The 52,409-nt window shown below is 66.6% G+C and carries 51 protein-coding genes; 17 read left to right on the forward strand and 34 right to left on the reverse strand.

The genetic code is table 11. The features are described from left to right. Positions 1-214: 214 nt before the first annotated feature. The 3 genes from A6A05_RS07220 to A6A05_RS07230 are packed head-to-tail and all read right to left on the reverse strand — an operon-like array spanning position 215 to position 3,932. Positions 215-1,912 (reverse strand): hypothetical protein, encoded by a 1,698-nt coding sequence (locus A6A05_RS07220; protein ID WP_068498908.1) that lies wholly within the window; start codon positions 1,910-1,912, stop codon positions 215-217. Positions 1,913-1,915: 3 nt separating this feature from the next. Then, positions 1,916-2,983, reverse strand: a complete 1,068-nt coding sequence (locus A6A05_RS07225; RefSeq protein WP_068498909.1) for an alpha-ketoacid dehydrogenase subunit beta — start codon at positions 2,981-2,983, stop codon at positions 1,916-1,918. After that, a complete protein-coding gene (locus A6A05_RS07230; RefSeq protein ID WP_245644220.1) occupies positions 2,970-3,932 on the reverse strand; it encodes a thiamine pyrophosphate-dependent dehydrogenase E1 component subunit alpha in 963 nt (320 codons plus the stop codon). Before A6A05_RS07230 ends, A6A05_RS07225 begins: the two co-directional genes overlap by 14 nt. A 101-nt stretch (positions 3,933-4,033) precedes the next feature. Between A6A05_RS07230 and A6A05_RS07235 the strand changes: the two genes are divergently transcribed. The 3 genes from A6A05_RS07235 to A6A05_RS07245 are packed head-to-tail and all read left to right on the forward strand — an operon-like array spanning position 4,034 to position 6,625. After that, a complete protein-coding gene (locus tag A6A05_RS07235; RefSeq protein ID WP_068498911.1) occupies positions 4,034-4,588 on the forward strand; it encodes a 3'-5' exonuclease in 555 nt (184 codons plus the stop codon). Between the two features lie 52 nt (positions 4,589-4,640). Beyond that, positions 4,641-5,642 carry an NAD-dependent epimerase/dehydratase family protein gene (locus A6A05_RS07240; RefSeq protein WP_068498913.1) on the forward strand — a complete coding sequence of 334 codons (1,002 nt, stop codon included), beginning with the start codon at positions 4,641-4,643 and terminating at the stop codon, positions 5,640-5,642. Next, a complete protein-coding gene (locus A6A05_RS07245; protein ID WP_068498916.1) occupies positions 5,639-6,625 on the forward strand; it encodes an NAD-dependent epimerase/dehydratase family protein in 987 nt (328 codons plus the stop codon). The genes A6A05_RS07240 and A6A05_RS07245 overlap by 4 nt, the downstream gene beginning before the upstream one ends. Here A6A05_RS07245 and A6A05_RS07250 read toward each other — a convergent pair whose 3' ends face one another. The 10 genes from A6A05_RS07250 to A6A05_RS07290 form a co-directional block, all read right to left on the reverse strand. Then, positions 6,626-8,467: a carbamoyltransferase family protein gene (locus A6A05_RS07250; RefSeq protein ID WP_068498918.1), complete on the reverse strand. Its 1,842-nt coding sequence runs from the start codon at positions 8,465-8,467 to the stop codon at positions 6,626-6,628. 16 nt (positions 8,468-8,483) lie between these two features. Next, the gene (locus A6A05_RS21275) at positions 8,484-8,633 is read right to left on the reverse strand and encodes a DUF5989 family protein (RefSeq protein ID WP_172822216.1); all 150 of its coding nucleotides are present in this window, start codon (positions 8,631-8,633) and stop codon (positions 8,484-8,486) included. A 15-nt stretch (positions 8,634-8,648) separates the two neighbouring features. Further along, positions 8,649-9,080: an SxtJ family membrane protein gene (locus A6A05_RS07255; RefSeq protein WP_068498922.1), complete on the reverse strand. Its 432-nt coding sequence runs from the start codon at positions 9,078-9,080 to the stop codon at positions 8,649-8,651. Positions 9,081-9,154: 74 nt separating this feature from the next. Then, positions 9,155-13,939: an NAD-glutamate dehydrogenase gene (locus A6A05_RS07260; RefSeq protein WP_068498924.1), complete on the reverse strand. Its 4,785-nt coding sequence runs from the start codon at positions 13,937-13,939 to the stop codon at positions 9,155-9,157. Positions 13,940-14,039: 100 nt separating this feature from the next. Then, on the reverse strand, positions 14,040-15,065 hold the full coding sequence (gene holA, locus A6A05_RS07265) for a DNA polymerase III subunit delta (protein WP_068498926.1): 1,026 nt from the start codon (positions 15,063-15,065) through the stop codon (positions 14,040-14,042). Beyond that, positions 15,062-15,607 carry an LPS assembly lipoprotein LptE gene (gene lptE / locus A6A05_RS07270; RefSeq protein ID WP_082910775.1) on the reverse strand — a complete coding sequence of 182 codons (546 nt, stop codon included), beginning with the start codon at positions 15,605-15,607 and terminating at the stop codon, positions 15,062-15,064. Before lptE ends, holA begins: the two co-directional genes overlap by 4 nt. Further along, positions 15,594-18,152 (reverse strand): leucine--tRNA ligase, encoded by a 2,559-nt coding sequence (gene leuS, locus A6A05_RS07275; protein WP_068498931.1) that lies wholly within the window; start codon positions 18,150-18,152, stop codon positions 15,594-15,596. Before leuS ends, lptE begins: the two co-directional genes overlap by 14 nt. Positions 18,153-18,208: 56 nt before the next feature. Further along, positions 18,209-18,739, reverse strand: coding sequence for a DUF3576 domain-containing protein (locus A6A05_RS07280; protein WP_245644221.1), 531 nt, complete (start codon positions 18,737-18,739; stop codon positions 18,209-18,211). 199 nt (positions 18,740-18,938) lie between these two features. Next, positions 18,939-20,108, reverse strand: coding sequence for a porin (locus A6A05_RS07285; RefSeq protein WP_068498935.1), 1,170 nt, complete (start codon positions 20,106-20,108; stop codon positions 18,939-18,941). A 227-nt stretch (positions 20,109-20,335) separates the two neighbouring features. Continuing rightward, on the reverse strand, positions 20,336-21,544 hold the full coding sequence (locus tag A6A05_RS07290) for a porin (protein ID WP_068498936.1): 1,209 nt from the start codon (positions 21,542-21,544) through the stop codon (positions 20,336-20,338). Positions 21,545-21,740: 196 nt separating this feature from the next. Between A6A05_RS07290 and A6A05_RS07295 the strand changes: the two genes are divergently transcribed. Then, complete coding sequence (locus A6A05_RS07295; RefSeq protein WP_068499000.1) at positions 21,741-22,394, forward strand: YggS family pyridoxal phosphate-dependent enzyme; 654 nt, start codon at positions 21,741-21,743, stop codon at positions 22,392-22,394. Here A6A05_RS07295 and A6A05_RS07300 read toward each other — a convergent pair. Then, positions 22,385-24,157: an O-linked N-acetylglucosamine transferase, SPINDLY family protein gene (locus tag A6A05_RS07300; RefSeq protein WP_068498938.1), complete on the reverse strand. Its 1,773-nt coding sequence runs from the start codon at positions 24,155-24,157 to the stop codon at positions 22,385-22,387. The two genes, A6A05_RS07295 and A6A05_RS07300, sit on opposite strands and share 10 nt — an antisense overlap. 122 nt (positions 24,158-24,279) lie before the next feature. Between A6A05_RS07300 and A6A05_RS07305 the strand changes: the two genes are divergently transcribed. Continuing rightward, on the forward strand, positions 24,280-25,026 hold the full coding sequence (locus A6A05_RS07305) for a class I SAM-dependent methyltransferase (RefSeq protein WP_068498940.1): 747 nt from the start codon (positions 24,280-24,282) through the stop codon (positions 25,024-25,026). Here A6A05_RS07305 and A6A05_RS07310 read toward each other — a convergent pair. From A6A05_RS07310 to ribA, 4 genes are all read right to left on the reverse strand, one after another. Further along, positions 24,938-25,618 (reverse strand): thiamine phosphate synthase, encoded by a 681-nt coding sequence (locus A6A05_RS07310; RefSeq protein WP_068498943.1) that lies wholly within the window; start codon positions 25,616-25,618, stop codon positions 24,938-24,940. The two genes, A6A05_RS07305 and A6A05_RS07310, sit on opposite strands and share 89 nt — an antisense overlap. Before the next feature lie 7 nt (positions 25,619-25,625). After that, on the reverse strand, positions 25,626-26,129 hold the full coding sequence (locus tag A6A05_RS07315) for a L,D-transpeptidase family protein (RefSeq protein WP_068498944.1): 504 nt from the start codon (positions 26,127-26,129) through the stop codon (positions 25,626-25,628). Then, a complete protein-coding gene (locus A6A05_RS07320; RefSeq protein ID WP_068498946.1) occupies positions 26,126-27,139 on the reverse strand; it encodes a hypothetical protein in 1,014 nt (337 codons plus the stop codon). Before A6A05_RS07320 ends, A6A05_RS07315 begins: the two co-directional genes overlap by 4 nt. A gap of 120 nt (positions 27,140-27,259) precedes the next feature. Continuing rightward, on the reverse strand, positions 27,260-28,387 hold the full coding sequence (gene ribA, locus A6A05_RS07325) for a GTP cyclohydrolase II (RefSeq protein WP_068499002.1): 1,128 nt from the start codon (positions 28,385-28,387) through the stop codon (positions 27,260-27,262). Between the two features lie 104 nt (positions 28,388-28,491). On the opposite strand from ribA, the gene A6A05_RS07330 reads away from it, so the two are divergent. From A6A05_RS07330 to A6A05_RS07345, 4 genes are read left to right on the forward strand one after another with little or no spacing between them, the layout of a single operon-like run. Further along, positions 28,492-29,052: a winged helix-turn-helix transcriptional regulator gene (locus A6A05_RS07330; RefSeq protein WP_068498948.1), complete on the forward strand. Its 561-nt coding sequence runs from the start codon at positions 28,492-28,494 to the stop codon at positions 29,050-29,052. Continuing rightward, positions 29,049-29,879, forward strand: a complete 831-nt coding sequence (locus A6A05_RS07335) for a polysaccharide deacetylase family protein (protein ID WP_068498950.1) — start codon at positions 29,049-29,051, stop codon at positions 29,877-29,879. Before A6A05_RS07330 ends, A6A05_RS07335 begins: the two co-directional genes overlap by 4 nt. After that, the gene (locus tag A6A05_RS07340) at positions 29,876-30,958 is read left to right on the forward strand and encodes a hypothetical protein (protein ID WP_068498952.1); all 1,083 of its coding nucleotides are present in this window, start codon (positions 29,876-29,878) and stop codon (positions 30,956-30,958) included. Before A6A05_RS07335 ends, A6A05_RS07340 begins: the two co-directional genes overlap by 4 nt. Before the next feature lie 8 nt (positions 30,959-30,966). Further along, positions 30,967-32,520 carry a hypothetical protein gene (locus tag A6A05_RS07345; protein WP_068498955.1) on the forward strand — a complete coding sequence of 518 codons (1,554 nt, stop codon included), beginning with the start codon at positions 30,967-30,969 and terminating at the stop codon, positions 32,518-32,520. A 19-nt stretch (positions 32,521-32,539) separates the two neighbouring features. On the opposite strand, the gene A6A05_RS07350 is transcribed toward A6A05_RS07345, so the two are convergent. The 3 genes from A6A05_RS07350 to A6A05_RS07360 all read right to left on the reverse strand — a co-directional run bounded on the left by A6A05_RS07350 (position 32,540) and on the right by A6A05_RS07360 (position 35,571). After that, positions 32,540-33,025, reverse strand: a complete 486-nt coding sequence (locus A6A05_RS07350) for a YchJ family protein (RefSeq protein WP_068498956.1) — start codon at positions 33,023-33,025, stop codon at positions 32,540-32,542. Positions 33,026-33,047: 22 nt separating this feature from the next. Then, positions 33,048-33,395, reverse strand: coding sequence for a hypothetical protein (locus A6A05_RS07355; protein ID WP_068498958.1), 348 nt, complete (start codon positions 33,393-33,395; stop codon positions 33,048-33,050). Between the two features lie 103 nt (positions 33,396-33,498). Next, entirely contained in the window at positions 33,499-35,571 is a 2,073-nt protein-coding gene (locus tag A6A05_RS07360) for a transglycosylase domain-containing protein (protein ID WP_068498959.1), read from the reverse strand. A gap of 89 nt (positions 35,572-35,660) precedes the next feature. Between A6A05_RS07360 and A6A05_RS07365 the strand changes: the two genes are divergently transcribed. Further along, a complete protein-coding gene (locus tag A6A05_RS07365) occupies positions 35,661-35,861 on the forward strand; it encodes a hypothetical protein (RefSeq protein WP_068498961.1) in 201 nt (66 codons plus the stop codon). Between the two features lie 4 nt (positions 35,862-35,865). On the opposite strand, the gene A6A05_RS07370 is transcribed toward A6A05_RS07365, so the two are convergent. The 3 genes from A6A05_RS07370 to gpt are packed head-to-tail and all read right to left on the reverse strand — an operon-like array spanning position 35,866 to position 37,596. Next, a complete protein-coding gene (locus tag A6A05_RS07370) occupies positions 35,866-36,624 on the reverse strand; it encodes a metallophosphoesterase (RefSeq protein WP_068498963.1) in 759 nt (252 codons plus the stop codon). 42 nt (positions 36,625-36,666) lie between these two features. After that, on the reverse strand, positions 36,667-37,092 hold the full coding sequence (locus tag A6A05_RS07375) for an acyl-CoA thioesterase (protein ID WP_068498965.1): 426 nt from the start codon (positions 37,090-37,092) through the stop codon (positions 36,667-36,669). A 60-nt stretch (positions 37,093-37,152) separates the two neighbouring features. Then, a complete protein-coding gene (gene gpt, locus A6A05_RS07380; protein ID WP_068498967.1) occupies positions 37,153-37,596 on the reverse strand; it encodes a xanthine phosphoribosyltransferase in 444 nt (147 codons plus the stop codon). A 105-nt stretch (positions 37,597-37,701) separates the two neighbouring features. Here gpt and A6A05_RS07385 point away from each other — a divergent pair, with 105 nt between their 5' ends. Both A6A05_RS07385 and A6A05_RS07390 read left to right on the forward strand, forming a co-directional pair. Next, on the forward strand, positions 37,702-39,294 hold the full coding sequence (locus A6A05_RS07385) for a gamma-glutamyltransferase family protein (protein ID WP_068498969.1): 1,593 nt from the start codon (positions 37,702-37,704) through the stop codon (positions 39,292-39,294). 23 nt (positions 39,295-39,317) lie between these two features. Continuing rightward, positions 39,318-39,536 (forward strand): hypothetical protein, encoded by a 219-nt coding sequence (locus tag A6A05_RS07390; RefSeq protein ID WP_068499006.1) that lies wholly within the window; start codon positions 39,318-39,320, stop codon positions 39,534-39,536. 7 nt (positions 39,537-39,543) lie between these two features. On the opposite strand, the gene A6A05_RS07395 is transcribed toward A6A05_RS07390, so the two are convergent. Both A6A05_RS07395 and A6A05_RS07400 read right to left on the reverse strand, forming a co-directional pair. Next, positions 39,544-39,972, reverse strand: a complete 429-nt coding sequence (locus A6A05_RS07395) for a BLUF domain-containing protein (protein WP_068498971.1) — start codon at positions 39,970-39,972, stop codon at positions 39,544-39,546. 73 nt (positions 39,973-40,045) lie between these two features. Next, on the reverse strand, positions 40,046-41,056 hold the full coding sequence (locus A6A05_RS07400; protein ID WP_068498974.1) for a polysaccharide deacetylase family protein: 1,011 nt from the start codon (positions 41,054-41,056) through the stop codon (positions 40,046-40,048). 79 nt (positions 41,057-41,135) lie between these two features. Between A6A05_RS07400 and A6A05_RS07405 the strand changes: the two genes are divergently transcribed. After that, complete coding sequence (locus A6A05_RS07405) at positions 41,136-41,726, forward strand: malonic semialdehyde reductase (RefSeq protein ID WP_068498975.1); 591 nt, start codon at positions 41,136-41,138, stop codon at positions 41,724-41,726. A 38-nt stretch (positions 41,727-41,764) separates the two neighbouring features. Here the strand turns inward: A6A05_RS07405 and A6A05_RS07410 are convergent, their stop codons facing one another. From A6A05_RS07410 to A6A05_RS07440, 7 genes are read right to left on the reverse strand one after another with little or no spacing between them, the layout of a single operon-like run. Further along, a complete protein-coding gene (locus tag A6A05_RS07410) occupies positions 41,765-42,664 on the reverse strand; it encodes a ParB/RepB/Spo0J family partition protein (RefSeq protein WP_068498978.1) in 900 nt (299 codons plus the stop codon). Positions 42,665-42,669: 5 nt separating this feature from the next. Further along, positions 42,670-43,476 carry a ParA family protein gene (locus tag A6A05_RS07415; RefSeq protein ID WP_068498980.1) on the reverse strand — a complete coding sequence of 269 codons (807 nt, stop codon included), beginning with the start codon at positions 43,474-43,476 and terminating at the stop codon, positions 42,670-42,672. Next, on the reverse strand, positions 43,457-44,068 hold the full coding sequence (gene rsmG / locus A6A05_RS07420; protein WP_068498982.1) for a 16S rRNA (guanine(527)-N(7))-methyltransferase RsmG: 612 nt from the start codon (positions 44,066-44,068) through the stop codon (positions 43,457-43,459). The genes A6A05_RS07415 and rsmG overlap by 20 nt, the downstream gene beginning before the upstream one ends. A gap of 40 nt (positions 44,069-44,108) precedes the next feature. Continuing rightward, positions 44,109-45,977, reverse strand: a complete 1,869-nt coding sequence (gene mnmG / locus A6A05_RS20730) for a tRNA uridine-5-carboxymethylaminomethyl(34) synthesis enzyme MnmG (protein ID WP_245644222.1) — start codon at positions 45,975-45,977, stop codon at positions 44,109-44,111. Positions 45,978-45,986: 9 nt separating this feature from the next. Beyond that, positions 45,987-47,312, reverse strand: coding sequence for a tRNA uridine-5-carboxymethylaminomethyl(34) synthesis GTPase MnmE (mnmE, locus tag A6A05_RS20735; RefSeq protein WP_068498984.1), 1,326 nt, complete (start codon positions 47,310-47,312; stop codon positions 45,987-45,989). Continuing rightward, entirely contained in the window at positions 47,309-47,653 is a 345-nt protein-coding gene (locus A6A05_RS07435) for a (2Fe-2S) ferredoxin domain-containing protein (RefSeq protein WP_068498986.1), read from the reverse strand. The genes mnmE and A6A05_RS07435 overlap by 4 nt, the downstream gene beginning before the upstream one ends. Next, positions 47,650-47,901, reverse strand: a complete 252-nt coding sequence (locus A6A05_RS07440) for a DUF6489 family protein (RefSeq protein ID WP_068498988.1) — start codon at positions 47,899-47,901, stop codon at positions 47,650-47,652. Before A6A05_RS07440 ends, A6A05_RS07435 begins: the two co-directional genes overlap by 4 nt. Positions 47,902-47,997: 96 nt before the next feature. Between A6A05_RS07440 and A6A05_RS07445 the strand changes: the two genes are divergently transcribed. From A6A05_RS07445 to A6A05_RS07460, 4 genes are read left to right on the forward strand one after another with little or no spacing between them, the layout of a single operon-like run. Next, positions 47,998-50,001, forward strand: a complete 2,004-nt coding sequence (locus A6A05_RS07445) for a thioredoxin domain-containing protein (RefSeq protein ID WP_068498989.1) — start codon at positions 47,998-48,000, stop codon at positions 49,999-50,001. Positions 50,002-50,009: 8 nt separating this feature from the next. Then, complete coding sequence (locus A6A05_RS07450; protein ID WP_068498991.1) at positions 50,010-50,465, forward strand: methylated-DNA--[protein]-cysteine S-methyltransferase; 456 nt, start codon at positions 50,010-50,012, stop codon at positions 50,463-50,465. After that, positions 50,462-51,436, forward strand: coding sequence for a quinone oxidoreductase family protein (locus A6A05_RS07455; RefSeq protein ID WP_068498993.1), 975 nt, complete (start codon positions 50,462-50,464; stop codon positions 51,434-51,436). The genes A6A05_RS07450 and A6A05_RS07455 overlap by 4 nt, the downstream gene beginning before the upstream one ends. A 56-nt stretch (positions 51,437-51,492) precedes the next feature. Next, positions 51,493-52,017, forward strand: a complete 525-nt coding sequence (locus tag A6A05_RS07460) for a hypothetical protein (protein ID WP_068498996.1) — start codon at positions 51,493-51,495, stop codon at positions 52,015-52,017. A 30-nt stretch (positions 52,018-52,047) separates the two neighbouring features. On the opposite strand, the gene A6A05_RS07465 is transcribed toward A6A05_RS07460, so the two are convergent. Then, the coding region (locus A6A05_RS07465; RefSeq protein ID WP_156520946.1) for an IS1595 family transposase at positions 52,048-52,409 on the reverse strand (362 nt) is incomplete at its 5' end.

The raw sequence follows: 52,409 nt of genomic DNA on the forward strand, positions 1-52,409 counted from the left end.
TCAATGGACGGCGGCAATAAGAAGCCGGTGTCGCGGTCAATCTGGCGGAAGTTGCTCATGCCGGGGGATATCCATCAACGGGCGATCTGTTGTGCCCACGATTCTGCCATGTCCCCGGCGTCAGGTTAAGTCCGACAGGCTGCTAGAGTCTTATGTTCGGCCCGTGCCGGGCCGCTCTGGCTCGTCGCGTGTTCACGCTTGGCGTGAAAACGCTCTAATCGAGACTGGGGGCCCGGTCCTGCCGGGGCACGAACCCATAAAGGATTCCCGCCACGCGGGAATAATCCGGAAGTGGGTCTGCGCACAATTTCGCCAACACCGCCCGGCGTCCGACATCGGTGACGCCGCAGACAAACCGCGAAGCCAGGAAGTCCTTGGCCAAGCCGTCGGCCAGCGTCCGGCTGGTCACCACATGGCGGACCTCGGCGCGTTCGACGTTTTCCTTGAACCGGGCGATCATCCGGGCCTCTTGTTCGCTGCCGACGGGCGGCGTGGTGTGGCCGGCCAGAACCACCATCGCCGGCAGCAGCGGCGCCTTGTCGGCGAACACGTAATAGTGATTGGGCATGCCCAGGACGAAGACGTTGCCGGGCACCGACCGCATGGCGGTGACGACATCGCGAATTTCTTCGGCCAGATGTGGGGCGTCGCGCACTGGAATCCAGCGGAGATAGCGGAACGCGTCAATGCCGACCGAACCGCGCGGCTGGGTTTCGCCCAGTTGCAGCTGAAGATCGAAGATCAGGCGCGGCTTGCCGACCACCCGCTGATATTCCTTGGCATCCATCGCCACGGTCGCCGTCAATGCCACCGCCAGCAGGCGCAAGGCGGTGGTGGCCGATTCTCCGTGAAGCGGCCCGGTGGCGCGGACCGCCGCGGCAATTGCGGCATGCAGAAGGGCGACCGCCGGGACCACCAGGGTCACATGGGCCGGCCACGGCTGGGCGATGGTGCTGAGATGGAACACCGTCACCGCCCAGAATGATACTCCCAGCAGCACCGGCAGGATCAGTCGGCGATAGCCCCGGCCACCGTCGAACAATTGGTCGCGCCGCAGCCACAGCAGGGCCACCCCCGCCGCCATCAGGCCGTAAAGCAGGTTGAAGGTTCCCAGATGGGTGTAGGTGGCCAGCTTGGAATAAGCGAAACTGCCCTCGCCGCCGACACGCCCCGACCCCGCCAGCAAGGGCAGCTTGACCGCGTAATAGCCCAGATTGGCCAGAAAGCCGGAATGGGCCAGTTCGATGAGCCCAAAGACGGCCGCCAGCACCAACACCGTGCCGAGGCCGGCCAGCAACGCGGCCAATCGCCCAGGACCGGTCAGGCCGAAGAACATCGCCAACAGCGGGATCGCGTACAGCACCGTCGGGTTGAGCTTCGACAGCAAGGTGGCGACGACGGCGAGCGTCACGCCGACATAGAGCGCGCCGACCCGGCCCGGCCGGTCGCTCTTCAAGGCGGCGGCCTGCAGCACCAGCGCCACCATCAGGAACAGGAAGCTGGGTTTGTCCGGGGTGCCGTAGCCGATCGGCGCGTAATAGGTTACGGCGGCGGCGGTGGCATAGACATAGGCCGCCACCGGGCCAAGGCCGAAATGCCGAAACAGGCGATAAGCCAGCACGGCGAAAAGACCGTTGGTCAATCCGGCATGAAGCGCGGAGACGTGCCAACCGGTACCGAACAGGCGCATGAAGCCGCCCTCGATCACCGCCGGCAACACCGCGTAGGACGAGCTCCAGTCGATGTACGGCCACAGGCCTTTGGCGACCATGTAGCCGCCGTAATAGACCGGGTCGCTGTCGAAGGTGAAGCCCGACAGGCCGTTATTCACCGTCAGGGCGACGGCGGCGGCGAACAGGGCCAGAAGGGCTGCCGCCCGCCCCAATCCGGCGACGGAAAGGCCGCCGCGCATCGACTAAAACGGCCCCTTGAACTGCACCTGATAGGCCAGCTTGGTCCGGTCGGGGCTGGGCGCCCAATCGGGCTGGTCGGGCCGGGCCAGTTTCCAGGCCGCCTGGGCGATGGTGCCGGGATTGGGATAGAACTCGGCCTCCAGCCACGGGCTGGTCGGGCAGGTGGTGGCGGCGAAGCCCATGCGCTGGACCCGGATGCCGGCCTCGGGGCCGACGCTTTCCAGCACGGCGGCGACGATTTCCGCCGAGGCACCGCACATTTCCCAGCCATTGTCGACCACCAGCAAGCGCTTGGTGCGCTTGGCCGATGCCGCGATGGTGTCGATGTCCAAGGGCTTCAGCCAGATCGGATCGATCACTTCCGCCTGCACGCCGGCCTCGGCCAGCAGTTCGGCGGCGCGAATGGCTTCCTGCGCCATGTTGGAAATGCCGACGATGGTGACGTCGTCGCCATGGGTGCAGATGCGCGCCTTGCCCGGCTCGACGGTGAAGGGGGCGGCCGGCACATCGGTCTCGGTGCCGTACAGTAGGCGATGTTCCATGAACACCACCGGATTGTCGTCGCGGATGGCGGCGATCATGCAGCCCTTGGCGTCGTGGGCGTTGCTGGGGGCGGCGACCTTCAGGCCGGGGACATGCATGAACATCGAATGCAGGCCCTGGCTGTGCTGGGCGCCCTGGCCCCACGATTTGCCGATCATCGAGCGCACCACCAGCGGCACCTTCACCTGTCCGCCCCACATGTAACTGGCCTTGGCGGCGATGTTGACCAACTGGTTCATGCACAGCAGCATGAAATCCATGCGGATATGGACGTGGATCGGCCGCATGCCGGCCATGGCGGCGCCGATGGCGATGCCGGTCATGGCATCTTCCGACAAGGGCGTGGTGAACACCCGGTCCGATCCGAACTTCTGCAAAAGGCCGCGGGTCGAACCCTGGATCGACTTGTGGTCATCGACGTCGAGACCGAACACGAAGACCCGCTCGTCGCGGTCCATCTCCTGCTCGACCGCCTCGCGCAGCGCGTCGACGTATTTCAGCGGGCGGGGGGCGTCAGGCGTAGACATCGGAAAACACTTCCTTGGCGGCGGGGATGGGGCTTTCCTCGGCGAAACGCACCGCGTCGGCGATTTCCGTCTCGATTTCGGAATCGATGCGGGCGCGGGCGGCGTCATCGACCATGGCGGCCAGACGCTCGACCTGATCGGTGCGCTTCCACGGCACCACCTCGTCTTCGAAGCGATAGCCCTGGTCGTAATCCTCGTTGGGGCCGACATGCTCGCGCCAGCGGTAGACCTTGGCCTCGATCAGGGCCGGGCCGCCGCCCTTGCGCATGCGGCGCACCACATCCTCGGCGATGCGGCGGATGGCGAAGACGTCGCCGTCATCGACACGATGCGCCGGCACCCCCAGCGATTCCGCCACCGAGCAGATCTCGTCCGGCTTGGCGCGGCGCTTGGCGATCGGCTCGTGGATGGCATAGCCGTTATTCTCGCAGATGAACAAGATCGGCAAGGCGTGCAGGGCGGCGAAGTTCAGCGTCTCGTAGAAGCAGCCTTCCTCCGAGGCGCCGTCGCCGAAGAACACCGCCACCACATGGCCGGCATGGGCGCGCTTGGCGGCCAGGGCATAGCCGGCGGCCACCGGAATCTGCGTCGCCACCACCGCCGACGAGCCCATCACCCCGGCCGAGACGTCGATGACATGCATCGAGCCGCCCTTGCCGCGGCAGCAGCCGGTGTCCTTGCCGTACATCTCGGCCATCATCGCCGGCATCGAGCCGCCCTTGGCCAGATACATGGCGTGGCTGCGGTACGAACCGCCGACCCAGTCGCCGGCGCCCAGCACGTCGCACACCGCGACCGACACCTGTTCCTGGCCGATGGCCAGATGGACCGGGCTCTTGATCTTGTCGGACGGATAGATCTCGGCCGTGACTTCCTCGAACCTGCGGATGCGCTTGAGCGACCGGTACAGGCGGGAGACATCGGCAGGGGACAGGTTGGGTTCGGTCACCGCGACACCTTGGCTGGACGTGGGTTTCGCCGCTATGATCAGCGGGCGACCAGCAAACTTCCCTGCCCTCTCGAACTTTGTCAAGCAAGGCGTCGAATGCCATGAGCGAACCTGCCCGTTACGTCGTTTACGACCTCGAATACACGTCGTGGCCGGGCTCGTGGGAGCGCGGCTGGACCGGCCCCGGTGAACATCGCGAGATCGTCCAGATCGGCGCGGTGCGGGTCGAGGCCGCCTTCCGTGAGCTGGAAAGTCTGTGCCTGCTGGTCCGGCCGCGTATCAATCCGACGCTCAGTTCCTATTTCGTCGAGCTGACCGGCATCAGCCAGGCCGCCCTGGACGGCGAGGGCGTTGACGTGGTGGATGCCCTGGAAGGCCTGCTGCGCTTCGCCGAGCCCGACCTGCCGCTGGTGGCCAATGGCGGCGACGCCCTGGTCATCGCCGAGAATTGCCGGCTGGCCGGCATCGCCAACCGCTTCCTTGGCCGGACCCACGACGTCTATCCGCACCTGCTGGCCGCCACCGGCCGGACCCATCTGTTCAGCGCCGACCTACCGAAATTGTTCGATCTCGACCCCTGCGGACGCGGCCACGACGCCTTGGCCGATGCCCGCGCCGTCGCCGGAGCCCTGGCCAAAGTACGCTTCCCGACTTGACGGCCCCGGCCGCACAAGGTGAAGTGACCGTAAACAAGGGCCGGAGGGTCGCGTGGAACGGGTTTTCATCACCGGCGGAGCCGGATATTGCGGTTCCCGCCTGGTTCCGCAGTTGCTGGCGCGCGGCCTGAAGGTCACCGTCTACGACATCCTTTATTTCGGGGATGCCGTCCTGCCCAAGGATCATCCCCACCTGACCGTGATCCGCGGCGATATCCGCGATGCGAAGGCCTTCGCCGCGGCCGTCGCCGGACATGACGCCGTGGTCAGTCTGGCCTGCATTTCCAACGATGCCAGTTTCGAGCTGGATGAACAGCTGTCCACCACCATCAACCTCGACGCCTTCGAACCGATGGTCAAGGCGGCCAAGGCGGCTGGGGTCAAGCGCTTCGTCTATGCCTCCTCCAGCTCGGTCTATGGCGTATCCGAGGCGCCCGACGTCACCGAGGACCATCCCCTGCTGCCGCTGACCCTGTACAACAAGTACAAGGGCCTGTGCGAGCCGATCCTCAATTCCTATGGCGACGACAATTTCACCGTGGTCACCTTCCGTCCGGCGACGGTCTGCGGCTATGCGTCGCGGCTGCGCCTGGACCTGTCGGTCAATATCCTGACCAACCACGCCGTGACCAACAACAAGATCACCGTGTTCGGCGGCAGCCAGTTGCGCCCCAATCTGCATATCCAGGATTACTGCGACGCCGTCGAGCTGCTGCTGACCGCGCCCCGCGACAAGGTGCACAGGAACGTCTTCAATATCGGCTTCCAGAACATGTCGATCATGGAGATCGCTCGGCTGGTCAAGCGCGTGGTCGAAGCCGAGTTCCCCGACAAGGCTCCCATCGATATCGTCACCACGCCGTCCGACGATATCCGCTCGTACCACATCAATTCCGACAAGGTTCGCCGCGAGTTTGGTTTCACGCCGCGTTTCACTATCGAGGACGCGGTTCGCGAGTTGTGCCAGGCCTTCCGCGACGGCAATATCCCGGACAGCATGACCGACGACTGGTACTACAATATCCGCACCATGAAGAAGTTGGCCGTCACATGAGCACACGCCCCCTGGCCGTCGTTACCGGCGGCGCCGGTTTCATCGGCAGCCACATGGTCGATCTGCTGGTCGACAAAGGTTTTCGCGTCCATGTCATCGACACCCTGGTGGGGGGGCGCGAGGCCAATCTGGCCCATCACGGCTCCGACGTGGTGCTGGACACCACCGACATCCGCGATCTTGAACCCAGCTCGCCGCTTTTTGCCGGCGCCCGCTTCGTCTTTCACTTCGCCGGCATCGGCGACATCGTCCCCAGCATGGAGATGCCGGTCGATTACATGACCGCCAACGTCATGGGCACGGTCAAGGTGCTGGAATGCGCCCGCGCCGCCGCGGTGGAAAAGCTGGTCTACGCCGCGTCATCGTCCTGTTACGGCTTGGCGGCGACCCCAACGCCCGAGGATCACCCGATCCGGCCGCAATATCCCTATGCCTTGTCGAAGAACATGGGCGAGCAGGCTTGCCTGCATTGGCATTCATGCTACCGCACGCCGGTCAATTCCATCCGCATCTTCAACGCCTACGGCACGCGCTCGCGGACGTCGGGGGCCTATGGCGCGGTTTTCGGGGTTTTCCTGAAACAGAAGCTGGCCGGCAAGCCGTTCACCGTGGTCGGAGACGGCACCCAGACCCGCGACTTCCTTTATGTCACCGATGTCGCCCGTGCGTTCTGGGCGGCCGCCGACACCGCCCTGACCGGGCAAGTGTGGAATGTCGGGGCCGGCAAGCCGCAATCGGTCAACCGTCTGGTGGAACTGCTGGGCGGCGAGGCCATTCATATCCCCAAGCGCCCCGGCGAGCCCGATTGCACCTGGGCCGATATCGGCAAGATCACCCGTGACCTGGGCTGGCAGCCGGAAATCAGCTTCGAGGAGGGCGTGGCCAAAGTCGTGGCCGCCATCGATTACTGGCGCGAGGCCCCGCTCTGGGACCCGGCCTCGATCTCGAAAGCGACCGAAACCTGGTTCAAATACCTGGGCTGATCAATCCAGCTCGAAGGCGTTCTTGTAATCGAGCTTCAGGGCCGGGTCCTGGTCTTCCTTCCTGAGGAAGCAATTGCCCACCGTCAGGACCTCGATCTCGCTGCCCATGAAGCAGCGGAAGGCGTCTTCCGGCGAGCACACGATCGGCTCGCCGCGCACGTTGAAGCTGGTATTGACCACCACCGGGCAGCCGGTCTTGCCCTTGAACGCCGAAATCAGCGCGTGGTAACGCGGATTGGTATCGGCATGCACCGTCTGGATGCGGGCCGAGTAATCGACATGGGTGATGGCCGGCAGGCTGGAGCGCGGCACGTTCAGCTTGTCGATGCCGAACAGGGCCTGTTCTTCCTGGGTCATGGCGCGGCGATGCTTTTCGGCCACCGGGGCGACCAGCAGCATGTAGGGCGAATCGCCGTCCAGCTCGAACCAATCGGCGACGTCCTCGCGCAGCACGCTGGGGGCGAATGGACGGAAGCTTTCGCGGTACTTCACCTTCAGATTCAGCACCTTCTGCATGGTCGGCGAACGGGGATCGCCCAGAATCGAGCGGCCGCCCAGGGCGCGCGGCCCGAATTCCATGCGGCCCTGCATCCAGCCCACCGCCTTTTCGTCGGCCAGGGCCTGCGCGGTCTGTTCGATCAATTGATCGTCGGAGAGCACGGTGAACTTGGCGCCGGCGGCGGTCAGGCGGGCCTCGATGTCGGCCTGCTCGAACACCGGGCCGAGATACGAGCCCTTCATGGCATCCTTGCCGCCGCCCGTTACCGTGCGCGGCTGGCCCTTGTGGATATGGTAGCCGGCCAAAGCCGCCCCCAGGGCGCCACCGGCATCGCCGGCCGCCGGCTGGATCCAGATATTGTCGAAGATGCCTTCGCGCAGCACCTTGCCGTTGGCGACGCAATTGAGCGCGACACCGCCGGCCAGGCACAGATTCTTGGCGCCGGTATCCTTGCGGATGGCGCGCGCCAGCTTCAGCACCACATGCTCGGTCACCGCCTGCACCGAGGCGGCGATATCCATGTGGAACTGGGTCAGCGGGTCCTTGTCGGCCTGGCGCACCTTCTGCCCGAACAGGCCAGCGAACTTGTCGTTGGTCATGGTCAGGCCGGTGCAATAGTCGAAATAGGACTGGTCCAGCCAGAAGCTGCCGTCATCCTTGACGTCGATGACCTTGTCGAGGATCAGCTGGGTGTATTTCGGCTCGCCGTAAGGAGCCAAGCCCATCACCTTGTATTCGCCGGAATTGACCTTGAAGCCGGTATAATAGGTGAAGGCCGAATAAAGCAGGCCCAGCGAGTGCGGGAAGTGCAGTTCCTTGTGGATTTCAAGGCGGTTGCCCGACCCGAAGGCCAGCGAGGTGGTGGTCCACTCGCCGACACCGTCCATGGTCAGCACGGCGGCGTCCTCGAACGGGCTGGGGAAGAAGGCCGACGCAGCGTGGCTCAGATGGTGCTCGGCGAACAGGAACTTGTTCATCCAGTCGAAATCGGGGTCGAACTTCTGGAAGTCCCGCCGCAGCATGTCCTTCTGGAACAGCTTTTCCTTCAGCCACACCGGAATGGCGGTCTTGAACGAGGTGAAGCCCTTCGGCGCGAAGGACATATAGGTTTCCAGCAAACGCTCGAACTTCAGGAACGGCTTGTCGTAGAAAACCACGTAATCGATGTCGCCCAGAGCACAGCCGGCCTCGGCCAGGCAATAGCGCACCGCATTCTCGGGGAAGCGGGCGTCGTGCTTCTTGCGGGTGAAGCGCTCTTCCTGGGCGGCGGCGACGATACGGCCATCCTCGATCAGCGCCGCCGCGCTGTCGTGATACAGCGCCGAAATGCCCAGAATCCGCACCGTTGGCCTCGCTTCTTTAGAACAGGGTGTAGATAAAGGGGGCGACCGCCGAGCCCTGGCTCAACACGATCAGACCGCCGAAGATCACCATCATCACCAGGATCGGCAGCAGCCAGTACTTCTTGCGGGCGCGCAGGAAGGCCCAGAGTTCGAGAAGAAAGCCCATCGGCGTCGGATCCTCTTAGAATTGGTTCTTCATGGTTTCGGGGGCCGGACCCGGGGGGGCGCGCTCGATCCAGTAGCTGGCGGCGGCCGGATCGCGCTTCAGGCGCATCGGGTCCTTGCCGGTGGCCCGCATCAGCAGACCGACCGGGGTGACGGTCACGAAGAACAGCAGGCCCATCACCAGGGGCGTGACGATATGGTGCAGCAGCATGCCGAACTTGAACCACAAAAGGTTCAAGGGCTTGAGCAGCCGCGGCGCCGCCAGCGCCGCGACCAGGAAGGCGACGGCCGCGCCAAGGGCCCACAGGCGGATCTCGCCGCCATCCTTCAACGGCCACAGCGCGATGATGGCGAACAGCACCGCGAAGACCAGTCCGAACGACCGTTCAGAGCCGATCTTGACCTCGGTCACTGCCGTGAAACTCTCGTGCGTTCCGCCCTTGGCCATGGGTCACCCTGCCTGTCTCGTGTGGCAGTCGTTACCATCAACGCAAGGGCAAAGCAACGCTTATGAGCTTCTGTTCAGCCGCCGGCTTCGGCCAGGGCGCGCAGTTGACGATTGATCACCGACAGCATTGACAGATCGACCTGCGGCGCCGCCCGCAGCTCGGCCAGCAGGCTATCGACCCGCTCGACCTCGGCCTGGTGACGGGTGGCCCAGGCCTCCAGCCCCTCGCCCTCGGCCAGCACGGCGTTGGCGATGCCCTGTTGGTGGCTGTAAAGCTCCTCGATGGCGGCGACGGCGGCCAGCTTGTCCCAGTGGCCACGCCCGCCAAGGCGCTGCGCCGACAGCCTGAGCCAGCCCAGGCCGAAGCGCGATCCGGCAGCGAAATAAACCTGCGCCGTCTCTTCCACATTCAGGCCGCGCCGGCCGGCGATGCGCACCACATCCAGCGCCGAGGCCAAGACGATCAGGCCGGCGACGCGGACGGCCACCGCTTCGGGCACCCCCTGGTCGACATAATCCTTGGTCCGGGCCGCCACCATTTCGGCGGTTTCCGGCGGCAAGGCCTGGCCACGGTGGGCATCGATGGCGGCGACACCAGGGGCGAACTCGGCGATCGCCGCACCGATCTCGAAGGGAGCCGGCACGTGGCGCAGCACCCAGGCGGTGGCCCGTTCCAACAGACGGTTGGCCTCGGTCAGCATGGCGATCTGAACCGAGGCGGGCGCCTGGCCGTCCAAGGCCTCGATGGCCCGCCACACCTCGCGCAGGCCATAGGCGTCGCGGGCGACGATATAGGCCCGGGCCACCTCGGCGGCGCCGAAGCCGGTGCGCTCCATCATGTCCAGCACGAAGCCGGCACCGACCCGGTTGATCATCGAATTGGTCACCGTGGTAGCGACGATCTCGCGCCGCAGCCGATGACGGGTGATTTCGTTGGCGAAACGGTCGCCCAGCGCGGTCGGGAAATAGCGGCGCAGATCGGCGGCCAGGAACGGATCGTCGGGCAGGTTCGAGCCCAGCACCGCGTCGTGCAGCCAGATCTTCGAATAGGCCAGCAGCACCGCCAGTTCAGGCCGCACCAATCCCTTGCGCCGGGCGGCCCGTTCGGTCAGCACGTCCTCGCCGGGCAGGAATTCCAGGGCGCGGTCCAGTCGGCCGGCCTTCTCCAGCAAGCGCATGAAGCGGCCCTGGCCGTCCAGCAGGTCGGGACCGTTGGCCTCCATCACGCTGATGGCCTGGGTCTGCAGGTAATTGTCGCGCAGGACCAGCGCGGCGACCTCGTCGGTCATCGACGACAGCAAGGCGTCGCGCTGTTTCGCCGTCAAGTCGCCGGCGGCGACCAGATCGTCCACCAGGATCTTGATGTTGACCTCGTGGTCCGAGGTATCGACGCCGGCCGAATTGTCGATGGCGTCGGTGTTGAGGCGGATGCCGGCCAGCGCCGCCTCGATACGGGCCTTTTGCGTCATGCCCAGATTGGCGCCCTCGCCCAGCACCTTGGCGCGCAGGTCGGACGCATTGACGCGAAGCTGGTCGTTGGCGCGATCGCCGACATCGGTGTTGGTTTCCTCGCGCGCCTTGACATAGGTGCCGATGCCACCGAAGAACAGCAGATCGACCTGGGCGCACAGCAGGATGCGAATCAGTTCGGCCGGTGTCACCGTTTTTGCTTCGATACCGAAACGAGCGGCCATGGCCGGGCTGACCGGAATCGACTTCGCCGCCCGCGAGAAGATGCCGCCACCGGTGGAAATGCGACTTTGGTCATAATCCGGCCAGGATTTGACCGCCTTGAACAGCCGTTCGCGCTCGGCGAAGGCGGCCGCCGGGTCGGGATCGGGGTCGATGAAGATGTGGGCGTGGTTAAAGGCCGCCACCAGCTTGATATGGGGCGAGCACAGCATGCCGTTGCCGAACACGTCGCCCGACATGTCGCCGACGCCGATGCAGGTGAAGTCCTGGGTCTGGGTGTCGATGCCGATCTCACGGAAATGGCGCTTCACCGCCTCCCAGGCGCCGCGCGCGGTGATGCCCATCGCCTTGTGGTCATAGCCCTTCGAGCCGCCGCTGGCGAAGGCGTCGCCCAGCCAGAAGCCGACTTCCAGGCTGATGGAGTTGGCGATGTCCGAGAAGGTGGCGGTGCCCTTGTCGGCGGCCACCACCAGATAGGGATCGTCGCCGTCGCGGCGCACCACCCGATCCGGCGCCATCACCGATCCGCCCTTCAAGGTATCGGTGACGTCCAGCAGACCGCGCATCATCGCCTGATAGCAGGCGATACCCTCGGCCAGCAGCGCCTCGCGCCCACCTTCGGCTGGCGGCTGCTTGACCACGAAGCCGCCCTTGGCCCCCACCGGCACGATCACCGCGTTCTTGACCATCTGCGCCTTCATCAGCCCCAGAATCTCGGTGCGGAAATCATCGCGCCGGTCCGACCAGCGGATGCCGCCGCGCGCCACCCGGCCGCCGCGCAGGTGAATCGCTTCGACACGCGGGGAATAGACCCAGATTTCCACCCATGGCCGCGGCGCCGGCAAATCGTCGATCGCCCGGCTGTCCAGCTTGAACGACACCCACGGCCGGTCGAGATAGAAATTGGTGCGAAGCGTGGCGCGGATCAGGTTGAGAAAGCGGCGCAAGATTCGGTCGTCGTCGGCGCTATCGACCTGATCCAGCAGGGCGGCGGTCTGGCTTTCGACGAAACAGGGGTCGCCGGCCCGATGATCCGGATCGAACAGGGCCTCGAACAAGGTGACCAGGCCGACGGTCTGGGCCGGGTTGGCCGCCAGGGCCCGCTCGATATTGGCCTGCGACAGACTATAGCCGGCCTGGCGCAGATATTTGGCATAGGCCCGCAAGATCACCACCTGGCGCCAGGCCAGGCCGGCGGTCAGCACCAGCCGGTTGAAGCCGTCGCTTTCCGCCTCGCCGCGCCAGATGCGGGCCAGCGCCTCTTCGAAGGCGGCGCCCCGGCCGGCAAGATCGAGTGCCGTGCCGTCGGCCGATTCCAGCTGGAAATCATGAATCCACACCGGACTGGCCTGGTCGGCGGCATGGATCTCGTGCGGGACCTCGGCGATGACGCGAAGGCCCATGGCCTCGAGGATCGGCAAGATATCCGACAGAGCCACCGTCTGGCCGCGGCGCAGCAGCTTGAGCCGGGCCTCGTGCTCGGCCGCCTCGACCGGCCGATAGAGGTTAAGACCGAGATCGGCCCCGGCCAGCACCGCCTCCAGCCGATCGATGTCGGCCACCGCCGCCAGGGCCGGATGGCGTTCGCGGTAGGAGGCGGCGAAGGCGTCGCGCCAGCGCCGTGCCAGTTTCAGGCCCTTGGCCTCGCCCTGGGCGGCGATCAGCGCATCCTGCAGCTGGTCGGCCCATGAGCGCGCCGCGTCGGCCAGGCGGCGCTCCAGGTCGGATTCGTCGATGTCCGGCACCTTGGTGCCGGGTTGGGTGCGGATCACCACATGCAGGCGCGCCAGCGGCCCGTCGGCGACCTGGGTGTAATAGGCGTCGAGGTGACCGCCATAGGCCTGTTCCAGCAGCCGGGTCACCGCCAGCCTGAGCGGCGTGTCGTAGCGGTCGCGCGGCAAGTACACCAGACACGAGACGAAACGGCCGAAATCGTCGGGCCGCACGAACAAGGCGACGCGCGGACGTTCCTGCAGATGCAGAATACCCAGCGCGATGCGATACAGGCGGTCCTCGCCGATCTGGAACAGCTCGTCGCGGGGATAGGTTTCCAGGATGTTGACCAGGGCCTTGGAATCGTGACTGAACGGCGCGAAGCCGGCTCGGGCCTGCACCTCGGCCACCCGCTTGCGCAGCAACGGAATGCTGGACGGGTTGCGGGTATAGGCCGCCGAGGTGAACAGGCCCAGAAAGGCGTGCAGCCCGACCACCTTGCCGGCCTTGTTGACCTGCTTCACCCCGATCACATCCATGTGGACCGGCCGGTGGACGGTGGCATGGCGCGTCGATTTGGTGACCATCAACAGGCCCGGCGCGGTCAGGAACGAGCGGATTTCGGCGGGCATCTGCGCCAGGGTGACGGTGTCATCGAACACGGTGACCTGAGAATCGCGCAAGATGCCCAGGCCGGCATCGGCATCGACCGTCACCTTGGGGGAGTCGCCTTCGCCGGAAAACACGAAGCGGCGATAGCCCAGGAAACTGAAATGATCGTCGTGCAACCAATCAAGGAAGGCCACCGTCTCGTCGGAATCCGCCCGGGTCTTGGCCAACTTGGCCACGTCTTCACTGGCGGCGCGGATCACGGCGCGCATCGGCTGCCAATCGACCACCGCCGCCCGCACGTCGGCCAGCACCTGACCCAGCCTCGCGGCCAGATCGGCATGCTGGCCCACCTCCTGCCGATCGACCAGGATGTGCATCACCGATTCGGCACGGCCGACGCCGTCGGCCAGGGAGCCCAATTCGACCAGACGGCCCGATTCGTCTCGACTTGCCGAAATCACCGGGTGAACCAGCAGGTGGATGGCGATGCCACGGCGGGCCAATTCCATGGCCACCGAATCCACCAGGAACGGCATGTCGTCGTTGACGATCTCGATGGCGGTGTGGGGCGAGGTCCAGCCGTGCTTTTCCAGATCGGGGTCGAACACCCGCAGGCGGGGCTGGCCGGGGGGGCGCTCTTTCAGGTGACCCAGCAGGCCGACGATCACCGCGAACAGGCGACCGGGCTCGGCTTCTTCGACATCGGCGGCTGGCAGGCCGGCCAGAAAGATCATGGCCAGCCGACTGGCGGCTTCCCCTCGGGCGGGGTCGAGCTTCTGCCGGGCCAGGCCATCCAGAGAGTCGGCCAGGCTCGATCGGTTGAGATCGCTGAAATGGGTCATGAAGCCCTCCCCTGCGGCGCGGGTCGGCGCGCGCGATGGTTCCCCCGACTCATTAGGGGACGATCGGGGGGTAATTTCAACGGGTTGAAGACGGAAAAGCCTATTTCGCCCGGCCGGCGGCCCGCGCCAACTGCATCACCGCGCGCGAGCACAGCTCGTCGGCCGGCATGCCGGTGGTCTTGCAATCGGTCTCGGCCTCGATCAGCAGCTCCAGCGCACGGCCGACACGATCGACCGGCCAGCGGCCGATCTGGCGGCGGACCCGGTCGGCCATCTTGAAGATCACCGGCGGTTTCAGGGCGGCCATGGCCTGATCGGGTGAGCGGCCTTGCGCCACCAGGCCGGCGGCAAAGTGCAGACGTTGAAAGTGACGTGACAGCGCCCGTAGCACCGTCACCGCGTTGGTCCCCTCGCGGGTCAGGCGATCGAGCACGCGCTGGGCGGTGGCATGGTCGCCCTCGGCTGCGGCCATGGCCAGATCGTCCATCGACAAGGCGGCGGTATCGCCGACACAGGCCGAGGCGTCGGCCAGACTGACCCGGCCGGGCCCCCCCATATAGAGCGCCAGCTTTTGCAGCTCGGCCCGGGTCAAGCGGCGGTCGCCACCCAAATGGTCCATCAGATAGGCCAGGGCGTCGGCTTCCGGCGTCAGGCCGTGCGCCTTCAACTCCTCGACGATGACCTGATGCAGGCTGCCGCCTTCGTCTCCATAGCAAGGAATCGCCGCCGCGTTGTCGGCCCCCTCGAACAGCTTGCGCAACGATGAACGCGGCCCCAGATCGCCGCCTTCCAGCAAGATCAGGGCGTCGCCCTTGGGGTCACCCAGGAATCCTTGGACCAGTGACGTCAGGGTATCGGCGGCGTCGCGCACGATCACCACCCGGCGCCCGCCGGTCATGGCCATAGCCGCGGCTTCGTCGGCCAGGCGCGCGGGATCGTCCTTCAGGCTGGCGGCGGTCAGATCGGCGACGCGGAAGGGATCCTTGAGGTCGGCGACCACCCCCTTGCCCAAACGCTCGATTCTTTCGCGGACCAGGCCGCTATCGGGACCAAACACCAAGATGATTCGGGCCTTGGAATCGGGCGCCTTCAGGAAGGCCTCGATCCTGGCCCCCGACAGCTTCACCGGGCGAACTCGGGCTTGAAGCCGGCGGCACGACTAGAGAAATAGGCCGCCAATTGGTTGCGGATGCTCCCGGCCAGCTCGGACAAGGCGCGATCCTCGGCATCGCGCTCGGTGGCGATGGTGCCGTAGCGCGGGCCGTAATAGCGATAGCTGGTGATCGAGCGGGCCGTGCCGGCGAAAGCGGTCTTACTCACCGATTCGTCGGCGATGTCAACCAGCGAGAATTGTGCGGTCATCGTCATGTTGCCCAAGGCCGCACCACCACTTTGGTCGGTGCTGACCGCGCCGGACGACCCCGACACCTTGACACTAAGGGAATAACGCGGGCGGGCAACTTCGCCGGTGGGAGAGAGCTGCTGAACCAGGGCATTGCGCAATTGCTGCCCGATCCGGTCCTCGATGGCGCCGACCCTGATTTGGGCCAATTCCGACGCGGTCGGGCTTTTTTGCTCGGCGCGGTCGCCATACATCGGCCGGAAGCCGCAGCCCACCGGGCCCAGCACCGCGATCATCACCACCAGGAGCGTTCTAGACCACCACATTGACGATCCGATTCGGCACGACCACCACCTTGCGCGGCGCCTTGCCCGACATTGCCGCGATCACCGCCTCTTGCGCAAGCGCGGTTTCCTCGGCCAGCTTGGCGTCGGCATCCTTGGGCAGGTCGATGGTGGCGCGCAGCTTGCCGTTGACCTGGACGGCGACGGTGACGCTGTCTTCCACCAAAAGACTGGCATCGGCCACTGGCCACGCCGTGTCGGATACCAGCGTCGCATGGCCCAGCTCGGACCACAATTCCTCGGCCAGATGCGGCATCATCGGCGCCATCAGCAGCACCACCGCTTCCAATCCCTCGCGCATGGTCCAGCCCGAGGCGCCATCGGACAGGGCGTTGGTCAACTCGCGGATGCGGGCCACCGCCTTGTTGAAGTGAAAGCGGTCAAGATCTTCCGACACCAGGGCGATGGTCTTGTGGATCTGGCGGCGGACCTTGACGGCGCTGTCATCCAGGGCGGGCATCGCAGCACCCGGCGGCGGCAAGGTATCAAGGGCGCCGATGACCAGCCGCCACAGGCGGTTGACGTAGCGCCAGGCGCCGTCGATGCCGGCGTCGGTCCATTCCAGATCGCGCTCGGGCGGGCTGTCGGACAGCATGAACAGCCGGGCGGTATCGGCGCCGTAGGTCTCGATGATATGGGCCGGATCGACGACGTTGCGCTTCGACTTGCTCATCTTCTCGGAGCGGCCCAGCGCCACCGGCTGGCCGGTCTGGACGTGCTTCAGCGCACCGCCTTCCTTGACCACCTCGTCGGGGTAAAGCCAGGCGCCGGCCTGGTCCTTATAGGTCTCGTGACAGACCATGCCCTGGGTCAGCAGGCCGTCGAACGGCTCCTTGACCCCCAGATAGCCGCATTCCTTCATGGCGCGGGTGAAGAAGCGGGAATAAAGCAGGTGCAGCACCGCATGCTCGATGCCGCCGATATACTGATCCACCGGCAGCCAGTAATCGGCCGCCGCGCGGTCGAAGGCGACGTCGTCACGGGTCGGTGAGGCGAAGCGGGCGAAATACCAAGACGATTCGAAGAAGGTGTCGAAGGTGTCGGTCTCGCGCCGGGCCGGCTTGCCGCAGCAAGGGCAGGCCACATGCTTCCAGGTCGGGTGATGGTCCAGCGGGTTGCCCGGCTTGTCGAAGCCGACATCTTCCGGCAGCCGCACCGGCAACTGCTCGGCCGGCACCGGCACGGCGCCGCAGGTCTCGCAATGGATGATCGGGATCGGGCAGCCCCAATAACGCTGGCGCGACACGCCCCAGTCGCGCAGGCGCCAATTGACCGTCTTGGCCCCCAGGCCCTCGCTCTCGATGCGGGCGATGGCGGCAGCCTTGGCGGCATCCACCCCCATCCCGTCCAGGAATTGGGAATTGATCAAGATGCCGTCGCCGCTATAGGCCTCGGCGCCGACCTGATAGGAACCGGCATCCTCGCCCGGCGGCAGGACCACCGGCTTGACCGGCAGACCGTACTTGCGGGCGAAATCCAGATCGCGCTGATCATGGGCCGGGCAGCCGAAAATGGCGCCCGAGCCGTATTCCATCAGCACGAAATTGGCGACATAGATCGGCAGGTGCCAGCCGGGGACGAAGGGATGGCAGGCCTGCAGGCCGGTGTCGAAGCCCTTCTTCTCGGCGGTTTCCAGCACCGCTTCCGAGGTGCCCATGCGGTTGCATTCGGCGACGAAATCGGCCAGGCCGGCATTGTTGGCCGCCAACTCGGCTGCCAGCGGATGGTTGGGGGAAATGGCCAGGAAGGCGGCACCGAACAAGGTGTCGGGGCGGGTGGTGAAGATTTCCAGCCGGTCGCTACGACCGTCGATGTCCCACACCAGCCGCGCACCCTCGGACCGGCCGATCCAGTTTTCCTGCATCAGGCGCACGCGGTCGGGCCACCGTTCCAGCCCCTTCAACGAGTCCAGCAGATCGTCGGCGAAGGCGGTGATCTTCAGGAACCATTGCGACAGCAGCCGCTTTTCCACCAACGCGCCCGAACGCCAGCCGCGACCGTCGATGACCTGTTCGTTGGCCAGCACGGTGTTTTCCACCGGGTCCCAATTGACCCAGGATTCCTTGCGATAGACCAGGCCGGCCTTCAGGAAATCCAGGAACATCTTCTGTTCGTGGCGGTAATATTCGGGCTCGCATGTGGCCAGCTCGCGCGACCAGTCATAGGACAGGCCCATCGACTTCAATTGCTCGCGCATGGCGGCGACATTCTCGCGCGTCCACTTGGCGGGGTGGACGTTGCGCTCGATGGCGGCGTTCTCGGCCGGCAGGCCGAAAGCATCCCAGCCCATCGGGTGCAGCACATTGAAACCCTTGGCCCGCTTGGTGCGCGCCACCACGTCACCCAGGGTGTAATTGCGCACATGGCCCATATGGATGCGGCCCGACGGATAAGGAAACATTTCGAGGACGAAATATTTTGGCCGGCTGGCATCCTCGGTGGCGGCGAAGGTCTTGCGCTCGTCCCACACGCGCTGCCACTTGGTTTCGGTTTCCTTGACGTTATAACGTTCGTCGGTGCGCGACATCTGCGTCCGGCCCTAAAGTTCTGGAGTGAAGAAGGAATTCGCTGAAGCCGGCCGCTTTACTCGGTCGAGACGATGCGCAGCTGCCGCGCCCGGGTCAGGATCGAATTTTCCAGCTCGCCGGCCATCTTGGCCTCGATCTTGACATCGACCCATTGGCCCATGGCGTCACGCGCCTGCTTGAACACCGACACCTTGACGCCATCGGCGCGCAGCGCCCGGTCAAGAATGAAGACGTTGACCTTGAAACGCTCGTTCGGCGCCTCGGGCAGCTGGTACCAATCGGTGATGATGGTGCCGCCGAACGGGTCGGCGGTGGCGATCGGCATGAAGCCCAGCGTATCCAGCGACGCGCGCCACAGGAACGAATTGACGCCGATACCCTCGCCGCCGCCAGTGCCCTTCTTCTTGTCGCCGAACAGACCTTCGGCGCCGAACACCGTCTCGCGCTTTTCGTCGCCCATGCGCGGGGCCGAGGCACCCCTGTCCCTGGTGGGATAGACCGCCTTGCCGCCTTCGCAGGCGGACAGGACCACCACCGAAAGCATCAGAACCACAACGGCAAGACTTCTTGCCCACAGACTGTTCATTGCCATCACCCTTGCATGACCGGCCACACCGGCACGACAGACGCGCTTCCAGACGGCAGTGCCGTTGGATCATTTGGGCAGAGAATGCACCCTTGCCGCCCATTGGGGCAAGCCCCGCGTTGAAGTCGGGCGAGCGGCCCCAAAGACAAAGGCCCGCGGGATGATCCCGCGGGCCTGTATCCTTGATACCGATCCGGCCTTAGAAGGTCAGAGCGATACCGGTGGCGATGGTCCAACCTTGGTTGTGGTTGGCATCGCCGGTGTTGCCCGAGGCCTTCGCGGATTCGTCATCCCACTCGACGAAGCCACCCGAAGCCTGCAGATCGACGCCCGGAGCCAGGTTGTACTTGCCCGACACCTGATAGACGGTCAGCGAGTCCTGACCGACGGTCACGGAATCCTCGGCCTTCGAGTTCAGGTAGCCGAAGCTGAGCTGCCAGGCGCCGCCGTCATACATGACGCCCGCATCCCAGATATAGCCGTCGATGTTCGAAGCGACAGACGGACGGTTGTGGTAGAGACCACCCTTCTCGTCCAGAATGCGCTGACGGTACGAACCGCCGACGGTCACCGGGCCCCAGGTCAGCTGAGTGCCGGCCGAGAATTCCTGCAGGTCGCCGGTGACGCCGGCCGCATTGGCATCGCCCCAAACGAAGCCGGTCGACAGCTTGACGCCGATCGGACCGAAGGTGTTGGCGTAGCCGGCGCCGACACCATAGACCGACTGCGACAGCGCCTGGCTGGAGTTGTCTTCGCCCTTGCTGGCGCTGGTGGTGCCCGAGGCGTTCGGGATATAGGTGGCGCCCAGGGTCAGACCGTAGAAGGTCGGAGCGACGTAGGTGATTTTCTCGGCGTTGTCGTCGGTATCGATTTCGGTGGTCTTCATCACCGAAACGGCGCCCGGCTGGACGATCGAGGAGCCGCTGATCAGCAGGCCTTCCGAGCCCCAGTTGGCGGCAGCGTCGGGGGCCATGACATGCAGCAGCACGGCGCCGTTGGCTTCCGAACCGACGATGACCTTACCGATGCCGCTTTCGATGAACACGTAGCTCTTGTCGATGACGTCGGGGTTCGACTGAGCGGTCTCGGAACCACCACCGGCTTCCAGCTCGAAATTGACGCCGATCTTCATGCCGTTGTTCAGCGTGGTGTCGCCACCGAAGAAGATTTCGTTGTCGCCCTTGACATCGACATTGGCATAGCCGCGACCGGTGCCGGCCTCGAACGAGCTATCCTGCCAGGCGCCGACAACCCACCACTTCGAGAAACCGCCCAGGTTGAGCTTGATCTTCTCGGCGGCCGAGGCCGAACCGGTGGTCATCAGACCAGCGGCGACCAGCGCAGTGCTGGCGATAAGAACCTTCTTCATGGAAAACCCCTTTTGCTCGGTATGACTAAAACACAGGCGTTGATGTGATCGCCTAATTTCTCGGCATCCTAGGCACTGCGCGAAAATTGGTCAACCGCGCCGGTGCGCTGCGGCATCAATCTTTGTCACCCTGTGGCGAATCGGCAACAGAACCGTCATCCGGCGTCCGGGCAAAAAGAAAGGGCGGCCGAAGCCGCCCTTCCCCCAACTTGCGTCGATGGCTTCGATTAGAAGGCCAGCGACAGACCGGTCATGACGGCCCAACCTTCGTTGTGGTTGGCGTCGCCAGTGGCGGCCTTCGAGCCTTCGTCGTCGAACTCAGCCCAACCGGCAGTGGCCAGGACGTCCACGCCCGGGCTCAGGTTGTACTTGCCCGAAACCTGCCAGATGGTGATCTGGTCTTCCAGGTTGTTGCCGGCGTTGCCTTCGCTCTCCGACTGGAAGTAGGCGAACGAAACGGCCCACGGACCGGAAGCGTACTGGATACCAGCGTCCCAACCGGTGGTGTTGAGCAGGTTGCCGCTGGTGGCGACGGCGGAACCGCCGCCATTGCCATACTGACCGCCCTTTTCGTCGGCCTTGTCCTTACGCCACGAACCACCGACGGTGAAGCCGGCATAGGACAGCTGACCACCAGCGACGAACTGGGTGAAGTCGGTCTGAGCGCTAGCGACGTTGGCATCGCCCCAGATGAAGCCGGTCGACAGCTTGACGCCGACGCCACCGAAGGTGTTGGCGTACAGAGCGCCGACGCCCATGGCTTCCATCGAGGTCGCCTGCAGGCTGTTGTCTTCGCCCTTCTGAGCGCTGGTGGTGCCCGAGGCGTTCGGGATGTACGAGGCGCCGAGGGTCAGACCGTAGAAGGTCGGAGCAACGTAGGTGATCTTCTCGGCATCGTTGTCGATGCGCGGAGCGGTACCGTTGCCGCCGATGAAGCCGCGAACGGCGGTCGGCGAAACGATGGCGGTAGCGCCACCCGACGAGTTGCCACCGGCCAGAACGCCGCCTTCACCCCAGTTGCCAGCGGCGTCCGGAGCGTTGACGTGCAGCAGGTACACGCCGTTGTTCTCGGAACCGACGATGAACTTACCGAAGCCGCCGGCGATCCAGATGTAGGACTCGTCGATCACGTCGGGGTTCGAAGCAGCGGTCTCGGTGTGGCCACCGGCTTCCAGCTGAATGTCAACGCCGATTTCCAGGCCGTTGTCCAGCTTGGTCGAACCGCCGAAGAACACTTCGTTGTCGCCCTTGACGTCGACGTTGGCATAGCCCACGCCGGTGCCGTCTTCGAACGAGCTGTCCTGCCAAGCGCCGACAACCCACCACTTCGAGAAACCGCCCAGATTCAACTTGATCTTTTCAGCGGCCGAGGCGGTGCCGGTGGTCATCAGACCGGCGGCGACCAGCGCGGTGCTGGCGATAAGAACCTTCTTCATGTTAACTCCTCTCTTTTGGTACGGAGTGCGACAGCGCACCCAAATCCAAATGAACGAACGAGGGTGATCCAGCCATTTTGGCGGCGGCAAGTCAAGCAAGGGGGACAGCCTCTGTGTCGAATGCCTCGCACTGTGGCGAATGTGCAACAGAACGCCGGCCCGGTCCGGCCTGGAAAAGAAGGACCTAAGCCCGGAAATGTCAGTCGCTTCCGCCCTTTTGGCCGTCCACGGCGCGGTCCGCCGCGCCGCCGCCGGCCGCGACGTTACCTTGGTCGCCGTGTCCAAGACCCACGATGCCGAGACCGTCGCCCAGGCACTGGCGGCCGGTCACCGCGTGTTCGGCGAGAACCGCGTCCAAGAGGCCATGGCCAAGTGGCCCGCACTGAAGAAAAGCTTTGACGGTATCGTCTTGCACCTGATCGGCCCGCTGCAAACCAACAAGGTGCGTGACGCGGTGGCCCTGTTCGACGTCGTCGAGACGCTGGACCGCCCCAAGCTGGCCCGCGCCCTGGCCGAGGAAATGCGCCGGTCGGGACGCGTCGTCGAGTGCCTGGTCCAGGTCAATACCGGGCGCGAGGCGCAAAAGGCCGGCATCGACCCCGACCATGCCGACGCCCTGATCGCCCTGGCGCGCGACCAATACGGCCTGCGGGTGACCGGGGTGATGTGCATCCCGCCGGCCGACCAGGACCCGACCCCGCATTTTCGCCTGCTGGCCGAGATCGCCCGGCGCAATGGGCTGGAGGTTGTCAGCATGGGGATGAGCGGCGATTTCGAGACCGCCATCGCGGCGGGAGCCACCCATGTCCGGGTCGGTTCGGCGATCTTCGGAGCCCGTGATTACGCCTGACACCACCGCCGGCGCCAGAAATCGCGTAACACCGCTTCCAACGCGCGGGTGTATCCGGCGGCATCGACGAGAGGCGAGGAATCGATACGGGCCCGCATCCCGGCGCGCAGGTCGCGCAGACGGCCGGGATCGGCCGCCAATTCCACGGCGATCTTGACGAAATCGGCCGGGGTGGTGGCGGCCAGCTCCGGCAGGCCCAGGGCGGTCAGCAGGGACAGGCCGACCCGACCGACGAAGCGCGATCCGGCCAGGGTCACCACCGGCACCCCCATGTACAGGGCCTGCCAGGTGGTGGTGCTGCCGTTGAACGGAAAGGGGTCGAGACCGATATCGACATGGGCGTAGGCGGCCAGATGGTCGGCCTCGCTTTGGGTGTCGCCCCTGAACAACAGCCGTTCCGGCCCGATCCCCAACGCGCCGAAACGCTCGACATAGCGTTCCTTCAAGCCGGTCTCGCCGAACTGGTCGCGGTATTTCAGCAAAAGCCGCGAACCTGGCACCGCCTGCATCGTCTCGGCCCACAGGGCCAGGCTGGCATCGGTCATCTTGACCGGGTGGTTGAACGACCCGAACGTCACTGGCTGACCAGTCAGGCAGGGCGGGACCGCCACCTCGGGCGCGCTTTCGGGGCGCGGCTCGTAATAGAAGCAGGGCAGCCGCAGCAATTCCTCGCCGAACTCCTCCCCGGTCTGGCCCGGCGGATGAATGACCGCGTCGGTGATCCAGCCATCCATGCCGGCCAGTCCGCTGGTGCCGAAATCATGCCAGCTGACCTGCAGCGGCGCCGGCTTCAGGGCTGCCAGCCGCAACCTGTTGTCGCCGGTCCACCCGGCCAGGATGATCAGGATGTCGATCCCGTCATCGCGAATCTGCCGGGCCAGAACGGCGTCGGAAACGCCTGCCGCCTGGCGCCAATGATCGACCTTGCCGGCGAGGCGCTGCGTCACCTGATCGGCACCGGCGGTCAGGGAATAGACGAAGATCTCGAAAGTCTGGCGGTCATGCGCCGCCAGCACATCCTCGATATTGCCGGCCACCGGGTGATTGCGCAGGTCGGCCGAGACATAGCCGATCTTCAGACGCCGATCGGGATCGCGGTCGTTGGCCGGGGCCGGCAGTGGGGCGAGGTGGGCATGCAGCTTGACCCAGCCGGCCACCGCCGCCGCCAGCGACTGGGGCGTGCTGGCGGTGTCGTAATAATGGGTCAGCACCAGATTGCGCGCGGCACTTTCCAGCGGCTTGATGGCCAGGCAGCGCCCGTACAGCTCGACCGCCCGGTGTGGGCGCCCCTCGAGCCGGTGCACCGAGGCCAGGCTGTTCAACGCATCGACCCAATCGGGACGGATGGCCAGGGCGCGGTTCAGCAAATGGGCACCCTCGGTGGTGCGGCCACGGCGGACCGCGACATCGGCCAGCATCTTCAGCTCGACCGGTCCGTTGGGGGCCAGCGCCAAGGCGCGGCGAGCATGCTTTTCGGCCTCGACATAGCGTTCGACCTCGAACAGCACGCGAGCCAGGTTGACATGGGCCGCGCCCAGATCGGGCGACAGGGCCAAGGCCTTGCCGAATTGGCCGATAGCGTCGATGTGGCGGCGGCTCATGGCGCTGACCATGCCAAGGTTGCACCAGATCGCCGCATCCTTGGGGGCCAGCTTGACCGCGCGGCGCAGAAAGGCGTCGGCGTCGGCGATACGCCCGGCCTGGACGGCCTGGCCGGCCTGGCCGATCAGTCGCGCCACCTGCTCTTTCTGGGTCTTGCTCATGAAACGGCTTCTAACATGCCGGGGCCGACAGCGTACAGGGGGCGAGGCTTTTTTTGGGTGGTGGCGATCCGTCGTCATGCTATCACTCTGGCCGGCCCCAAGAGTTTGACCACGAGAGACGGATGCTGTCCGACCAGGCTGCGACCCCGATGGTACCGGAAACCGTCGATTATCCCGGTGAGGACCTTAACGTTCTCTCGGCATCGAAGAACTATTACCGCTGGATCGTCGATATCATGGAGCCCTTCGTCAGCGGCCATACCGTCGAGTATGGCGCCGGCATCGGCACCATGTCCCAACGTCTCAGGCCCCATGTCGAGCGCCTGACCCTGATCGAGCCGGCGACCCATCTGGCCGAGCGGCTGAGCCATGGCTTCAAGGACGATCCGGCGGTCGAGGTGCTGAACAACACCCTGGAACGCCACGCCCCCTTCCTGCCGGCCGGCAGCATAGACGCCTTCGTCCTGGTCAACGTCCTGGAACACATCGAAGACGACGCCCAGGCGGTCAAGTGGATGTTCGAGGCGCTGGCACCCGGCGGCAAGCTGGCGCTGTTCGTGCCGGCCCTGCCGTGGCTGATGAGCGATCTCGACCGCGCCCACGGCCATTTCCGCCGCTATCGCCGCCAGGATCTGGTGCGGCTGATGGAGATGGTCGGCGCCGAGATCGAGCTTTTGCATTTCTTCGACATGCCCGGCATCGTGCCGTGGTGGCTGCTCAACACCATCGGCGGCAAGGTCGATTTCAACCTGCCGGCCGTGCGCGTGTTCGACAGCCTGGTCATTCCGCCGACCCGCTGGCTGGAAACCCGCTTCCCCCCGCCGATCGGCAAGAATCTGGTGATGGTGGCGCACAAGCCCCGTCCGTGACCCATCCGGAAATGGCGCCGTAGCCGGCCACCCCCACCGGGCCCAGCCGCCGGGCCGAGGCACCGGTGATGCCGCCCAGGGCGATCACCGGCAGACCGGCACGCCTGGCCCAGCCGCGCCAGCGCACCGCCCCGATCCCCGCCGCAGCCGGATGGGAAGCGGTGGGAAAGACCGGCGACAGGATCGCCGCGTCCACGCCCCGGCATCGCGCCCGCGCCAACGCCATCGGCGAATGGCAGGCCGCCGTCAGCAGGCCGCCCCGGCGACGAACCCAGCCGCGCACCGCCGCCAGCACCCCCCGCCGCGCCATCCATTCCGGCAGATGCACCCCATCGGCGCCAATGGCCGCCGCCAGACGCCAATCGGCCGCGACCACCAGCCGCAGCCGGTGGCGCCGGCAGGCGGCGGCCACCTTCTTGGCCAGATCCCGGGCGTCGGCGCCGTCATAGGGGCGCAGCAGCACCAAAGCACCGGGCGGCAGAAACGGCAGGACCGGCCGGGGATCGGGCAGCCGAACCGGGTCGGTCACCAAGATCGCCCGGGGAATGCCCGCGACGGGCGTCAATCGGCGGATGGCGGCGGCAAGCTTCATGGCGACACTATAGCGCAGACACCACCAAAAGATCGCCGGGCCGGCAATCGGCCAGCAGCTCCAGCAGATCGGGCAGGGCGACGGCGACGCAGCCCTCGGTCGGCTTGCCGCCGGGATCGGCCACATGCAGGAAGATGGCGCTGCCCAAACCGGCCAGCGGGGGATCGTCGTTGTGGCCCAGCACCACCACCACGTCATACAGATGATCGTCGCGCCACATCTTTTCGCAGCGAGCCGGATGCGGCAGTCCGACCGGGCGATTGTAATCGGGGTGAGCGGGATCGTCGCACCAGCCGTCGGCCGGGCAGATTTCCGCGACCGGCAGCTCGGTGACCGGACGGGGCAGCCGATCCGGCCGGTACAGCACCCGGCGCAGCGGCCAAGCCCCGACCGGGGTGGCGCCGTCGCCTTCGCGCTTATCGACGATGATTCCCGACCGTCCCAGCCGGCAGGCGACCCGGCGCCCGGTCCAGCTCAGCCAGCCATCGGCGCTGACGTCAATGCGCATCATTGCAGGTCAAGAGTGGTGGTCGGCTGCGGCCGGGTCGCCAGGCTGCCAGCCCTTTCATACTTGTCCAGCGCCTTGTTCATCGACTGGACCCAATCGGCCGGCGCCGCCGGCATGCCGGTCGGCGGCACCGCCATCTTGCCCGAGCCGGGCAGCATCGGATGCGCCTGGCCGCCCAGCCCCTGGTCGGCCATGATCTTCTGCACCGCCATGGCGTTGGACGCATTGTTGGCCGAGACCGGGTCACGGCCGGTGATCGGCACGTTGGAGCGGCTGCCGGAATTGGACACCGGCACGCTGATCGGCTGCAGCGGCGGCGGGTTGACCGCACTCATCCGGTTGGGAATCGGCATGAAGCGGCTTGGCTGCTGGCCGATGGGGGTGAAGGGCTTGGCGTCGGTCAGGGGTGCCGCCGGCTGGGCCAGCGCCACCTTCTGGACCGCCGCCTGGGGCGCCAGCGCCGCTGACGGCGGGGCGACCATGCCATCGGCGGTGAACATCACCTGCGGGGTCGCGGCTTGGCCCGCCACCGGTTCGGGCAAGGTCACCACCGGCGCGGCTGCCACCTGCATCGAGGCGCTTGCCTCTTCCGGCTTGGCCTGGGCGATGGCGGTGGCGGGGGCGTCATCCTTGAACATCGCCAGGACATGGCCACCCACGGTGTTGCCGGTTTCCTGCTCGATGACGCAGCCGGCGGCCGAGGCGATCAGACCGAGCGGGCCGCCGAACAGGGCGCCGCCGGCCAGGCGGGCACCGACGCCGATCTTGTCGCCGGTCAGTTCCTGGTAAAGCGTGTTGATGACCGGGATGTGCTGCAGCGGATTGATGACGTCGAGGACATCCCAGAAGCTGGGTTCCTCCTCGGCGAACATCGAGAGGTCCTTGCCGGCGGTCTTGGCGTCGCGTTCGGCGGCGGCGGCCCGTGCGGTATCGGCGCGTTCCGACGCCAGGAACGGCACCAGCCGGTCGGGATCGGAATAGATCGGAGCTTGGGCGGACGCGCTGATGCTCATGGCAGGCCTCGATGAATGACAGCATCTACTGTGCAAACCCGATGCCAAACTCTAGTGCATTGATTTTACTGGATATGCCTTGGAGACACGGCGAAATTTCGGCAGAAAATGCCGGGCAGCCTAGAAAAGATGACCGCCCTTGGTGGCCTTGGTGCGCAAATAGCCCTGATTATGGTCGTTGGCCGGAAAGACATGCGGCACCCGTTCGGCCACCACCACGCCGTGGGCGGCCAGGGCCTCGACCTTCAGCGGATTGTTGGTCAGCAGGCGGACCCGCTCGACACCCAGCAGCCGCAGCATCTGCGCCGCCGGCAGATAGATCCGTTCGTCATCGTCGAATCCCAGCTGCAGGTTGGCATCCAGGGTATCAAGCCCGTCATCTTGCAGCTGATAGGCGCGCAGCTTGTTGACCAGGCCGATGCCCCGGCCTTCCTGCGACAGGTACAGCAAGATGCCCGAGCCGGCCTGGGCGATCTCGGCGATGGCGCCGCGCAATTGGTCGCCGCAATCGCAGCGCAGCGACCCCAACAGGTCGCCGGTGAAGCATTCGGAATGCAGGCGGGCCAGCACCGGCTGGGCGGTATCGGGCTCGCCGATGATGATGGCGAGGTGCTCGATGCCGCCATCGGCCGGCCGGAAGGCGACGATGCGGGCGTTCTCGGCATCGACCAGCGGCACGCGGGCTTCCGACACCTTGCGCAGCGAGCGGGCCGCCGTTTGCTGGTATTCCTCGATGGCGGCGACGTCGACCACCACCACGCCCGACAGCAGCAAGGCGCCGGCGGTTGGCACCGCCACCAAGGTCGCCGGCAGCAGCCGGGCCAGCTTGGCCAGCGCCACCGAGGCCGCCGGAACCGAGCCGGCGGCGACCGGCTGCATGGTCAGCTTCGTCAAATCCGGCTGGGGAACGTCGCGGGCGACCGGATCGGCCAGCCAGGCGACGGTCAGGGGGTCGATGCCGGCAGGAAGATCGACCCGGGCGGCGGGCGCCGCAACATCGTGGCCCAGCACCGCAGCGCGGCGGTTGCTGAGAATCAGGCAGGGCCGGGTGCCGGCCAGGGTGGTCAGGTGCGCCAGACTGTCGGCCGTCGCCGCCTCGGCGGCCAGGGCATAGGCCACCCGGCTGTCGGCGCCGCGAACCGCCACCACCGCACCGCGCCGCAACTCGGCCACGGCGCGATCGACGGCGATCAGCGGCGGCGGCGGCGGCTGGTTGGGACCGGGGGAGACGTCAAGCGGCTTCGTCATGGGACCTTCACGGGGCTCGGGGCTGGCACCATAGCGGTTTTCCTCCGCCGGAAAAAGGTCCGCCGCCATTCCCGCCGGCCGTCTTTCGGTTTATATCTGGGCGGATGAAGCCAACACCCCTGATCTTGCTGATCGACGACGACGCCGTGGCGCGCGACACCCTGGCGGAGGTGCTGCGAAACGCCGGACATGCGGTGACCAGCACCGACGGCACCGGTGTGCTGCCCCCGGCCGATCTGGTGGTTGCCGCGACCGCGCCGGCCGACGGCTCGCTGGCGTGGGTCGCGCTGACCAAGCCGGTGCGCGTGGCCCCGCTGCTGGCGGCGGTGACGGCGGCCCTTGCCCGGCGCCAGGCCTGCCGGGTCCGCTTCGGCGGGTGGTGCCTGGATGGCCCCGGCCGCGTGTTGGTGCACCAGGACGGGCACAGGGTCCGCCTGACCGACAAGGAGGCCGCGATCTTGAGCTTGCTGGCCAGGGCCGACGGCGCCGTCGATCGCCAAACCCTGCTGACCGAGGTGTGGGGCTATGGCCGATCGGTGACCACCCATACACTGGAAACCCATATCTACCGCCTGCGCCGAAAGATCGAGGCCGATTCCGATGGCGCCGCCTTGCTGCTGACCGAGCCGGGCGGCTATCGTCTGATCCGGACGGAGGAAGCATGAAACCGGTCAGTACCATCGCCGAATTCGAGGGCCGGGCCGGGCCTGCCGCGCGCCTGCGTGCTGGTCTGCGCCGCGCCGCCTTGGCCGGATTGTCGCTGCTGCCCGGCCGCGGGCGCCGCGCCGCCTTGCGATTCCCGTATTACCACCACGTCTTTGCCGACGAGCGGGCCGGCTTCGCCCGGCAATTGCGCTGGATGCGCCGCCACGGCGAGTTCCTGGGCTGGGACGATGCCATCGCCTTGATGCGCTCGGGCGATCCCATCGACGGGCGCTATTTCTGCCTGAGCTTCGACGACGGCTTCAGAAGCTGCGCCACCCATGCCCTGCCGATCCTGGTCGAGCACGGAGCGATGGCGGCCTTCTTCGTCGCCACCCGCTTCATCGGCACCGACCCCGAGCGCGACCGCGACCTGCTGCTGGGTTTCTATCCCGGCGAGACCCGGCTGATGGAATTCATGAGCTGGGATGATTGCCGGGCCTTGCAAGATGCCGGCATGGTGGTGGGCTCGCATACCGATCGCCATGCCCGCCTGTCGGCGCTGGACGCACGCGCGGTCGCGACCGAATTGACCGCTTCGAAGGCCCGCATCGAGGCCGAACTGGGCGGCCAATGCCGCCATTTCTGCTGCCCGTGGGGCCAGCCCGGCACGACCTTCCTGCCCGAGCGCGACCCCAGGATTGCCGAGGAATGCGGCTATTCCTCGTTCGCGACCACCGTGCGCGGACCGACCCGGTCCGGTGATTCGCCCTTCTTCATCCGCCGCGACCATACCCTGGCCAACGACCCGGACTACCAATTGCGCACCTTCCTGCTGGAGCGAGGATGAACCGCGTCTTGCGCCCCGCCACCCTGGCCGACGGAGCCGAGGCGACGGAATTGCTGCGCCGCCTTGGGCTGGTCATGCCGTCGGGCGAACAGGCCGTCGCCGCCCATTGGCGCCGCCTGTGGCTGGATAATCCGGCCTTGTCGCACGACGGCGCGGACCCCCTGCCCGGCTGGGTTCTGGAGGCCGATGGCCGCATGGTCGGCTTCTTCGCCAATTACGCCCAGACCTATTGGCAAGGCGACCAGCGCCTGACCGTGGCCATCGCCAGCCAATGGGGGGTGGAAAAACCCCATCGCGACGCCACCGGCCTGTTGTCCGACGCCTATTTCGCCCAGCCGAACGTCGATATGATCCTGGTCACCACCGGCATCAAGGCGACCGGGCGGCTGTTCCAGCGTTACGGCGGGCTGCCGGTGCCGCAGCCGGGCCTGGACCGCGTCCGCTTCTGGGTCACCGATGCCGGTGCTTTCCTGGCGGCAAGCCTGCGCAAGAAGGGCTGGCCGGGGGCCGGGCCAGCGCGCCATCTGCGCCTGCCGGTCGGCCTGACCTGGCCCGGCGCACCCCGGCGCGCCGTGACCGTGGACAGCACCGCGACCTTCGATTCCCGCTTCGACCGATTGTTCGCCGCCAAACGGCGGGAACGCCCGGACCAGCTGTTCGCCGACCGCACCGCGCCTTCCCTGGCCTGGCACGTCTTGCCCCATGCCGATCGCGACGGCTTGCGGGTCCTCGCCATCGACCGGCCGGGCGAGCTGGACGGTTATGCGATATTGATCAGGGATGATGCCAAGGCCATCGGCTTGACCCGCTGGCGGCTGGCCGACCTGCTGGTCCGCGAGGACGATCCCGCCATGGTCGCCGATCTGGTCGGCGCGGCCGTGCGCCTGGCCGCCGCCGAAGGGGCGGCTTTGCTGGAAGTGGGCGGGGTGGCCCAGCCGCTTCAGGCGACGATCATGGGGTTGGGCGGCCTGACCCGGCCGCTTCCCACCTGGCCGTGCTATTACCGGACGTGCACCGAGCAATCCGATGTTGGGGCGTGGTATCTTACCGCTTATGACGGCGACACCGTCTTGTTCTAAGGATTTTCATGCGTCTTTTCCTTTCGGCCGTGCTTGCGCATCCCACCCTGACCGGGGGACGATCCTTCGCCATCGCCGTGACCAGCCTGACCGTTATGGTGGTGCTTCCGATCCTCACGGTACCGGTGCCGCCGCTGACCGACTTCGTCAATCACCTGGCCCGCATGGGGATTCTGGCCGACATCGGGACCAATAGCGCGCTGGCCCGCACCTATGCCATCGAATGGGCGGTGATCCCCAATCTGATCATGGACGTGGTGGTGCCGCCGCTGGTCCATCACTTGGGCCTGCCGGGCGCCGGCCAAGTGTTCCTGACCATGATGGTCCTGCTGCTGGTCACCGGGCCGATGGCCATCCACCGCGCGCTGTGGGGGCGGTTCAGCCCCTGGCCGTTGCTGGCCTTCCCGCTGGTCTATAACGGCATCTTCCTGTACGGCCTGGTCAATTACCTGCTGGGCGTCGGCATCGCCCTGTGGGGGGTGGCGCTGTGGATCGCGCTTCGCGATCGCTCGGTCGCCCGGCGGGGCCTGGCCTCGGCGATCATCGTGCTGGTGCTGTTTCTGTGCCACCTGTTCGCCGTCGGCCTGTACGGCCTGACCCTGCTGGCCTTCGAGCTTTGGCGCCTGGCCCAGCGGCGAAGCACCTGGACCTGGCGCGACCTGGCCGCCTTCGCCCTGCCCTTCGTGCCGGTGATTCCGCTGATCCTGGCCAGCCCGACCCTGGGGCTGTCGAAGATGAATTTGTGGGAATCCCATGGCAAGCTGGACGGACTTTACCTGACGGTGCAGCTGTACCGCGACATGGTCGACATGGTGTTCGCCGCCATCCTGGTGGGGGCGACGGTATGGCTGGCCAAGCGCGACCTGTTGCGGCTGCATGGTGCCGGCTGGGTGCTGCTGGCCCTGGGCGGCGTGGTGTTCCTGGCGATGCCGCGTCAGTTGTTCGGTTCGTGGATCGCCGACCAGCGGCTGCCGGTGGCTTTGGTGTTCCTGACCATCGGGTTCGTTTCCCCCGAACTCAGGGGCCGGCTGTCGCGCGGCGCCTTCTATGCCTTCATCGCCGGCCTGACCCTGGCCCGGACCGTCGAGGTCCAGGCCAACTGGCTCGATCTGGCCGACATCACCGCCGACATGCGCGCCGCCGTCGGCCGGATGCCGCGCGGAGCCACCGTGCTGGTCGCCCATGCCGACGAACCGGCCGGCGGCATGGTGATGGAACAGGCGCTGAGTCACGCGCCGTCATGGGCGGTCATCGATCGCGACGCGCTGATCTCGACCATCTTCGCGGTGCCGGGCAAGCAGGTGCTGGCGATCCGTCCCGAATTCGCCGATCTGGTCGATCGCGACGACGGCGACCCGCCCACCGTCAGCCAGCTGTTGGCCTCGGTCGATGGGCCGGTGCCGGGCGCCGCCCGTTTCTGGGATGCCTGGCCCGGCCGCTATGACTTCGTCTACATCCTTTATACCCGGCCGGGTGCGGCCAACCCCGACCCCGACCATCTGCAGCCGGTGTTCGAGGGGCGCGGCTTCCAGCTTTACCGGACCATGCCCGACCGGGATTGATCCCGGCCGGGCCGCCGGATCAGGCGCCGCAGCACTTCTTGAATTTCTGGCCCGAACCGCACGGACAGGGATCGTTGCGGCCGACCTTGTTGGCGACCACCCGCTGGGGCGGGCGCGGATTCATCACACCATCGACATAGAGCCAGCGGCCCTCGACAATGCGAAACGAGCCCAGCTCGTGATGGACATAGGGCTTGCCGCCGGCGGTATAGCGAGCGACGAACTCGACATGGCCCTTCTCGCCGGTCTCGTCGATACCGCTCGAGCGGATCTCCAGACCCTGCCAGCGGGCCGCCTCGACCAGCGCCTCGGTTTCCTTGGGGTCGTAATCGACCAGCGCCTCGGGGGCCAGGGTGGTGCCAAGGTAAGCGACGTCGCCCTTGACGAAGGCGCTGTAGCGCGAGCGCATCAGGGCTTCCGGGCTGGGGGCGGGTTGGCCGGCCAGCAAAGGGGCGCAGCAATCGTCGAAGCCGCGGCCCGAGCCGCAGGGGCATGCAGAGGTCATGTGAATTCCCGGAGTTGGCGGATCAGAACTCGATCAGATTGGAAAACATGAAGATACCCAGGACGGCCGCCACATAGAAGGCGCCGCCCAGGCCGAGAAGGAACAGCACATTGCCGGCCGTGCGCAAGGGAAACATGCGCATCTCGCGGCTGACCCGCTCACCCGAGCGCTTTTCCATGCCGCCGACCACGGTGATGAAGTAGCGGTTGGAAAACAGCGGGAAGGTCAGGCGGATATTGATGGGGTGCCGACGCCAGCTGGCCGGCTTGATGGCCTGGTAAAGGGCGGCCCGCTGTTCCTCGGTGAAGCTGCGCACGACGTCGGGGGGTACCCGGTCGAGCAGCATTTCCAATCCACCATCTTCCGCCATGCCCAGCCTCCACCCCTGATGATCGGGTGCGATCCCTTGGCCGGCAGTTTAGACCCGAACCCAAGGCGGTGTCGATGGGCAGAATCGGGGGCGGATCAGCGGGTTAGCGACCGAAGATACTGTTCAACAGATCATCGATGGCGTTGCCGATGGCCCCGATCGGGCCAGACCCCGACGTGGCATTCGGCCATTCGCCGGCGGTGCCTTCGGTTCCGGCCGCGGCCGAGGGCGGCGGCTCGGGCACCGCCAGCGGGCGGGCCGGCAGGCCACGGTGGGCGGCCGTCATCACGCTTTTCCACAAGGTCGCGGGCAGGCCGCCGCCGGTGACCTTCTTCATCTCGTGGCGCTGGTCGTCGTTGCCCAGCCACACGCCGCCGACATAATCGGCGGTGAAGCCCATGAACCAGGCGTCGCGGTAATCCTGGGTGGTGCCGGTCTTGCCGGCGGCCGGCCGGTCCAGACGCGCCCCCTTGCCGGTGCCTTCGCTCAGAACCGCGCTCATCATCTCCTGCATGTGGTGGAGCGCCTGATCCGAGATGACCTTGCCGAAACCCTCGCCCTGGCGGCTCCACAGAACCTTGCCGTCGGGATCGGTCACCGCCTCGACCCCGAAGGCCTGCACGCCGTAACCGCCATTGGCGAAGGCGGCATAGGCGGTGGTCAGCTCCAGCAGATTGGTCTCGCTGGTGCCCAGCGCCAGCGACGCATCTCGTCCCAGCTCCGAAACGATGCCCAGTTTGTGCGCCAGATTGATCACGCGGCCGGGGCCGACCTCTTCGATCAGGCGGACCGCGACGGTGTTGGTGCTTTGCGCGAAGGCCCGGCGCAAGGTCACCGGCCCCTCGAACTTGCCGTTGTAATTGCCCGGCTTCCAGTTGCCCAGCTTGATGGGAGCGTCGTCGAAGGTGTCCGACGGCGTCAGCCCTTGTTCCATCGCCGCCAGATAGACGAACGGCTTGAACGACGAGCCGGGCTGGCGCTGCGCCTGGGTGGCGCGGTTGAACTGGCTGTCGTCATAGTCGCGCCCGCCCACCAGGGCGCGCACCGCGCCGTCGGGGGCCATCACCACCACCGCGCCCTGGGTGGCGGCGGCCTTGGCGCCGGGGCCATCCAGCAGGGCCTTCAAATCGGCCTCGGCTTTGCGTTGCAGCCCCAGATCCAAGGTGGTGTGCACCACGATGTCACGCCCTTGCACGTCGCCCATCTCGGACAGGTGGCTCATCACCCAATCGGCGAAATAGCGCCCGGTCGGCACCGGCCGCTTGACCGCGCGCGCCGCCCCGGTCAGGGCGGCCAGGTCGGCGTCGCGCCGTTCGATGAAACCGGCCTCGACCATGTTGGACAGCACGTCCAGGGTCCGTTTGTGGCTGGCCTCGGGGTCGTTCAGCGGCGAATAGCGGCTGGGCGCCTTCAACAGGCCGGCCAGCACCGCCGATTGGTAAAGATCCAGCCGGCTGGCCGAGACGTCGAAATAGCGCTTGGCGGCGGCGTCGACCCCGAAGGTCCCCGAACCGAGATAGACCCGGTTCAGGTAGATGGTCAGGATCTGCTCCTTGGTGAAGCGCCGTTCCAGCCACAGGGCCATCAGCAATTCCTGGACCTTGCGCTTGAGGGTGCGGTCCGGCGTCAGGAACAGGTTCTTGGCCAATTGCTGGGTGATGGTCGAGCCGCCCTGCACCACCCGGCCGGCCCGGGCATTGGTGAATGCGGCGCGCGCCAGACCCCATGCATCCAGGCCGAAATGGCGATAGAAGCGGCGGTCCTCGGTGGCGATCACCGCCTGGGCGATGGTCGGCGCCATTTCCGCCAGTTCCAGCGGCCGGCCATAGACGTCGCCGAAGGTGGCGAAGGTCTCGCCGTTGGCCGATTGGAACACCACCGCCGGACGGCGGGTGGTGGTGGTCATGCCGTCGATGTCGGGCAGATCCATGGCGTACCACGCCACCAGGCCCGCGACCCCGACCCCGACCCAGATCGCCGCCGTCACCCCCCACAGCACCAGCCGCTTGAGCCACGCATGCTTCGGCCGGCCGCCGCCCGATTTGCGCGGGCGCTTGGGCGCGGCCGGCTTGCGCGGCGGCGGCGGCGCGGCGGCGGGTCCGTCGGCGCTGGACACCAGCCGGTCGGACGGATCAAGGGTCAGGGTCGGCGGGCGCGGGCGCTTGTCGTTGGCCATGACGCGGTTCTACCCCCTGGCACGCCGGGACGGAAGGGGTTAAACTTGCAGCCCTTGGCATTCTTTAGCCGGCATTTTCGAGGACGATCATGGAAACCCTGGCGGTCACCATTCCCACCGAGTTGAAGGAACGCCTGGAGAAGCTCGCCGCGGAAACCGGCAAGAGCCTGGACGAGTGCCTGACCCTGGCGGTGGCCGAATTCGTTGCCAATTGGGAGATCCATCTGGGCGACATGCACCAGATCGACGAGCACGAAGCCCGCGCCGTCCTGAAGGCGGCCAACGACTGAACCGTTACAGCTCGAGGATCAACGGCCGGAAGTTCTCATTCTCGGGGGCGCCGCGCTGGCGGCTGACGATGCGGGTCGGGCCTTCGACGTAATCGCAATCCCAATGGGAATGGCCGTGCACCCACAGATCCGGGCCGTGCGCGGCGATGATGTCGTCCAACCCCGACACCGAGCAGGTGGTCGGCACGTGATCGGGGCGCGGCGCCTTCAGGCCCTTGGCCGACGGCAGATGATGGGTGACCACCAGGGTCGGGCCGTCATGGGGCCGGGCCAGTTCGGCCCGCAGAAAGGCCGCCGAGGTTTGGTTCCACGCCAGCACCTGCGAAGCGGTCAGCGTCACGCCGTTGGCGCCGCGACCGTTCTTGTAGTCCGGCATGCCGGACTGCGCCCTTTCCATCGTCCCGGCAACGTCGCCGGTCAGGGCGTAATCGGTCCACAGGGTGCAGCCCAGCACCCGCAGAGTGCGGCCATCGATGCGAAATTCGGCGGTTTCATCTTGCAGGAAGCGTAAACCCGCAACCCGGCCGGTGAGGCGGCGCAGCTCGGCGATGGGGTCGGCGCCGGCGACATGGTGCCAATATTCGCGGTTGCCGGCGACATAGACCGCCGGGTGAGCCCGCAGATGGTCGGCGATCCACAAGGCGCCCTCGACGCCCCAGCCGATATCGCCGGCCAGGACCACCAGGTCGGCCTCGATCGGCGGCATGGTCCACGGGCCCTTTTCGACGTGCAGGTCGGACAAAATGGCAAGGCGGATGGTCATGTCCGCACATTAGAGGAAAATAATAAGCCCGTCACCCGCTTGTTAGGGTTGGCGGGTCGCCCGCTCATAGGCCTCGGCCCGCTCGCGCAGGGCATCGGGAATGGGGATGGCCTTGGCCTGCCTGAAGTCGGTGATGCACACCACGTACTTGGCGGCGAAGTGCTGATCGCCGGTCGGTCCATGCCCGTCGATCAAGAAGGTGATCGAGGCGCTGCCCAGGCGTTCGATGCGCACCGACACCGTCAGTTCAAGGTCGGGGGCCATCGGGCGGATGAAGTCGCATTCGACATGCACCATCGGCGAGCCGGTGCCCGAGGCGATCATCTGCATCCATGCCGAGCCCAGGATGTCGCGGTACCACCCTTCCAGCGTCTCGTTGCAATAGTCGAAGACTCGGGGGGTATAAAGGATGCCGGCGGGATCGCAATCGCCCCAGGCGACGCGGTGCTGACGGACGTACAGGGACATGACCGGCCTCGGCTTAAATTGGTACCAGGATACCGATTATGGCCGGCGGGGCTTTGGCAATCAAGCCTGGGCCGGCCTGGCTTCCCACGGAAACACCACCCAGGTCGATTGGGGCAGCGCCGCCAGCGCGGTATCCAGGGTATCGGCCCCGGCCGGCTTGGCGTAGATGGCCGCCAGATGCGCCCCGGGCAGCATGGCGCGGATGGCCCGCGCGGTGGCGCCGCTATCGACCAGATCGTCGATGACCAGCCAGCCGGTCCCGTCACCCGAGACGGCCTTCAGCACGTCCAGCTCGCCCTGGGCGCGGTCGTCGTAGCTGGACACGCACACCGTCTCGATCAGACGCAGATCCAGCTCGGTGGCGATGATCGCCGCCGGGATCATGCCGCCGCGGGTCACGGCGAAAATTCCGGCGAACGGTCCCTTGGCGCGCAGCATTTCGGCCAGCGCCACCGCGTCGCGGTGCAATTGGTCCCAGGTCAGGGTCAGGGTGGTCGCATTCATGGCTCGGTGTGCCACGAATGGCCCGGCAATGGCAAGCTCTGGACGGGACAGAATGGTTGACGCAATATTGAGCGGCCGAACACCCGCAGAGCGGATCCCTTCTGAATGCTCAATACGCCCATGTCCCGGCGCGGCATGGTGGTGGCACCGCACCACTTGGCCGCCCAGGCCGGCCTTGCCATCCTGCGCGAGGGCGGTAACGCCATCGAGGCCGCCATCGCCGCCGCTGCCGCCTCGGCCGTCGTCTATCCGCACATGAACGGATTGGGCGGAGACGGCTTTTGGCTGATCGCCGAACCGGGCAAGCCGCCGGTCTCGATCGACGGCTCGGGGGCCGCCGGCGGCAAGGTCGATGCCGATCTTTACCGCGGCCATCGCCTGAAGGCGGTGCCGCTGCGCGGACCCTTGGCGGCGGCAACGGTGGCCGGCGCGGTGTCGGGCTGGCAGCTGGCCCTGGACGTCTCGGCCCATTGGGGCGGCGGCATGGGCCTGGACCGCCTGTTCGAGGATGCCGTCCACCTGGCCCGCGACGGCTTTGCCGTCACCCGCCACCAGGTCGATTCGCTGGCCCGCAACCTGTCGGTCTTGCGCAAATCTCCGGGATTTTCGGCGACGTTTCTGAACCGGAATAAACCCCTGCCGGTCGGTGCCATCCACACCCAGCCCCGTCTGGCCGAGACTTTCGAGCGCCTGGCCGAGGTGGGGCTGGACGATTTCTATCGCGGCGACATCGCCCGCGCCCTGGCCGAGGATCTGAAGGCCGCCGGCTCGCCCCTGAAGGCCGAGGATCTGGCCCGCCACCGCGGCATGCGCCGCCGGCCCTTGTCCTTGGGCCTACCGGCCGGCACGGTTTTCACCACCGCGCCGCCGACGCAAGGGCTGGCGACCTTGATCCTGCTGGGCGTGTTCCAGCGCCTGGGCATCAGCCAGCCCGACAGTTTCGCCTGGGTGCATGGCCTGGCCGAGGCGACCAAGCTGGCCTATCGGGTGCGCAACGCCCACCTGACCGACCCGCACCGCATGTCGGTGCACGCCACCACCTATCTGACCGATCACCTGCTCGACCGCATGGCCGGCGAGATCGATCCGGCCCGCGCCGCCCACTGGCCGCACCCGGCCCAAGACGCCGACACCGCCTGGATCGGCGTGATCGACGGCCAGGGTCGCGCCGTCAGCTATATCCAAAGCCTGTTCCACGCCTTCGGCTCGGGGGTGGTGTCACCCTCCACCGGCATCGTCTGGCACAACCGGGCCAGTTCCTTCGCCCTGGACCCAGCCCATCGCAACGCCCTGGAGCCCCGGCGCAAGCCGCTGCACACCCTGGCCCCGGCGCTGGCACGCCTGAAGGACGGCCGCACCCTGGTGTGGGGGTGCATGGGCGGCGACGCCCAGCCGCAGGTGGTGTCGCAGATCTTCACCCGCGCCATCTTGCTGGGCCAGGACCTGCAAGAAGCGGTGTCGGCGCCGCGCTTCGCCCTGGGCCGCGGCCTGGACGGGCGCATCGCCAGCGATTTGAAGCTGGAAGCCCGCTTTTCGCCCCAGGTGGTCGAGGCCCTTGCCGCCGCCGGCCACCAGATCACCGAAGTCGCCCCCTTCGACCCGGCGCTGGGTCAGGCCGGGGCCCTGTTGCGCCATGCCGGCGGCACCATCGAAGGGGCCGCCGATCCCCGGTCGGACGGCGCCGCCGCCGGCTGGTAGTTCATATCGATAGGAAAATGAAAATGGCTGAGATCATGATGTTGCCGGTGGCCCCCTATGAAGTGAACGGCCGCAATATCTTCGACACCGGGATTTCCACCGTCGGGCGCGGCGGCCACGACTATTTCTGCGCCCATTGCGGTCGTCAGATGGTCCACAACATGGATCTTTCGAAGATCGAAGCCGAGATTCTTTACAAGTGCAGCTGCGGCGGCCTGAACGTCCCGCCGCCGGTCGAATAAACCGGGCTCAGCGCGGCCGATTGTCGGCGATGCGGTGAAAGTTGGCGACCAGGCTTTGCAGCTGGCGTTTCAGGACGCCGGTAACGTGGTCGGACACCGCGTCATGCAGCCTTCGACACAAATCCTGGTCCTTGGGCGGCATCAGGGTCGGATCGGCCAGGGCCATGGCCCAATCGGGGAAATGCCGCTCGGCGATCTGGTCGTTGATCAGCACGAACATGTTGCGGTGGCGGGGGTCGTCCTTGATCGCCGCCAGGGTCTCGGCCACCTGGGCCTCGGGCCCTTCCAGATATTGCAGGAACATCCCCTCGTGATACATCAGCACGCCGGTGATGCCGCGTTTGGGATTGTTGGCCACCGACACCCGCAGAATCTTGGCCAGATCCTCGGGCGAGAGGTCCATGGTGGCGTGGCTGATATAAAGAGTTCCGATCATAGTGCCAGTATAACTCGCGCCAGGGGATCGGTAAAGCGTAAATCGGTATTTGAATGCCGGTTTAAACGTCGCCCTATGGCACGGTGAATTGCCAGCCGAACCAGCGCCAGCGGCCATCCAGCGACGGCGCCGTGCAGTTCAGACGGCCCCGGCCTTGCGGGATCGGCTTGCTCATGCGCACCTCGATGCGTTCCCCCAGGCGTTCGGTCGCGGCGCGGCCATCATGCGAGGTATAGCAGGCCAGATGGTCGAGGCCGGGAACGTCTCCCTCGAGGGTGAAGCCGAAGGGCGGCGGATTGACCGTCAGCTTGGGGTCGGCCGGGCTGACATCGACGGCCGGAAGCGGCAGCGAGCGGGCGGCCAGGCGAAAGCGCTCCGGCTCGCCATAGGTCTCGTTCAACGGAAAGCGCGGCAGGAACCAGCGATCCGCCTTGGCCCAGAGCGGTCCGGAATGCTGGCCGAAAGCGGCCTTGAAGCCGGCCTGGCGGATGATGGCCGCCGCCTCCAGGCTCATCTCGCCATAGGGCCAGGCGAACAGATCGGGCGCCCTCCCCAATTCGGCACCGAAACGAGCCTTGGAACGAGCCAAATCCTCGGCGACGCTGGCGGCCGACAGCGCCGGCAGATGGGGATGGCCGGCGCCTTGGCTGCCGATGGTGACCAGACCCGAGGCCACCATCTCGCGCAGGCGGTCCCATCCCATGTAATCGCTGCCGCCACGATCGGTTTCGTCGGTGACGACGAACACCGTGAAGGGCAGGCCGGCCTCCTGCAGGCGGGGCCAGGCATGTTCCCAGACGGTGTACCAGGCGTCGTCGATGGTCAGCGCCACCGCCTTGTCGGGCAGCGGCCGGCCGTTGGTCAGGGCATCGACGATGTCGGGCAGCGGCAGCACCCGGTAGCCGCCGTTCTTCAGCTCGGCGATGTGCGCTTCCAGCTGATCCAGACGGGTGTTGGCGTTGGGGAATCGACTGTCGCCGAAGCGGTGGTAGGTGAATACCACCGCCGAATCCGCCGCCCCGGCCGCGCTTGTCGCAACCGTCAGCAGCGCCGCCAGCGCCCATGTCAAAGCCCGAACCCGCATCGCCCTCTACCCTCGACCCGCCCCTGCCCCTACATTGAAAGGCGACCGACTCTTCCCTTTGTACGACAGGAGCTTGCCGATGACTACCCCGGCCGACACCGACCTGCTGAACCAGATGTTCCTGAACGGCCGCACCCACAATCGCTGGCGGGACCAGGCGGTCACCGACGACCAGCTTCGCCGCGCCTGGGATCTGGCACGGATGGGGCCGACCTCGGCCAATTGCCAGCCGCTCAGGGTGGTGTTCGTCCGATCAGTCGCCGCCAAGGAAACGCTGCGCCCGGCCCTGGCACCCGGCAACCTGGACAAGACCATGTCCGCCCCGGTCACCGCCATCCTGGCCCAGGACATGGCCTTTTACGACAAGCTGCCAGCCCTGTTCCCCCATGCCGACGCCAAATCGTGGTTCGCAGGCAACGATGCCCTGATCCAGGCCACCGCTTTTCGCAACGCCACGCTTCAGGCCGGATATTTCATCCTGGCGCTGCGCGCGGTCGGGTTGGATTGCGGGCCGATGAGCGGCTTCGACAATGCCCAGATCGATGCCGCCTTCCTGGCCGGCACGACGTGGCGGTCGAATTTCCTGCTCAATATCGGCCATGGTGACCCGGCGGGCCTGTATCCGCGTGGACCGCGGCTGGATTTCGCCGAGGCCTGCCGGGTCGAATGAACCCAAATCCGAACCACCCTTCGGATTTGGTATGATCCCTATTTCTCGCCCGACAGCCGCGACAGAATGTCGTCAAGCTGTTCCAGGCTGCCATATTCGACGGTCAGTTCGCCGCCCTTGCCCTGCGGGGTGATGCGCACCCGGCAGCCCAGCATCTCGGTCAGGTCGCGTTCCAGGGCGGCGGTGTCGGCATCCTTGGCCGAAGCCTTGGACGGCCGGCCGCCGGCCGATTTCGGCTTGGCGCCGGCCCCGGCCAGCTTCTCGGTCTGGCGGACGTTCAAGGCGCGATCGACCACCTGGCGGGCCAGTCCGGCCGGATCGGCCGAGGTCAGCAGGGCGCGGGCGTGGCCGGCGGTGATGCGGCCCTCTTCCAGCAGGGTCTTAACGCTGTCCGGCAGGGCCAGCAGGCGCATCATGTTGGCGACATGGCTGCGCGACTTGCCGACCGCCTTGGCCAGCTCTTCCTGGGTGTGGTTGAACTCGTCCACCAGGCGGCGATAGCCGTCGGCCTCTTCCAGCGCGGTCAGGTCCTGGCGCTGCAGGTTCTCGACCAGGGCGACCTCCAGGGCCTCCTTGTCGGTAAACTCGCGGATGATCACCGGGACTTCGTGCAATTGCGCCCGCTGCGCCGCCCGCCAGCGCCGCTCGCCGGCGATGATCTCGTACGCGCCCTGATAGGGCCGCACCAGGATCGGCTGCAGCACGCCCTTCGAGCGCACCGATTCCACCAGGTCGGCGATGGCCGCCTCGTCGAATTGCCGGCGCGGCTGGAACTTGCCGGGCTTCAGCTCGCCGATCGGCAGGGTGCGCAAGCCCGCCGGCTTGGCGGTTCCGGCCAGGGCCTGGCCGTCCAGAACGGCCGCCGCCGCCGCCACCGCCGAATCGCCCAACAGCGCGGACAGGCCGCGGCCCAGATTGCGTCGCTTTTCCTCAGCCACGTTCCTTACGCCCCCTTCGTCGCGCGCCGCTCGCGCTTCAGCATTTCCGCGGCGAGATGGATATAAGCTTCCGAACCGGCGCATTTGTGATCGTAGATCAGCACCGGCTTGCCGTGGCTCGGCGCCTCGGAAATGCGCACGTTGCGCGGGATCACCGTGTCATAGACCTTGTCGCCGAAGAACGCGCGCACGTCGGCCGCCACCTGTTCGGTCAGGTTGTTGCGCTTGTCGAACATGGTCAACACGATGCCCTGCAATTCCAGCCCGGGATTGAAGCCCTGGCGGATCGCCTCGATGGTCTTGACCAAATGCGAGATGCCTTCCAGGGCGAAGAACTCGCACTGCAGCGGCACCAGCACCGCATGGGCCGCCACCAGGGCGTTCAGGGTCAACAGGTTCAGGGATGGCGGGCAATCGATCAGCACGTAATCCCAGCCGGCCACCGCCGGCTTCAAGGCCTCGGCCAGCCGGACCTCGCGCCGGGCCATTTCCACCAGCTCGATCTCGGCACCCGACAGATCGATGCCCGACGGCACCACCGACAGGCCGGGGATCTCGGTCTCGCGCACCGCCTCGGCCAGTTTCGCCTCGCCGATCAGGACGTGATAGGAATTGATCGCCCGGTCGGCCCGATCGACGCCTAGGCCGGTGCTGGCATTGCCCTGGGGGTCCAGGTCGATCATCAGCACCTTCTTGCGGGTCGCCACCATGGCGGTCGCCAGGTTGATGGCGGTGGTGGTCTTGCCGACCCCGCCCTTCTGGTTGGCGATGGCGATAATGCGGGCGGCGTTGCTAACGCTCTGCTCGACCACGGCGGACCTCTCTCAAGTGAAGGATGGAGCTGGCCGGATCGGTCAGGGAAGTGACCCGGTCGAGCGAGAATATCCATTCTTTGGCGGCCTGGGTCAATTCGTCTTCCGCCGCCCTGCCCTTCAGGAACAGACATTCGCCGCCCGGCCCCAGATGCGGCTGGGCCCAGGACAGCAGTTTTTCCAAGGGCGCCAGGGCCCTGGCGGTCACCAGATCGGCCGCCAGGGGTGCCACCTGTTCGATACGGGCATTATGGATGGTCAGCTTGGTGGCGGTGACCCGGGCGGCCTCGCGCAGGAAGGCGCATTTGCGCCCGTCGCTTTCGATCAGATGGACGTCGGGCACCCCCAGGATGGCCAGGATCAGGCCGGGAAAGCCGGCCCCCGACCCCATGTCGACAAGTCTGTGGACGGATTGGGGAAGAAGCGGGAAAAGCTGGGCGGAATCGAGGAAATGCCGCTGCCACAGGCTGGGGATGGTTTCCGGCCCGACAAGATTGATCCGCGCCTGCCATTTGACCAGTAGATCGGCATAGATTTGCAGCCGCTCGCCAGTTTCACGTGAAACAGCGATGTCGGCCAGACACTGCTCCATTCCATAGGGGGTCTGTTTCACGTGAAACACCAAATGCTGTTCATGCCGCCCCTCGCCGTTTCACATGCCCCAGCAGCGCCGAAATCGCCGCCGGGGTCACCCCGGGAATGCGAGCCGCCGCCGCCAGGCTGGCCGGCCGGGCCGCCGCCAGCTTCTGCCGCACCTCGTTGGACAGCGAGCCAACCTGGGCATAATCCAGATCGGCCGGCAGTTCCAGCCCCTCGTCGCGGCGATAGGCGCGGATGTCGGCTTCCTGCCGATCCAGATAGCCGCGATACTTGCCCTCGATTTCCAATTGTTCGGCGCTGGCCGGATCGATGGCGCCCAGCTCGGGCCACAGCAACGCCAACCGGGCAAGCGTCATGTCGGGGTAGCCCAGCAGGTCCCAGGCCGAGCGCGCCACCCCGTCCTGATTGACGGCGAAACCGGCCCGGGCCAGCACGGTCGGGCTGGCCGACAATCGGTCCAGCACCGCGCGCCCCGCCGTCAGCCCGGCCAGCCGGTGGGCAAAGGCCTGGCGGCGCTCGGGTCCGACGCTGCCCATGGCCTCGCCGATCGGGGTCAGGCGCAAATCGGCATTGTCCGAGCGCAGCAGCAGCCGATACTCGGCGCGCGAGGTGAACATTCGGTAGGGCTCGCTGGTGCCCAGCCGCACCAGATCGTCGATCATCACCCCGATATAGGCGTCGGCACGGTCCAGGATCAGCGGCGCCGACCCGGCCACCCGGCGGGCGGCGTTGAGGCCGGCGACCAAGCCTTGCGCCCCGGCCTCCTCGTAGCCGGTAGTGCCGTTGATCTGGCCAGCGAGGAAAAGGCCCGGCACCGACCGCACCGCCAACGAGCGATCCAAGGCGCGCGGATCGACGAAATCATATTCGATGGCATAGCCCGGCCGCAGGATGGTCACCCGCTCGAGGCCGGCCATGGTGCGGATCATCGCGTCCTGCACCTCGGCCGGCAGCGAGGTCGAGATGCCGTTGGGATAGACGGTCGGATCGTCCAGCCCCTCGGGCTCGAGGAAGATCTGGTGGCGGTCCTTGTCGGCGAAGCGGACGATCTTGTCCTCGATCGACGGGCAATAGCGCGGGCCGACAGACTGGATACGACCGGAATACATCGCCGAGCGATGCAGGTTGGCAATGATCACCCCGTGGGTGGCGGCGTTGGTATAGGTGATGCCGCAGCGGACCTGCGGCTGGGTGATGGCGGTCGTCAGGGTCGAGAACGGCACCGGCGGATCGTCGCCGGCCTGCATGTCCAGCCCGGCCCAATCGATGGTGCGGCCGTCCAGCCGGGCCGGGGTCCCGGTCTTCAGCCGGGCCAACGGCAGGCCCAGCCGCTTCAAGGCTCGCGACAGACCGTAATTGGGGGCGTCACCGACCCGGCCGGCGGCCCAGGTCCGCTCGCCGCAATGGATCAGGCCGGACAGGAAGGTGCCGGTGGTCACCACCACCGCTCCCGCCGCGATGGTGCGACCGTCGGCCAGCACCAGGCCGGTCACCGTGCCATCGGTCACCACCAGATCGTCGGCCGCCCCTTGCACCAGCCGCAAATTCTCCTGGGCCTCCAGCAGAGACCGCATGGCCTGGCGGTACAGCTTGCGGTCGGCCTGGGCGCGCGGCCCCTGCACCGCCGGCCCCTTCGAGCGATTGAGGATGCGGAACTGGATGCCGCCTTGGTCGATGGCCCGGCCCATCAAGCCGTCCAGCGCGTCGATCTCGCGCACCAGCTGGCCCTTGGCCAGGCCGCCGATGGCCGGGTTGCAGCTCATCTCGCCCAGGGTATCCAGGCGCTGGGTCAGCAAGATGGTGTCGGCGCCGGTGCGCGCCGCCGCCGCCGCCGCCTCGCATCCGGCGTGACCCCCGCCGATCACCACCACGTCGGCCGTCAGAAGCCCATCTCGTTTCACGTGAAACACCTACTTGCCGATACAGAACTCGCCAAACACCACATCCAGCACGTCCTCGACATCGACCCGGCCGCTGATCCGTCCGATGGCGCCGGCCGCCGCCCGTACTTCCTCGGCGGCCAGTTCCAGCCCCAGCCCCGGGTCGAAGCGGTCGAGTGCGCCCAAGGCCTCGGTCGCCGCCGCCCGGTGGCGGGCCCGGGTCAGGGCCGGCGCCTGGGTCAGGGCGAAGCGGGACGCCACCTCGCCGGTCAACCGCTCCAGCAACTCATCCAGACCGGTGCCGGTGCGGGCCGATAGCATGATCGGGGCGGCGCCGTCGATGGAAAAAGACTCGCTGCCCGGCTGATCGGCCTTGTTGGCCACCACCAGCGAATCCTCGCCCAGCAGGGCCAGGGTGGCGGCATCGGCCGGTCGGCCGGCATCGAACACCAGCAATTTCAGGTCGGCCGCCTCGGCCTTGACCAAAGCGCGGCGGATGCCCTCGGCCTCGATATCCTCGGCCGCCTCGCGCAGGCCGGCCGTATCGGCCAGCACCACCGGCCAGCCGGCCAGATCCAGATGCACCTCGATGACGTCGCGGGTGGTGCCAGCGGTGGCCGAGACGATGGCCACCTCGCGCCCGGCGATGCGGTTCAGCAGACTGGACTTGCCGGCATTGGGGGCACCCAGGATGGCGACATGGATGCCGTCGCGCAGCCGCTCGTGCCGCACGCCCTCGGCCAGATGGCCGCGCAGCTCGGCCGCCAGTTGGGCCACCACCTGGGCCGCCTGCTCGGTCACGCCGTCGGGCAGATCCTCGTCGGAAAAATCGATGCAGGCTTCCAACAGCGCCAGGGCGCGGATCAGATCGGCCCGCCAGCCCTCGGCCAGCCGGTCCAGCCCGCCATCCAGTTGCAGCAGGGCCTGGCGCCGCTGCGCCGCCGTCTCGGCATCGACCAGATCGGCGATGGCCTCGGCCCGGGTCAGGTCCAGCTTGCCGTTCAGGAAGGCGCGTTTGGAAAACTCGCCCGGCTCGGCCGGACGCAGGCCCAGCTCGACCAAAGCCTGGGCCAGAGCGGCGGCGACGGCGCGGCCGCCATGCAGGTGCAGCTCGCAGACATCCTCGCCGGTGAAGCTGGCCGGCCCGGGAAACCACAGGGCCAGGCCGTCATCGATCACCTCGCCGCCATGGGTGGGCCGCACCCGCACCGCCTTGCGGGCCGGCGGCAACGAACCGGTCAGGCGGGCCAGGGCCGGGCCGGCCAGCGGCCCGGACAGCCGGAACACCGCGACGCCGCCCCGTCCCGGTGCGCTGGCGAGGGCAAAAATAGTGGGGGCAAAAATAGTCTGGGTCATCTGCCCTGTTCGGGCGTCAGCATCAGCCGCTCGACCCGACCGCCGCCGACCAGGTGGGTTTCAAGGATCTCGTCGATGTCGGCATGGGTCTTGAAGCCGTACCAGATGCCGTCGGGATAGACCACCAGCACCGGCCCCAGGCCGCAGCGATCCAGGCAGCCGGCGGAATTGATCCGCACGTCCTTCAGGCCGGCTTCCTTGGCCTTGGCCTTCAGATAGTCGCGCAGGGATTCCGAGCCGTGACCGGCGCAGCTGCCGCGCGGCGTGCCGTCGGGCCGGCGATTGGTGCAGACGAAGACGTGCAGGCTGAAATAGGGGGCGGGATCGGTGGGGCGGCTCACTCTTTCTTCCCCCCGCGGCCGGCATTGGCGAACTGCGCCCAGAACATCTTCTGCAGCTGCTCCATGCCCTGCACCCCGGCTGGCAGCCAGGTCTTCAGCATCACTTCCGGCTCCATGGCGTGCAGGCTGGAGGTCATCCGCTCCTGGATCTGAGCCATCAGCGCGTCCTGCATCGGGCGGACGTCGGGTAGGCCCAGGAAGGTCCGCGCCTCTTCCGGTGTGCAGTCGATATCGACGGTGATCTTCATCTTGCCATCCCTTACGGCTTGCCAAACGGGCGTCGCATACCAAACTAAGCCTTCACACCCGCCTTCGCAACGCCACACCGAACCCGGATATCCCCCATGACCAACCGCCTTGCCGGCGAGACCAGCCCCTATCTGCTGCAGCACCAGGACAATCCGGTGGATTGGTGGCCGTGGGGGCCCGAGGCCCTGGCCGAGGCCAAGGCGCAAGGAAAGCCGATCCTGCTATCGATCGGCTATGCCGCCTGCCATTGGTGCCACGTCATGGCCCATGAAAGCTTCGAGGACCCGACCATCGCCGAACAGGTCAACCGGGACTTCATCGCCATCAAGATCGACCGCGAGGAACGGCCCGATCTTGATTCCATCTATCAGCAGGCGCTGGGGCTGATGGGCCAACATGGCGGCTGGCCGCTGACCATGTTCTGCACCCCCGCGGCCGAGCCCTTTTGGGGCGGCACCTATTTCCCGCCGACGCCGCGTTGGGGCCGGCCCAGCTTCCCCGAGGTGCTGGGTGCGGTGTCGCGGTCGTGGGACCTGACCCAGGAAAGGGTGTTCGAGAATGTCGCCACCTTGAAGGCCGGCCTGGCCCGCGCCGCCCACTCGCCGGGTCCGGGCACGCTGAGCCTGGATCTGCTCGACCGGTCGGCCCGGGCCATCCTGCGCATGGTCGATACCGAACATGGCGGCATCGGCGGCGCGCCCAAGTTCCCCCAGCCCGGCCTGTTCGACTTCCTGTGGCGCTCGGCCCGGCGCACCGGCGATAGCGCCATGAAGAATGCCGTGCTGCTGACCCTGGACCGCATCTGCCAAGGCGGCATCTACGACCATCTGGGCGGCGGCTTCATGCGCTATTCCACCGACGACATCTGGCTGGTGCCCCATTTCGAGAAGATGCTGTACGACAACGCCCAGCTGGTGTCGCTGCTGACCCTGCTGTGGCAGGAGACCGGCGATCCGCTGTGGCGCGACCGGGTCGCCGAGACCATCGGCTGGCTGCTGGCCGAGATGCTGGCCGAGGGCGATGCCTTCGCCGCCACCCTGGATGCCGATTCCGAAGGGCATGAAGGCCGCTTCTATGTCTGGCAGGCCGCCGAGATCGATTCCTTGCTGGATGCCGAGACCAATCGCTGGTTCCGCCAGGCCTATGGCATCACCCAGCATGGCAATTGGGAGGGGACGACCATCCTCAACCGCTCCGGCCCGCAGCCCGAGGGGGCCGAGGATTTGCTGGCCCGGGCCCGGCCGATCCTGAAGGCCGCCCGCGACCAGCGGGTCTGGCCCGGCCGCGACGACAAGGTGCTGGCCGACTGGAACGGGCTGATGATCGCAGCCCTGGCCGAGGCGGCCTTCGTCTTCGACCAGCCTGGCTGGCTGGATGCGGCCCGGCGCGCCTTCGAGACGGTGCGGACCCGCATGGCCCTGCCCGGCGACCGTTTGGCCCATTCGCTGCGCCTGGACCGGCTGTCCGATGTCGGCCTGCTCGATGATCTGGCGACCATGGGGCTAGCCGCCTTGGCACTGTATCAAACCACCGGCGAGAGCCCTTATCTGCGTGAGGCCGCTGCCTGGGCCGAGGCGGCGCAGACCCATCATTGGGACCAAAGCGACGGCGGATTCTTCCAGACCGCCACCGATGCCCGCGATCTGATGGTCCGCCCCAAGCCGGTCCATGATTCGGCGGTGCCGTCGGCCAACGGATTGATGGCCCAATTGCTGGCCAAGCTGTGGCTGCTGACCGGCGAGACCCGCTGGCGCGACCGCGCCGATGCCACCATCGCCGCCTTCTCAGGCCTCGACATCGACCATCACCCCAACATCACCGCCCTGCTGACCGCCTTCGATCTGCTGGCCGATTCGGTCCAGGTGGTGATCACCGAGGGTGCCGGCGCCCACGCGCTGGAACGCGCCGTCGCCGCGATCGCCCTGCCCAACCGGATCCTGCTGCGGACCGGCGGCACCGATCCTCTGCCCGATCATCACCCGGCCTTCGGCAAACTGCCGATCGACGGCCGGGCCGCCGCCTATGTTTGCCGGGGCTCGACCTGTTCCGCCCCGATCACCGACCCGGCCGCCTTGCGCGCAGCCCTTGCTTCACGTTAGGCTGGATTATGACCCAGATCACCACCAACAGCCCGGTCGGCCCGCTGACCATCTTCGCCCATGACGGCGCCATCGTCGCCGTCGAATGGGGCTGGCCGCCGGAAACCGACGAAGCCCCCGGCGCCCTTTTGGAAGAGGCCCGCGCCCAGATCGAGGCCTATTTCGACGGCCGCTTGACCCGGTTCGACCTGCCGCTGGCGCCACATGGCACCGCCTTTCAGAAGAAGGTGTGGGCGGCCATCGCCGCCATTCCCTTCGGAAGCGCGCGGACCTATGGCGACCTGGCCCGCGAATTGGGCACCGCGGCCCGCGCCCTGGGTGGTGCCTGCGGGCGCAATCCCATCCCGATCCTGATCCCCTGTCACCGGGTGCTGGGCGGCAATGGCGGCCTGGGCGGTTATTCCGGCATGGACGGGATCGATACCAAACGGTTCCTGCTGCGACACGAAGGGGTGCTGGTATGAGCAAGGCGATCCGCATCCACCAGACCGGTGGACCCGAAGCGATGGTGTTCGAGGATGTGGCGGTGCCCGCCCCGGCCGCCGGCGAGGTCTTGCTGCGCCAAGGCGCGGTCGGGGTCAATTACATCGACGTCTATCATCGCACCGGGCTTTATCCGGCGCCGCTTCCGTGCGCCCTGGGCCTGGAAGGCGCCGGCACCGTCGAAGCAATCGGCGACGGCGTGACCGACTTTCGGCCCGGCGACCGCGTCGCCTATGCCAACCCGCCGATCGGCGCCTATGCCGAGCGCCGGGTCATCCCCGCCCACCGCCTGGTCAAGCTGCCGGACTCGATTTCCGAGACCCAGGCCGCCGGCATGATGCTGAAGGGCATGACCGCCCAATATCTGCTGCGCCGGACCTATCGGGTGCAAAAGGGCGACACCATCCTGGTCCATGCCGCCGCCGGGGGCGTCGGCCTGTTGCTGTGCCAATGGGCCGATCATCTGGGCGCCACCGTGATCGGCACCGTCGGCAGCCCGGAAAAGGCCGAACTGGCCAAGGCCCATGGCTGCCACCATCCGATCCTTTACCGCGACACCGATTTCGTCGCCGCCGTGCGCGAGATCACCCAGGGGACAGGCGTGCAGGTGGTCTATGATTCGGTGGGAATCGACACCTTCGAACGCTCGCTCGACTGCATCAAGCCGCTGGGCATGATGGTCAGCTTCGGCCAAAGCTCGGGCAAGGTGGCCCCGTTGGATACCGGCATCCTGGCGGCCAAGGGCTCGCTGTTCCTGACCCGGCCGACCTTGATGACCTATACCGCCGCCCGCGCCGATCTGGTTTCCATGGCGACCGAGTTGTTCGAGGTCGTGCAATCCGGTGCGGTCAAGGTCGAGATCAGCCGAACCTATCCCTTGGCCGAGGCGGCACAAGCCCACTGCGACCTGGAAGCCCGCCGTACAACGGGGTCTCTGGTTCTTCTGCCCTGAAGGGCATATAATCGCTCGGATGTGTGTGCGTAACGGCTCGCGTCCGGGGACCAGGTATGACCAAGGCTAAGCGGAATTTTCTGGTGTGGTCGGTGACCGTCAGCTGCATCGCCTGGATGGCGGTGGTCGGCTGGCTGCTGTTCGTCATGATGCCGGCATCGGTGGAACATCACAGCTCGGCGGCGGTCAAGGACCGCATGGCGACCCAGTGCCAGGGCAGTTTCAAGGATCGCTATGAGTGCAAGGAAGCGATCATCGTCGAATCCGGCCGCGACACCTTCTGGACCATGGCCGGCCGGTTCCTGGCGGTGGTGGTGCCGCCGATGCTGCTGAGCGCCTGGCTGTCGTCCTATCTCAAGCGCAACCCGATCCGCCTGCATGCGCGCCACATTGATGAGGGCGGCGACTGGAAGTCGCGGGCACAGATGCACACCAAGGCTCCGACCCCGCCACCCGGTCATGCTGGCGGCTTCGAACCCGACGAAGAGATGCCGCAAAAGTCCTATAGCCTGGACGATATCGCCCCGGTCGATGATTGGAAGACCCGGGCGCAAAACAAGACCAGGCACCCGCCGAAATAAAAAGGCTCTATTCGTGAATCGTATTGACGGTCACGCCCCCATGGCGGCGGCGAGGCAATATCGCGCGGTCGGGTCCGGATGAAGGCCGATGAGGTGGAACCAGCGCAGGTAGCTGTCGAGGTAGCGGGTGGCGATACCGCGGCGAGCGCGAAGGAAATCCTTGAGGCGGGAGTGGCGGTTGTTGACGGTCTGGATGTGGAGTTCGCCACGGACACGCTCACCGGCCGACTGGTTGAGTGCCTCGTGGCTGACGCCGAGAGCGGCGGCGCACGGCGGATAGCTGTTGTTGCCGTCGGTGACCAACAGCGCGTCCTTATCCAGCACCGGCGCCAGGACCGCGCGGATGGCGTCGGCTGTGATCGCTGGCAACACCGCGCTGATCGTCGCGCCGG

Origin of the sequence: Magnetospirillum moscoviense (assembly GCF_001650635.1) — a bacterium.
GTDB lineage: Bacteria > Pseudomonadota > Alphaproteobacteria > Rhodospirillales > Magnetospirillaceae > Magnetospirillum > Magnetospirillum moscoviense.

Excerpts from the sequence above, each read along its gene's own strand:
- A6A05_RS07455 (WP_068498993.1), top strand. The coding sequence starts at position 50,462 with ATGAGCAAGGCGATCCGCATCCACCAGACCGGTGGACCCGAAGCGATG.
- A6A05_RS07460 (WP_068498996.1), top strand. The coding sequence starts at position 51,493 with ATGACCAAGGCTAAGCGGAATTTTCTGGTGTGGTCGGTGACCGTCAGC.
- A6A05_RS07255 (WP_068498922.1), bottom strand. The coding sequence starts at position 9,080 with ATGGCCAAGGGCGGAACGCACGAGAGTTTCACGGCAGTGACCGAGGTC.
- A6A05_RS07305 (WP_068498940.1), top strand. The coding sequence starts at position 24,280 with ATGCTGTCCGACCAGGCTGCGACCCCGATGGTACCGGAAACCGTCGAT.
- ribA (WP_068499002.1), bottom strand. The coding sequence starts at position 28,387 with ATGACGAAGCCGCTTGACGTCTCCCCCGGTCCCAACCAGCCGCCGCCG.
- mnmE (WP_068498984.1), bottom strand. The coding sequence starts at position 47,312 with ATGACCCAGACTATTTTTGCCCCCACTATTTTTGCCCTCGCCAGCGCA.
- A6A05_RS07375 (WP_068498965.1), bottom strand. The coding sequence starts at position 37,092 with ATGTCCCTGTACGTCCGTCAGCACCGCGTCGCCTGGGGCGATTGCGAT.
- A6A05_RS07405 (WP_068498975.1), top strand. The coding sequence starts at position 41,136 with ATGACTACCCCGGCCGACACCGACCTGCTGAACCAGATGTTCCTGAAC.
- rsmG (WP_068498982.1), bottom strand. The coding sequence starts at position 44,068 with ATGGAGCAGTGTCTGGCCGACATCGCTGTTTCACGTGAAACTGGCGAG.
- gpt (WP_068498967.1), bottom strand. The coding sequence starts at position 37,596 with ATGAATGCGACCACCCTGACCCTGACCTGGGACCAATTGCACCGCGAC.
- A6A05_RS07310 (WP_068498943.1), bottom strand. The coding sequence starts at position 25,618 with ATGAAGCTTGCCGCCGCCATCCGCCGATTGACGCCCGTCGCGGGCATT.
- A6A05_RS07345 (WP_068498955.1), top strand. The coding sequence starts at position 30,967 with ATGCGTCTTTTCCTTTCGGCCGTGCTTGCGCATCCCACCCTGACCGGG.
- A6A05_RS21275 (WP_172822216.1), bottom strand. The coding sequence starts at position 8,633 with ATGGGCTTTCTTCTCGAACTCTGGGCCTTCCTGCGCGCCCGCAAGAAG.
- A6A05_RS07335 (WP_068498950.1), top strand. The coding sequence starts at position 29,049 with ATGAAACCGGTCAGTACCATCGCCGAATTCGAGGGCCGGGCCGGGCCT.
- A6A05_RS07315 (WP_068498944.1), bottom strand. The coding sequence starts at position 26,129 with ATGATGCGCATTGACGTCAGCGCCGATGGCTGGCTGAGCTGGACCGGG.
- A6A05_RS07245 (WP_068498916.1), top strand. The coding sequence starts at position 5,639 with ATGAGCACACGCCCCCTGGCCGTCGTTACCGGCGGCGCCGGTTTCATC.
- A6A05_RS07300 (WP_068498938.1), bottom strand. The coding sequence starts at position 24,157 with ATGAGCAAGACCCAGAAAGAGCAGGTGGCGCGACTGATCGGCCAGGCC.
- A6A05_RS07370 (WP_068498963.1), bottom strand. The coding sequence starts at position 36,624 with ATGACCATCCGCCTTGCCATTTTGTCCGACCTGCACGTCGAAAAGGGC.
- A6A05_RS07285 (WP_068498935.1), bottom strand. The coding sequence starts at position 20,108 with ATGAAGAAGGTTCTTATCGCCAGCACTGCGCTGGTCGCCGCTGGTCTG.
- A6A05_RS07280 (WP_245644221.1), bottom strand. The coding sequence starts at position 18,739 with ATGAACAGTCTGTGGGCAAGAAGTCTTGCCGTTGTGGTTCTGATGCTT.
- A6A05_RS07320 (WP_068498946.1), bottom strand. The coding sequence starts at position 27,139 with ATGAGCATCAGCGCGTCCGCCCAAGCTCCGATCTATTCCGATCCCGAC.
- A6A05_RS07295 (WP_068499000.1), top strand. The coding sequence starts at position 21,741 with ATGTCAGTCGCTTCCGCCCTTTTGGCCGTCCACGGCGCGGTCCGCCGC.
- A6A05_RS07445 (WP_068498989.1), top strand. The coding sequence starts at position 47,998 with ATGACCAACCGCCTTGCCGGCGAGACCAGCCCCTATCTGCTGCAGCAC.
- A6A05_RS07260 (WP_068498924.1), bottom strand. The coding sequence starts at position 13,939 with ATGACCCATTTCAGCGATCTCAACCGATCGAGCCTGGCCGACTCTCTG.
- A6A05_RS07225 (WP_068498909.1), bottom strand. The coding sequence starts at position 2,983 with ATGTCTACGCCTGACGCCCCCCGCCCGCTGAAATACGTCGACGCGCTG.
- A6A05_RS07235 (WP_068498911.1), top strand. The coding sequence starts at position 4,034 with ATGAGCGAACCTGCCCGTTACGTCGTTTACGACCTCGAATACACGTCG.
- A6A05_RS07290 (WP_068498936.1), bottom strand. The coding sequence starts at position 21,544 with ATGAAGAAGGTTCTTATCGCCAGCACCGCGCTGGTCGCCGCCGGTCTG.
- leuS (WP_068498931.1), bottom strand. The coding sequence starts at position 18,152 with ATGTCGCGCACCGACGAACGTTATAACGTCAAGGAAACCGAAACCAAG.
- A6A05_RS07385 (WP_068498969.1), top strand. The coding sequence starts at position 37,702 with ATGCTCAATACGCCCATGTCCCGGCGCGGCATGGTGGTGGCACCGCAC.
- A6A05_RS07365 (WP_068498961.1), top strand. The coding sequence starts at position 35,661 with ATGGAAACCCTGGCGGTCACCATTCCCACCGAGTTGAAGGAACGCCTG.
- A6A05_RS07450 (WP_068498991.1), top strand. The coding sequence starts at position 50,010 with ATGACCCAGATCACCACCAACAGCCCGGTCGGCCCGCTGACCATCTTC.
- A6A05_RS07355 (WP_068498958.1), bottom strand. The coding sequence starts at position 33,395 with ATGGCGGAAGATGGTGGATTGGAAATGCTGCTCGACCGGGTACCCCCC.
- A6A05_RS07330 (WP_068498948.1), top strand. The coding sequence starts at position 28,492 with ATGAAGCCAACACCCCTGATCTTGCTGATCGACGACGACGCCGTGGCG.
- A6A05_RS07360 (WP_068498959.1), bottom strand. The coding sequence starts at position 35,571 with ATGGCCAACGACAAGCGCCCGCGCCCGCCGACCCTGACCCTTGATCCG.
- A6A05_RS07390 (WP_068499006.1), top strand. The coding sequence starts at position 39,318 with ATGGCTGAGATCATGATGTTGCCGGTGGCCCCCTATGAAGTGAACGGC.
- A6A05_RS07350 (WP_068498956.1), bottom strand. The coding sequence starts at position 33,025 with ATGACCTCTGCATGCCCCTGCGGCTCGGGCCGCGGCTTCGACGATTGC.
- A6A05_RS07395 (WP_068498971.1), bottom strand. The coding sequence starts at position 39,972 with ATGATCGGAACTCTTTATATCAGCCACGCCACCATGGACCTCTCGCCC.
- A6A05_RS07340 (WP_068498952.1), top strand. The coding sequence starts at position 29,876 with ATGAACCGCGTCTTGCGCCCCGCCACCCTGGCCGACGGAGCCGAGGCG.
- A6A05_RS07220 (WP_068498908.1), bottom strand. The coding sequence starts at position 1,912 with ATGCGCGGCGGCCTTTCCGTCGCCGGATTGGGGCGGGCGGCAGCCCTT.
- A6A05_RS07400 (WP_068498974.1), bottom strand. The coding sequence starts at position 41,056 with ATGCGGGTTCGGGCTTTGACATGGGCGCTGGCGGCGCTGCTGACGGTT.
- lptE (WP_082910775.1), bottom strand. The coding sequence starts at position 15,607 with ATGTGGTGGTCTAGAACGCTCCTGGTGGTGATGATCGCGGTGCTGGGC.
- A6A05_RS07440 (WP_068498988.1), bottom strand. The coding sequence starts at position 47,901 with ATGAAGATCACCGTCGATATCGACTGCACACCGGAAGAGGCGCGGACC.